Consider the following 57671-nt stretch of genomic DNA (forward strand, 5'->3'; position numbering starts at 1 on the left):
GCAAAAGACGCGTTTTTTGACGCAAAAGTATGCGTGACAGCACAGCATCGCGAGATGTTGGATCAAGTGCTGAATTTATTTTCTATCGAGCCGGATTATGACTTAAACATCATGAAACCGGGGCAAGGGCTTACGGAAATTACCTGCCGCATTCTCGAAGGATTAAAGCCTATACTTGAGTCATTTAAGCCAGATGTGGTTCTGGTTCATGGCGATACGACGACGACGCTTGCCACTAGCCTGGCCGCATTTTATCAGCGTATTCCTGTTGGGCACGTTGAAGCTGGTTTGCGTACCGGCGATCTCTATTCTCCGTGGCCGGAAGAGGCGAACAGAACGATAACCGGGCATCTGGCGATGTATCACTTCGCACCGACAGAAAACTCCCGACAAAACCTGATACGCGAGAACATCAACGACAATAAAATATTCGTCACCGGCAATACGGTGATTGACGCGCTGATTTCTGTTCGTGACCGCGTATTAGCGGACGACAACCTGCGTCGTTCCCTCGCGGAGTGCCATCCGTTCCTGGATAGCAGCAAAAAACTGATTCTGGTTACCGGCCACCGCCGCGAAAGCTTTGGTGATGGGTTTGAACGCATTTGCCACGCGCTGGCAGAGATAGCTAAAGAAAATAGCGACGTTCAAATTGTTTATCCGGTGCACCTGAATCCAAATGTGAGCGAACCTGTGACTCGCATTCTGGGTGACGTTGAGAACGTGGTGCTGATAGACCCACAGGAATACTTACCGTTTGTCTATTTGATGAACCATGCGTACCTGATTCTGACTGATTCTGGTGGCATTCAGGAAGAAGCACCGTCACTGGGTAAACCGGTGCTGGTCATGCGCGACACCACCGAGCGCCCTGAAGCTGTTGATGCGGGTACGGTGCGTCTTGTTGGGACGGACACCCAAGAGATCGTCCGTCAGGTTACGCGTTTGCTTAAAGACGAGAATGAATATCAAGCCATGAGCCGCGCCCACAACCCTTATGGTAATGGCAAAGCTTGTGAACTAATTTTGGCTGCACTGAAGAACAATCAGGTGACACAATGAGTTTTGCAACCATCTCTGTTATTGGCCTTGGTTATATCGGATTACCTACCGCAGCAGCATTTGCGTCGAAACAGCGCAATGTCATAGGGATTGATATTAACCAGCATGCGGTAGATACCATTAATCGTGGTGCTATTCATATTGTGGAGCCCGATCTGGATAAGGTGGTTAAGACGGCCGTTGAAGGCGGTTTTCTACGGGCCAGCACACAACCCGCTGAAGCTGATGCATTCTTAATTGCCGTACCAACGCCGTTCAAAGGCGATCATGAGCCTGACATGGTTTATGTAAAAGCGGCGGCAGAATCTATTGCACCGGTACTAAAAAAAGGTGCGCTGGTGATTCTGGAATCTACCTCGCCGGTCGGTTCAACCGAACAAATGGCGAATTGGTTAGCAGACCTTCGTCCCGATCTTACTTTCCCGCAGCAGGCGGGTGAAGCGGCGGATATTAATGTCGCGTACTGCCCGGAGCGTGTTCTGCCGGGACAGGTCATGGTTGAGCTTATCAAAAACGACCGTGTTATCGGTGGCATGACGCCGGTCTGTTCCGCACGTGCCAGCGAGTTGTACAAAATCTTTCTCGAAGGCGAGTGTGTGGTGACCAACTCCCGCACCGCAGAAATGTGCAAACTCACGGAGAACAGCTTCCGCGATGTGAATATCGCCTTCGCAAACGAGCTTTCCCTGATTTGTGCCGCGCAGGAGATTAACGTCTGGGAATTAATTCGTCTGGCGAACCGCCATCCGCGCGTCAATATTCTGCAACCAGGCCCAGGCGTTGGCGGGCACTGCATCGCGGTAGATCCATGGTTTATTGTTGCGCAGAATCCTGAGCAAGCTCAGCTGATTCGCACCGCGCGTGAAGTTAACGATGGCAAACCGCACTGGGTTATCAACCAGGTCAAAGCTGCCGTGGCGGACTGCCTGTCAGAAACAGGCAAGCGTGCCAGTGAAATTACCATTGCTTGCTTTGGCCTTGCTTTCAAACCGAATATTGATGATCTGCGTGAGAGCCCGGCGATGGAAATCGTAGAAATGCTGAGTTCCTGGCACAGTGGCAAAACGCTTGCCGTTGAACCCAACATCCATCAGTTACCGAAAAAGCTGGTTGGGCACTGTGAATTAGCCACAATTGATGAGGCTCTCCAGCAGGCCGATGTGCTGGTAATGTTGGTAGATCATCAATCCTTTAAGGCGATTCCGGGCGCACAAATCCAGCAACGCTGGGTTGTTGATACCAAAGGTGTCTGGCGCTAATTTTGCCAGACTCAGGTGAAGCCGATGGCCACTTGCTCTACCCCTGTTCATGCAAGAATTGAATCTCTTAACTGGGAGAATCAATTCTTTGCTGTGAACAGCGGAATCCTTCGTTTTGAAGATGACGCACCATTGCTGACTGCGCAACAGCTCGATCTCTATTCTCGTGTGCAGGCCAAAATCCCTTCCCAACAAACAGCCCTGCTTGATGGTTTACAGCAGCTCGGTTTCAAGCTGGTAGAGGGGGAAGTGGATCTGGCGCTCACGGTTGGCACGCAACGTGCTGCGTCTTCTGCACAGCTTGCCGCAAACGCCGATATTCCTGCTTTACGAAATTTAGCCACGAAAATTTTCACGCAGAGCCGATTTCGAACGCCGTGGTATCAGCCTGCGGACAGCGGCCGTTTTTATGCCCAATGGATTGAAAATGCGGTTTTAGGCACTTTCGATCATGAATGCCTGTTGCTTAAAAACGGCGAAGAAATAAAAGGGTTTGTTAGCATGCGTCAGCTCAATGATGCAGAAGCGCGTATTGGCTTGCTGGCTGGGCGGGGCGTCGGAAGTCAGCTAATGGACGCGGCTCGTTCCTGGTGTCAGCAGCGTAGTCTGGAAACGCTACGAGTGGCCACGCAAATCAGCAACACCGCCGCTCTGCAACGTTATATTCAAAGTGGTGCCAACATACAAAGCACCGCCTTCTGGTTATACAGGTGAAAAAATGATCCCATTTAATGCTCCTCCCGTAGTAGGCACGGAAATCGAATACATGCAGGCTGCGATGGGTAGCGGCAAGCTTTGTGGCGACGGCGGTTTCACGCGTCGCTGCCAGCAGTGGATGGAGCAACGTTTTGGCAGCAAAAAAGTGCTGCTCACGCCTTCCTGTACTGCATCCCTCGAAATGGCGGCATTGCTGTTGAATATTCAGCCCGGCGATGAAGTGATTATGCCGAGCTATACCTTTGTTTCTACTGCCAATGCTTTCGTATTGCGCGGTGCAAAAGTGGTGTTTGTCGATATACGCCCAGACACCATGAACATCGATGAAAAGCTGATTGAAGCCGCCATCACTGAGAAAACTCGCGCGATTGTTCCGGTTCACTACGCGGGTGTTGCCTGTGAAATGGACACCATCATGGCGATTGCGAATAAGCATAATCTTTTCGTTGTGGAAGATGCCGCGCAAGGCGTGATGTCGACTTACAAAGGCCGTGCGTTAGGGACAATTGGTCATATTGGTTGCTTCAGCTTTCATGAAACCAAAAACTATACGGCGGGCGGTGAAGGCGGCGCGACGCTGATTAATGACCCTTCTCTTATCGAGCGTGCGGAAATCATCCGCGAGAAAGGCACCAACCGTAGCCAGTTCTTCCGTGGGCAGGTGGATAAATACACCTGGCGTGATATCGGCTCAAGTTACCTGATGGCCGATCTCCAGGCGGCTTACCTGTGGGCGCAGTTGGAAGCAGCAGAAAAGATTAATCAGCAGCGTTTGAAACTATGGCATGCCTATCATGACGCGCTGGCACCACTGGCTAAAGCCGGGCGCATCGAATTGCCATCGGTACCAAAAGATTGCGTGCAAAATGCGCACATGTTTTACATCAAACTGCGTGATATCGACGATCGCAGCGCGCTGATTGCGTATTTGAAAGAGGCAGAAATCATGGCGGTGTTCCATTACATCCCATTGCATGACTGCCCGGCTGGCGAGAGGTTTGGTTACTTCCACGGCGAAGATCGCTTCACCACTCAAGAGAGCGAGCGCCTGCTGCGCCTGCCACTTTTCTACAATATGTCTCCAGCGAACCAACGTACGGTTATCAATACGTTGCTAAGCTTCTTCTCCTGATATGTCTCTCGCAAAAGCCTCAGTGTGGACCGCAGGGTCCACGCTGGTAAAAATTGCTGCCGGTTTGCTGGTGGTGAAACTGCTTGCGGTGGCATATGGGCCAAGTGGCGTCGGGCAGGCGGGGAACTTCCGCCAGATGGTCACTGTATTAGGCGTGCTGGCGGGGGCCGGGATCTTCAACGGCGTGACGAAATATGTCGCGCAGTATCACGACCAGCCCGAACAACTGCGTAAAGTCATTGGCACGTCGTCCGCGATGGTGCTGGTTTTTTCCTCGCTACTGGCCATTATTTTTGTGGTCGCCGCAAAGCCGATAAGCATTGGCCTGTTCGGGCATGATGACTATCAAGGGCTGGTTCGTTTAGTCGCGCTAGTACAGATGGGTATCGCCTGGGCGAACTTGTCTTTAGCTATCATGAAAGGCTTTCGTGATGCAGCGGGTAATGCGCTGGCGCTGATTGGCGGCAGTATTATTGGCGTCATAGCGTATTACCTTTGTTACCGCCTGGGCGGGTATCAGGGGGCACTACTGGGGCTCGCGCTTGTGCCTGCGTTGGTGTTGGTTCCGGCTGGCATTATGCTGGTTCGTCGCGAACATGTGCCGGTCAGCTATCTGAAACCGCAATGGGATAAAGTCTACGCCAGTAGCCTCGGTAAATTCACCATCATGGCGCTGATCACCTCGGTGACGTTACCGGTCGCCTACGTGATGATGCGTAACCTGCTTGCCGCGCACTACAGTTGGGATGATGTTGGTATCTGGCAGGGTGTAAGCAGTATCTCGGATGCTTATCTGCAATTTATCACTGCTTCATTTAGCGTTTATCTGTTGCCAACACTTTCGCGCTTAACCAATAAACATGACATTAGCCGCGAAATTGTCCGCTCGCTGAAATTTGTGCTGCCTGCTGTGGCGCTGGCAAGTTTCACCGTCTGGCTGCTACGCGATTTCGCCATTTGGCTGCTTTTCTCTCATAAATTTATTGCGATGCGCGACCTTTTCGCCTGGCAACTGGTGGGTGACGTACTGAAAGTCGGCTCATACGTGTTTGGTTATCTGGTGATAGCGAAAGCATCGCTTCGCTTCTATATTTTGACTGAAATCAGCCAGTTTGCTTTATTGACCGGTTTTTCACACTGGCTTATCCCAGCGCATGGCGCCCTGGGCGCTGCGCAAGCTTATATGGCGACCTATATCATTTATTTCACGCTCTGTTGCAGCGTTTTTCTCATTTATCGTAGACGAGCATGACAACACTGATTCACGTTTTGGGATCGGATATCCCGCATCATAATCAAACGGTATTGCGCTTCTTTAACGATGCGCTGGCCGCTTCCAATCCGCATGCACGCCAGTTTATGGTGGTATCGAAGGACAACGCATTTTTGTCCGAGTTTCCCACGCTCTCAGTAACGCTTTATCCAGATAAAAAAGCGCTGGCGCAGGCTGTTGTAGAGAAAGCCCGTGCTAATCGGCAACAACGCTTTTTCTTCCACGGCCAGTTTAATAGTGCGTTGTGGATTGCCTTGCTAACGGGTGGTTTGAAGCCCGCGCAGGTGAACTGGCACATCTGGGGAGCCGATCTTTATGAAGTTTCACAAAGCCTCAAATTCCGTGCTTTTTATCTACTGCGCCGTATCGCGCAGGGGCGTGTTGGGCGCGTGTTTGCCACCCGTGGGGATCTGAATTATTTCCATCAACGCCATCCCAAAGTGCCTGGGGAGCTGATTTACTTCCCAACGCGTATGGATCCTTCGCTTAATACGCTGACAAGCAGTGAGGAGAAATCCGGCAAAATGACGCTGCTGGTTGGGAATTCCGGTGATGTCAGTAACCAGCATATTGCTGCTTTAAAAGCAATTCATGCGCAATTTGGTGACACGGTGCGCGTGGTGGTGCCGATGGGCTACCCTGCCAATAACGACGCTTATATCAATAGCGTGCAGCAGGCGGGAAGCGCCTTATTCAGCCAGGAAAATCTGCAAATCCTCACTGATAAAATAGACTTCGATGAGTATCTGACACTTTTACGCCAGTGCTCCCTGGGCTATTTCATCTTTGACCGTCAGCAAGGCATCGGCACGCTTTGCCTGCTGATTCAGGCGGGAATCCCGTGCGTGCTGAGCCGCAAAAACCCTTTCTGGCAAGATATGGCAGAGCAGCATATTCCGGTGCTTTTTGCTGGTGATACGCTTGATGAGCCAACGGTGCGCGAGGCGCAGCGTCAGCTACGCTTACTCGATAAGCAGCAGATCGCCTTCTTTAATCCTAATTACATTGACGGCTGGAAACAGGCGCTGGTTATCGCCTCAGGAGAAACCGCATGAGTTTGCTGCAATTTGGCGGTTTGTTTGTGGTGTGGTTTGTCTCGGTGGTGTTCATTGGTGTGCTTACATACCAGGAATTCCGCCGGGTACGTTTCAATTTTAATGTCTTTTTCTCGCTCCTCTATTTGCTAACCTTTTTCTTTGGTTTCCCGTTCACCTGCACGCTGGTGTTCCGCTTTGGTGTCTCGGTTGTACCGGCTGATGTATTGCTCCAGGCCCAGCTCGCTGCGGTATGCTTCTACGGTATCTACTATGTCGCCTATAAAACGCGGCTTAGGGAGAAGCGCACGGCATCGGTTCGACGCCCGGTCTTTACGATGAACCGCGTTGAAACGCATCTGACGTGGGTAATGCTGACGGTAGTGGCGTTGGTAAGCGTCGGCATCTTCTTTATGCATAACGGCTTTTTGCTGTTTAAGCTGCATTCATATAGCCAGATATTTTCGAGCGAAGTGTCTGGCGTTGCCCTGAAGCGCTTCTTCTACTTCTTTATTCCTGCGATGTTGGTGGTCTATTTCCTGAAACAGGATGGGCGAGCCTGGCTATTCTTCCTGGTCAGCACTGTGGCATTCGGGCTACTGACTTACATGATTGTCGGCGGGACTCGCGCCAATATCATTATCGCGTTCGCCATCTTCTTGTTCATCGGCATTATCAGGGGCTGGATCTCGCTGTGGATGCTGGCGGTGGCGGGTGTGTTTGGCATCGTGGGGATGTTCTGGCTGGCGTTAAAACGCTACGGTCTGAATGTTAGCGGTGACGAGGCGTTTTATACCTTCCTGTATTTGACGCGTGATACTTTCTCGCCGTGGGAAAACCTGGCGTTGTTGCTGCAAAATTACGACAAGATTGAGTTCCAGGGGCTGGCGCCCATCATTCGTGATTTCTATGTATTTATTCCAACCTGGTTATGGCCTGGCAGGCCTGGCATCGTGCTGAACAGCGCGAACTACTTTACCTGGGAAATCCTTAACAACCATTCTGGCCTGGCGATTTCACCAACGTTAATTGGTTCGCTGGTGGTAATGGGCGGCGTGTGGTTTATCCCGCTGGGTGCGGTGGTCGTTGGGCTCATTATTAAATGGTTCGACTGGCTGTATGACCTGGGAAATCGGGAAGCCAATAAATATAAAGCTGCCATTTTGCATAGTTTCTGTTTCGGGGCGATCTTTAACATGATTGTTCTGGCGCGCGAGGGGCTGGATTCCTTCGTTTCACGCGTGGCATTTTTCCTGGTGATATTTGGCGCCTGCTTGTTGTTGGCGAAATTACTCTACTGGTTATTTGATAGTGCGGGGCTGGTTCATCAACGGTTACGCCGCTCGCCGCGCGTTGTGTCTGGCTCCCAAAATGCATCGCAAGGAATATCATGAACGCGCTCTCTTCTGCTCCATCTTATACAATACGTGGCCTGAGCCTTCTGGGCTGGCGTGATATGCAGCATGCTCTGGATTACCTCTACGCGGAAGGTTCGCTGCGTAACGGAACGTTGGTGGCTATTAACGCTGAAAAAATCCTTACCGCAGAACGTGAGCGGGAGGTGCGTACGCTTATCGAAAACGCAGAATACAAATACGCTGATGGGATTAGCGTGGTGCGATCCATCCGTAAAAAATTCCCTGGAGCGGTCGTGTCGCGCGTTCCTGGTGCCGATCTCTGGGAAGCGTTGATGCAGCGTGCCGGGCGGGAAGGGACGCCGGTTTTCCTCGTTGGCGGTAAACCGGAAATTCTGGCGCAAACCGAAGCTAAACTGCGTAAGCAGTGGCAGGTGAATATTGTAGGGACGCAGGACGGATACTTTAAGCCGGAACAGCAGCACGCCTTGTTTGAGCGTATTCGTGACAGCGGTGCGGCAATTGTTACCGTAGCGATGGGCTCGCCCCGCCAGGAAATCTTTATGCGTGACTGCCGTCTGGTACATCCCGACGCGTTATATATGGGCGTGGGCGGCACCTATGATGTCTTTACGGGTCATGTGAAGCGTGCGCCAAAGGTGTGGCAGAATCTTGGCCTTGAGTGGCTGTATCGTTTGTTATCGCAACCGAGCCGTATTACGCGCCAAATAAAACTGCTGCGTTACCTGGCATGGCATTACACTGGCCGACTGTAAAATTTCGTTGTTCAACCGGATAAAGTCAGTTTGGCGGTTGAATTTGACCGGATTTTCAGCAGAATGTGCAAACCATAACCAAATGAGCATTTTATTTAAATAAGCACTAGACAGGTGAGCGTGAAGCCCGTAATATCCGACCCCGCAACGGCGCTATGCGCCCGTAGCTCAGCTGGATAGAGCGCTGCCCTCCGGAGGCAGAGGTCTCAGGTTCGAATCCTGTCGGGCGCACCATTAATTGAATGGCGCTTGAGCTGCGGCGGTCGATGACCGCGCGAAAGATTTACAGTGGTGGCTATAGCTCAGTTGGTAGAGCCCTGGATTGTGATTCCAGTTGTCGTGGGTTCGAGTCCCATTAGCCACCCCATTAATTTAGTGATATTGCGAAGGTGGCGGAATTGGTAGACGCGCTAGCTTCAGGTGTTAGTGTTCTTACGGACGTGAGGGTTCAAGTCCCTCTCTTCGCACCATCTCTAGGTTAAGTAATAAGAAGTAAAGCAGTATTTCGGCGAGTAGCGCAGCTTGGTAGCGCAACTGGTTTGGGACCAGTGGGTCGGAGGTTCGAATCCTCTCTCGCCGACCAAATTCAAGAAAACCCAACCGCAAGGTTGGGTTTTTTTACGTCTGTAGTTTATAGAGGATGAGAACCTCCGAAGGAGGTTTGAGCCGAGCGCAGCGAGACAACTGTCTTTTGTAAATCCACTTATTCTTTCAGCCACCCCATCGCGTTCTTTCAAATCTGTCGTCTCAATTTCACGACTTTTTGATTTTTCTTGTCGTCGTTTGGTGACTATTAATTAATTGATAATAAAAGATATTTATTAAAGTGACTTTATGTGTCGCTAAAAAGAGACATAATCACAGCTTATGTTTAGCGAGTGAATGGCAGCAATCGTATGAGTAATGCATCAGCTAACTTGCTGAATGAAAAACAATTAAATATCCATATGATTTTTGGATTCAAACCTGGCATGCATCATGCAATAATATATCTGTAGATGCTCATTCCACTTCTTATGTTTGCTTAGGCTTCATAAACCCAGGAATGACGCAGAGCCGATTACGGTGCTTATCGTCCACCGACAGATGTCGTCTTTCAGACCTCATCCAACACCATGGACATAACGTTGAGTGAAGCACCACTTAGTTGTCATACAGACCTGTTTTAACACCAGCCAATTGGCTGGTGTTTTTTTTTGGATCGGGGAAAAGGAACAGGGCGAAAGGTATCGCCCCTGGGTATTACGGATTGGGATTATTTTGCAGAGTTAACAGCAGGCCATCACGGCGCATCAGAGCCGCTTCTTCAGGTTGATGCAGGCGATCAAGGCAATCTGCCAGCCACGCGTAATCGAAGGCATCAGGACGCTGTTTGATTGCTTCGCGGAATGCTTCACACGCTTGTTGCCATTCACCGTGTTTCATCAGTAACTGACCGAGTGTGCTATACAGCAGTGGACGCTCGCCCTGAGTTTTAATCTGTTGACGAAGGGCTTTTTCGAGCTGCTCAGGATTCCCTGATTTCAGACGCGGCATCAGCAGTATCAGGCGTTCATCATAATGGCGTTTTAGCCCATCAAGGATGATTTCCTGCGCTGCGTCATGATCGTCACACTCAATAAGATGCTCCGCCATAGCGACCTGAAGTACAGTCTCATGTCGCGTTTTACGGCTTTGATTTTTCCACCAGCTTTTCAGCCCATCGTTACCTTGATCCGCCATCGCCTGATCCATCAGGCCAATCCACGCCTGCTGCTGAAGGGCTAAGCGATGGGCTTCATCACCAACCTGCACTTTTTCCATCGCAGGTAAAATATCGATCAACGAGCCCCACGCACCGGTACGTACGTACGCCATTTCTGCAAGGCGCAGTACTTCAGGGTGGCGCGGTGAAGTTTCCAGTAATTTATCTACGCCGTGGCGCGCGGCATGGTTTTCATTGCGAGCCAGTTGCAGGCGTACGCGAGTGATTTCAACCGGAAGCTGATCGTTATCGGCCAGTTCAGCCGCACGTTCCAGATGCTGGTTGGCTCGAATTTCGTCTCCGCGCTGTTGCGCCGCTTCGGCTGCCAACAGATAGTTCACAACCGGCTGTTCAGCGTGATCGGCATTTTTCAGCATAAGTTTCTCAACTTGCTGATAATCACCTTCTGCCAGTTTCAGTAACGCAGCTTTCGTTTGTTTACGTGCGCGGCTGCTTTTGCGGCCAACAAACCAGCCACGAGTGCGAGCGCCGGTGTGGAACAAACGACGCAGAATCCACTCAATGACAAACAGCACAACCATCGCCAGGATCAGAATGATCACCAGACCCGTGACACTGGTTTCCACGTTGTAATTGTCGGTTTGGATCAGAACATAACCCTGATGCCCGGCAAGCATTGGCCCAAGGACGATCCCAGCGATCAACAAAAGAAAGAGTAATAAGACTTTAATCATGCTTATTCTCCTTGAGCAGATGCGGGAGCCGGGGCCGGCGCGGGTTCAGCAGGAGCGCTCGAAGTGGCTGCGGGCTGCGCCAGTAAATTACGTACTCGCGTTTGCATTAGCTTTTCAAGCAGCGGCTGGCTTTCCAGTGTTTGCGGAACATCCATATTGATATTTTGCTGGCTGAGAGAATCCAGCGAATCAAGGAAAGCTTTGGTTACGCTGTCGTTGGTGTCGTAATAAGCACGAACCCAGGTCGAGACGTTTTCCAGAGACTGCTTATAGGTTTCGTCCTGATGGCGCGGAACCGCCTGGGCGGCAACCAGCAGGCGCGAGCGAATATTCTCTCGCAGATAAACATCCTGGTTTGGGGCTAACAGCGGAACGGCAGTTTCATCGCGACGACGAATCGTAATAAAACTGTCCATAAAGCTATGCCAGCTTTTCGCCAGGTTTTGACGCCATTCCGTTACTGTGCTGGAAAGTTCGTTACCGTCGGAATCCATCGGCGTGTCATCGCTATTGTTATCCGCCAGGCGCAGGTTATCGACCTGATTAGAAAGCTGATTTAGCTTGAGGATAATCCCGTCGTAATCCACCTGAGTCACGGCCGAAAGTGCAGAAATGTCGTCGGTTAGCGCACGGCGGGCGGCCAGCAAGCTAGGATCATTCATATCCGCAAGGCTCGCGTCCGCACTTTTCAGAAGTGCGGCTGCGGTAGTGACGTCTTGATCGCTCCACAGTTTTCGCCCGGCCAGTTTTACCAGGAAATCAGATTGCGCTAACAGCCAGGTTTTGGCGTCGCTTCCGGAAATCGTGGCAACTTTTTGCTGCACTTCATCAAGTTCACGCGCCAGATTCGCTTGCTGGCGATTTGACTCTTCCAGAGCTGCGGCTTGCTGCTTAATCGTGGTTTCCAGCGCGGATTGCTGCTGTTCTTGCTGCTTTTGTAGAGCAGTCAACTGCGTTGCCAGGGCATCGGTATTGGCATTCTGCGCTGCCGCCTGATGTTTACCATAACTGTAAAGACCACCACCTAACGCCAGGGCAATAGCAATGGCGATAGCACCCAGCGCAATGCCTGCGATGCCACTACGATTTTTTTTCGGTGGCTGTTCTGGAAGCGGTGTGCTTTCCAGCTCGGGTGTGGTCTCTTCAACCATGGCGGAGGTATTCTTTTGTTCCGTCATTGTGGCGTCCCATATTATTGTAGGTTTATTGTAACGCGCGCAGCAGCGCGTCATTATCGGCGTTATCGGCGACCCGAATATCCTGCCAGCCCAGATCTCGGGCAAGGTCTGCCAGACGCTCACTGACAACTAAAAGTCGGCAGTGGAGTAACCAGTTTTTGCGATACCATTCCGGAATCAACGCGTGGAGCTGTTGTAGCATTTCACCGCTCGTTACCACCAGTGTTGAAATGCCACGTTCGCGCCAGCGAAAAGCTTCTTCCGTTCCGTCGTAAATTCTGGCACTTCTTTGGTAGCATTCGCAAAAAGTCACCTCAGCGCCGCGTTCTGCCAGCGTTTCGCCCAACAGTTCGCGCCCACCGTTCCCGCGCAAAATGAGTGCCCGTTTCCCGGCAACATTTTGTAATTCAGGTAATTGTAGCAAGACTTCTGTCGTTTCCCGATCGTGCGGATAGCGAACAGGCAAATGACTCACCGTATGAAAAGCTAACGCAGTTGTTCGCCCAATGGCAAACCAGGCGAGATTTGCAGGCCAGGCTATACCGTTCTGGCTTAAATGTGGATGTGCATAATGTATGACATGCTGCGATAACACGAACACCAGGTCGCCGTTGGAAAGGCTCGCCAGCATATTCGGCAGTTCGTCCAACTGCCGACCGGGGGAAAACTCGATGAGTGGGAAGCTATACGCCACCTGCCCCAGTGCGCGTAGTCGGCTCACTAACTCGTCCCCTGCGGGGGAAGGGCGGGTGACAAGAATCGTCATGCAGGAGCATCTCCGTCATAAACCGCAGCCAGGATTTCACGCGCCCCTTTATCGAGAAGTTCTTCTGCAAGGGAAATGCCCATGGCTATAGCGTCTTCTGGTTTACCGCGGCGTTCGCCACGAACCAGCACAGAACCGTCTGGTGCGCCGACTAACGCGCGCAGCCAAAGCTCGCCGTTATCCAGTTCAGCATAGCTGCCGATTGGCACCTGACATCCGCCTTCAAGGCGCATGTTCATGGCGCGTTCTGCGCTAACGCGAATCGCGGTTTCTTCGTGATTGAGTGAGGCCAGCAGCGCTTGTGTACGCTCGTCATCAAGACGGCATTCGATTCCTACCGCGCCCTGACCAACGGCTGGCAGCGAAATTTCTGCCGGTAAAGCGTAGCGGATGCGGGATTGCAAACCCAGGCGATTAAGCCCGGCTACTGCAAGAATAATTGCATCATAATCGCCGTTATCAAGTTTGCTCAGACGCGTACCCACGTTGCCGCGTAAAGAACGGATCACCAGATCCGGGCGATGCTCGGCAATCTGACACTGGCGGCGGAGGCTGGAAGTGCCGACTACACTGCCCGCGGGTAGGGAATCGAGGCTTGCGAAATGATTGGAGACGAAAGCGTCACGCGGATCGTCGCGCTCGCAAATGGTCACCAGGCCGAGGCCTTCAGGGAATTCTACCGGCACATCTTTCATTGAGTGCACGGCGATATCCGCCCGGCCTTCAAGAAGGGCTAATTCTAACTCTTTGACAAACAATCCCTTGCCGCCCACTTTCGCCAGCGGTGTATCAAGAATGATGTCGCCACGCGTAACCATAGGCACCAGTTCAACCGTGAGCTGGGGATGGCACGCCATCAGGCGTTGTTTGACATATTGTGCTTGCCAAAGCGCTAATGGACTTTGGCGAGTGGCAATTCTTAATACATTGTCTAACATTGCTTGTTACCGTATTTATCGTCTCTGACCATCCTACCACTCTTCAAGGAAGGCTGTCAGTTTCAACGGTTTTGCGGAAAAGAGGGATGTCTTTCGTATTATGGAATATAAAGCGGGGAGTCTGAGAGGAACTTGGCGAGTAGCGCATCTTTCTTTACGGTCAACCGGCAAGGTGTTAAATTGATCACGTTTCCAGCAATTGTCTGCCATGTCGTTTATAATAGAGGCAACAACCGGGAAACGGGTTTTTTCGAAATACTGAAACCATCAGGCGATATGTCTTGTACCTCTATATTGAGACTCTTAAACAGAGACTGGATGCCATCAACCAACTGCGTGTAGATCGCGCACTTGCTGCCATGGGGCCTGCTTTCCAACAGGTCTACAGTCTTCTGCCAACATTGCTACATTATCATCACCCGCTGATGCCAGGTTACCTCGAGGGGAACGTTCCACATGGCATTTGCATCTACACGCCTGATGAAACCCAGCAGCACTATCTCAACGAACTCGAACTCATGCGCGGCATGCCGCCGCAAAAAACCGATCCGGGCGAACTGCCAATCACTGGCCTCTATACCATGGGGAGCACCTCCTCCGTTGGGCAGAGTTGTTCTTCCGATCTGGATATTTGGGTTTGTCACCAGTCATGGCTCGATAATGACGAGCGCCAGTTGCTGCAACGTAAATGTAGCGTGCTGGAAAGCTGGGCCGCTTCGTTAGGGGTAGAAGTCAGTTTCTTCCTCATTGACGAAAACCGCTTCCGTCACAACGAAAGTGGCAGCCTGGGCGGCGAAGATTGCGGTTCAACGCAGCATATTTTACTGCTGGACGAATTTTACCGTACCGCTGTGCGCATGGCCGGGAAACGTATTCTGTGGAATATGGTTCCGGGTGATGAAGAAGATCATTACGACGATTATGTGATGAGCCTTTACTCGCAGGGCGTTCTTACACCGAACGAATGGCTCGATCTGGGCGGGTTAAGCACTCTGTCTGCGGAAGAGTATTTTGGTGCCAGCCTGTGGCAGCTCTATAAGAGTATCGATTCGCCTTATAAAGCAGTGCTCAAAACGCTGCTTCTCGAAGCCTATTCTTGGGAATATCCCAATTCGCGTTTACTGGCGAAAGACATTAAGCAGCGCCTGCACGACGGCGAGATTGTCTCTTTTGGGCTCGATCCTTACTGCATGATGCTTGAGCGCGTAACGCATTACCTTACGCAAATCGAAGATACCGCACGCCTGGATTTAGTGCGCCGCTGCTTCTATCTCAAAGTATGCGAAAAACTTTCTCGCGAACGCGCCTGTGTGGGCTGGCGTCGTGAAGTATTAAGCCAGTTGGTTAAAGATTGGGGCTGGGATGAACCGCGCCTGGCGATGCTGGACAACCGCGCTAACTGGAAGATTGATCAGGTGCGCGATGCCCATAACGAACTTCTTGATGCGATGATGCAAAGCTATCGCAACCTGATTCGTTTTGCTCGCCGCAATAACCTGAGTGTCAGTGCAAGCCCGCAAGACATCGGTGTTTTGACCCGTAAACTGTATGCGGCGTTTGAAGCCCTGCCGGGCAAAGTTACGCTGGTTAACCCACAGATTTCTCCCGATCTTTCCGAACCGAATCTGACCTTTATCCATGTGCCGCCGGGTCGCGCCAACCGTTCAGGCTGGTATCTCTACAACCGCGCGCCAAATATGGATTCTATCGTCAGCCATCAACCGCTGGAATATAACCGTTATCTTAATAAGCTGGTGGCGTGGGCCTACTTCAATGGCTTGCTGACCTCACGCACCCGCCTGTTTATTAAGGGCAACGGCATTTGTGATTTGCCAAAACTTCAGGAAATGGTGGCTGATGTTTCGCACCACTTCCCGCTGCGCTTGCCTGCACCAACCGCGAAAGCGCTGTATAGCCCATGTGAAATTCGCCATCTGGCGATCATCGTGAACCTCGAATATGACCCGACTGCGGCCTTCCGCAATCAAGTGGTTCATTTTGATTTCCGTAAGCTGGATGTTTTCAGTTTCGGCCAGCAACAGCAATGCCTGGTGGGAAGCGTTGACCTGCTTTATCGCAACTCGTGGAATGAAGTGCGTACCCTGCATTTCAACGGCGAGCAATCAATGATTGAGGCGCTGAAAACCATTCTGGGCAAAATGCACCAGGATGCCGCGCCACCGGATAGCGTTGAAGTGTTCTGTTATAGCCAGCATCTGCGTGGCCTTATCCGCACCCGCGTTCAACAACTGGTATCCGAATGTATCGACTTCCGCCTGTCGAGCACGCGTCTGGAGCCTGGCCGCTTTAAAGCGTTGCGTATCTCCGGCCAAACGTGGGGGCTGTTCTTTGAACGCCTAAGCGTATCCGTGCAAAAACTGGAAAACGCGGTCGAGTTCTACGGCGCGATTTCACATAACAAACTGCATGGTTTGTCGGTGCAGGTGGAAACCAATCAGGTTCAGCTACCGTCGGTCGTGGATGGCTTTGCCAGCGAAGGGATCATTCAATTCTTCTTTGAAGAGACGAATCAGGATCAAGGCTTCAATATCTATATTCTTGATGAGACGAACCGAGCGGAGGTGTATCACCACTGCGAAGGGAGCAAAGAGGATTTAGTGCGTGATGTGAGCCGTTTCTACTCTTCTTCGCACGACCGTTTTACCTACGGTTCAAGCTTTATCAACTTCAACTTGCCGCAGTTCTATCAGATTGTGAAAGTCGATGGGCGCTCACAGGTTATACCGTTCCGCACCCAGGCAATTACGGCAGCGACGCCGGCTAATCATGACGATAGCAGTACGCCGCTACTTCAGCAGTACAGCAACAGCTAGCGGAAGCTAACCGGCTCACCCGCTTGCTGTGTGCAGGCTTCTTCCAGTAATTGCCAGAACTCCGCACCGCTGCGATCGCAAACCCACTTATCGCCTTTCAGATCAAAATGGTAACCGCCGCTTTTGGTGGCAAGCCACACCTGATGTAAAGGCTCCTGCCGATTGATAATAATCTTGCTGCGGTTCTCAAAGCTCAGGCTAAGCACGCCGCCATTGATTTCGCAGTCAATATCGCTGTCACCATCCCAGTCATCCAGGCGTTCTTCGATTGTTGACCACAAGCCGTCACAGATGCGATGAAATTCACTGTCGTTCATATCTTTTTCTCAGTTGTTCGTCCTGCGGGCAGTATAGCAACAGTCTCGAGTAGAAAAGAGTATTGCTTTTCAGGGATCACCTGCGATGATAGACAGCAGAATATTGGATTACAGGCATCTCAATAATGAAGAAAATTTTCTGCCCACTTGCTCTTATGCTGGCGCTTTTCAGCCTTACTGGCTGCGGTCTTAAAGGGCCTCTGTACTTCCCGCCCGCTGATGGCAAAGCCAAGCCTAACTCCCAGGTCACTCCTGAGAAACAGCCGCAATCGACCACGCCGGATCGTAATAATCGTGGCGTTGATAACGCACCGACTCAGGTGAACTACTAGCAAATTATCGATAAGTAGCCGCGTATATGGAGCAGAAGATGCAGTTTTCGAAGATGCATGGCCTCGGTAATGACTTTATGGTCGTCGACGCGGTGACTCAAAACGTCTATTTCTCCCCGGAGCTGATCCGCCGTCTGGCTGACAGACACCTGGGAGTGGGTTTCGATCAGTTGCTGGTGGTTGAACCGCCCTACGATCCCGATCTCGATTTCCACTACCGTATCTTTAATGCCGACGGCAGCGAAGTGTCGCAGTGTGGCAATGGCGCGCGCTGTTTTGCCCGTTTTGTGCGCCTGAAAGGGTTGACCAATAAACGCGATATTCGCGTCAGTACCGCTAACGGCCGCATGGTTCTAAGCGTGACGGAAGACGAGCTGGTGCGCGTGAATATGGGCGAGCCGAATTTCGAACCGTCTGCCGTGCCGTTCCGCGCAAACAAAGCGGAAAAGACCTATATTATGCGTGCTGCTGAACAAACCATTATGTGCGGCGTGGTGTCGATGGGTAACCCGCACTGTGTGATTCAGGTTGATGATGTCACGACGGCCGCCGTGGAAACGCTTGGGCCTGTCATGGAAAATCATGACCGATTCCCGGAGCGTGCAAACATCGGTTTCATGCAGGTCGTAACTAAAGAGCACATCCGCCTGCGCGTTTACGAACGTGGAGCCGGTGAAACACAAGCTTGTGGCAGTGGTGCATGCGGTGCGGTTGCCGTGGGCATCTTGCAAGGAATACTGGCGGAACAGGTGCGCGTTGAGTTGCCTGGCGGCCGCCTTGATATCGCCTGGAAAGGGCCCGGAAATCCGCTGTTTATGACCGGCCCGGCGGCCCATGTCTATGATGGATTCATACATCTATGAAGAATGCCGAGGAACAGCAAGAAGCCGTACTGGAATTGGATGACCGTATTGTGGCGGAATATCTGCTTCGCCACCCCGATTTCTTTATTCGTAACGCCCAGCATGTAGAACAGATGAAAGTGCCGCACCCCGTGCGCGGTACCGTTTCGTTGGTTGAATGGCATATGGCGCGTAGCCGTAACCATATTAATCTCCTTGAAGAAAACATGACCCTGCTGATGGAGCAGGCGAGTGCTAACGAAGGGCTGTTTTATCGTTTACTGAAACTGCAGGGCCGCCTGGCTTCTGCCACCAGTTTGCAGGATATGCTGAATCGCCTGCATCGTTGGGCGCGTGAAATGGGCCTGGCTGGCGCGAATGTACGTCTTTTTGCCGATCGCTGGCGTATTGGTGCTCCTTCTGACTTCACCCATCTGGGATTGAATCGCCAGGCTTTCGAATCGCTACGCATTCAGCGTCTGGGGGACAGGCAGCACTATTTAGGGTCGCTGAATGGCCCGGAATTACTGGTTGTGTTGCCGCAAGCGAAAGCCATTGGCTCTGTTGCACTTTCACTGATGGGAAGTGACGCGGATTTAGGCGTGCTGGTTTTTAGTAGCCGCGACCCGCAGCATTATCAGGAAGGGCAAGGGACACAACTACTGCACGAACTGGCGCTCATGTTGCCAGACCTGCTGGAGCGTTGGGTCGAGCGGGTATGACAGCTTCTCCGCTGCAAACCTCAGTCGATGGTTTTCTTCGCTACCTGAAAGTCGAGCGCCAGCTAAGCCCGCTGACGTTGCTCAATTATGGTCGCCAGCTTACCGCGATAATCGGTCTTGCGGGTGAGATGAAACTGAGCTCCTGGCAGCAATGTGATGCTGCAGCGGTGCGCTCACTAACCGTTCGTAGCCGTAAGGCAGGGTTGCAAACCTCGAGCCTGGCTTTGCGTCTTTCTGCACTGCGCAGCTTTTTCGACTGGTGTGTCAGCCAGGGTGAACTCAAAGCCAATCCGGCGAAAGGGATCACGACGCCAAAGGCCGCTCGCCATCTACCAAAAAATATTGATGTCGATGACATCAGTCGCCTGCTGGATATCGATATCAACGATCCCCTCGCCGTGCGCGACCGTGCGATGCTGGAAGTGATGTACGGCGCGGGGCTGCGTCTTTCCGAACTGGTCAACATGGATTGCCGTCATATCGATCTTGCGACAGGCGAAGTTTGGGTGATGGGCAAAGGCAGCAAAGAGCGGCGGGTGCCGATTGGCAAAACCGCGGTGATTTGGGTCGAGCACTGGCTTGATCTGCGCGAGCTGTTCGGCCCGGACGACGATGCGCTGTTTTTATCCAAACAAGGTAAGCGAATCTCTACGCGCAACGTTCAAAAACGTTTTAGTGAGTGGGGGATAAAACAGGGGCTGAATAGCCATGTGCATCCACACAAACTGCGCCATTCGTTCGCCACGCATATGCTGGAATCCAGCGGAGACCTGCGCGGCGTGCAAGAGTTATTGGGCCACGCCAACCTCTCCACCACACAAATCTATACCCATCTCGACTTCCAACACTTAGCTTCAGTGTATGATGCTGCGCATCCACGCGCTAAACGAGGGAAATCGTAATGCATTTTTACCGCCCACTTGGGCCTGTTGCCGCGCTCACTTTTGATCTCGACGACACGCTGTACGACAACCGCGCGGTGATTGAACGCACCGAGCGCGAATCAATGAGCTTTGTGCAGAATTACCACCCGAAGCTGAACCATTTGCAACGCCCTGATTTTTTACGTATTCGACATGCGCTGCGCCTTGCCGAGCCTGATATTTACCACGATGTCACAGAATGGCGTCGTCGTGCCGTCGAGCAGGCCATGTTAGATGTGGGTTTATCAGCCGAAGAAGCGGCTGCTGGCGCGCAAGCGTCGATGGCGAATTTCGCCCAGTGGCGCAGCCAAATCGATGTCCCGCAGGAAACCCATGAGACGCTGGCGGCGCTCGCTGAAAAATGGCCGCTGGTGGCGATTACCAACGGTAACGCTGAACCGCATCTTTTTGGCCTCGATAAATACTTTAAGTTTGTACTGCGCGCAGGCCCGCACGGGCGATCCAAGCCATTTAACGACATGTATCATCTGGCGGCTGAAAAGTTGGATGTGCCGCTCGGGCATATTCTTCACGTTGGGGACGATCTCACGACCGACGTTGCAGGCGCTATTCGCAGCGGGTTGCAGGCCTGCTGGATAAACCTGCGCGAGGACGACCTGATGCAGATTAATGACAGCCGTTTATTGCCACATCTGGAAATTTCGCGGTTGGCATCTCTCACCGCGCTGATATAATCATCAATAACTCTGTATAAAATTCCAGGGGTTTGATACTCGTCATACTTCAAGCTACAGGTGCGTTGGCCGCACTCGCTCACCCCAGTCACTTACTTTATGTAAGCTCCTGGGGATTCCCGAGCTTGCCGCCTTCCTGTAACTCGAATTATTTAGAGTATCCCTTACTCCTTTAACGGCGGTGCCAATGGACGTTTCTTACCTGCTCGATAGCCTCAATGATAAACAGCGTGAAGCCGTCGCGGCCACGCGCAGCAACATGTTGGTACTGGCCGGGGCGGGCAGCGGTAAGACACGTGTGCTGGTACATCGCATTGCGTGGTTGATGAGCGTGGAAAACTGCTCGCCGTACTCCATTATGGCGGTGACGTTTACCAACAAAGCGGCGGCGGAAATGCGTCACCGTATTGGTCAATTGATGGGTACCAGCCAGGGCGGCATGTGGGTAGGTACTTTCCACGGCCTCGCGCACCGCTTGCTGCGCGCACATCACATGGATGCCAACCTGCCGCAGGATTTCCAAATTCTCGACAGCGAAGATCAACTGCGCCTGTTAAAACGCCTGATCAAAGCCATGAATCTCGATGATAAACAGTGGCCTGCACGACAGGCAATGTGGTTTATCAACGGTAAGAAAGACGAAGGTTTACGCCCGCACCATATTGAAAGCTATGGCAATCCGGTAGAGCAAACCTGGCAAAAAGTTTACCAGGCCTATCAGGAAGCGTGTGACCGCGCGGGCCTGCTGGATTTTGCCGAGCTACTGCTGCGCGCCCATGAACTGTGGCTGAACAAACCGCATATTCTCAATCACTACCGCGAACGCTTCACCAATATTCTGGTGGACGAATTCCAGGATACCAACAGCATCCAGTACGCGTGGATTCGCATGCTGGCGGGCGATACCGGCAAAGTGATGATTGTGGGTGATGACGATCAGTCCATTTATGGCTGGCGCGGCGCGCAGGTCGAGAACATCCAACGTTTTCTGAATGACTTCCCCGGGGCGCAAACGATCCGTCTGGAGCAAAACTACCGCTCGACCAACAACATTCTGAACGCCGCCAACGCCCTGATTGCCAACAACTCAGGTCGCCTTGGGAAAGAGTTGTGGACAGACGGTAGCGACGGCGAACCGATTTCACTTTATTGCGCGTTCAACGAACTGGATGAAGCGCGTTTCGTGGTTAACCGCATCAAAACGTGGCAGGAAAACGGCGGGGCGCTTGAGCAATGCGCGATTCTCTACCGCAGCAACGCCCAATCGCGTGTGCTGGAAGAGGCATTATTGCAGGTCAGCATGCCATACAGAATTTACGGTGGGATGCGCTTCTTCGAGCGTCAGGAAATCAAAGATGCGCTTTCGTATCTTCGTTTGATCGCCAACCGCAACGATGACGCAGCGTTTGAGCGTGTGGTGAATACCCCTACGCGCGGTATCGGCGATCGCACGTTGGACGTGGTGCGCCAGACTTCGCGCGATAAACAGCTCACGCTGTGGCAGGCCTGTCGTTTGCTGCTTCAAGAAAAAGTGTTGGCAGGCCGTGCCGCTTCGGCTCTGCAACGCTTTATGGAGCTTATCGACTCGCTGGCTCATGAAACCATCGATATGCCGCTGCACGTACAAACTGACCGGGTGATTAAAGACTCAGGTCTGATGATGATGTACGAGCAGGAAAAGGGCGAGAAAGGCCAGACGCGTATCGAAAACTTAGAAGAGCTGGTCACGGCAACGCGCCAGTTCAGCTATCAGGATGAAGACGAAGACCTGATGCCATTGCAGGCGTTCCTGTCTCACGCGGCACTTGAAGCGGGCGAAGGGCAAGCGGATACCTGGCAAGATGCCGTGCAACTGATGACGCTGCACTCGGCAAAAGGGCTGGAATTCCCGCAGGTCTTTATCGTTGGCATGGAAGAGGGCATGTTCCCAAGCCAGATGTCGCTGGATGAAGGCGGTCGTCTGGAAGAGGAGCGTCGCCTGGCTTACGTTGGCGTGACGCGTGCGATGCAAAAGTTGACACTGACGTATGCAGAAACGCGCCGTTTATATGGCAAAGAGGTGTATCACCGCCCTTCACGGTTTATTGGCGAACTGCCAGAAAATTGCGTGGAAGAAGTCCGTTTGCGAGCGAGCATCAGCCGCCCCGTCAGCCATCAACGTATGGGAACGCCAATTTCTGAGAATGATTCCGGCTTCAGCCTTGGGCAACGTGTTCGTCATGCAAAATTTGGTGAAGGCACGGTGGTTAACCTGGAAGGCAGCGGCGAACACAGCCGGATTCAGGTGGCATTCCCTGGCCAGGGAATTAAGTGGTTAGTGGCTGCTTATGCCCGCCTGGAATCGGTATAACTTGTAGAATTAAAACAGGGTTTTTGAGGTGTTTGCGACCCTATAAACATCACGGGAATTTATTGTTCTGCGGTGTCCCGTTGCGTGTTGACGCCATATTTTTGGTGGCGTAACATGCGCGCACGATTACGCTAAGAGGACACTCGCCTTGGACACACCCAGTAAATACTGGCTCAATAACCTGTCATCCAGGTACAACTTCTAAGGCTATCCTCTTATGCTGATAGCCTTAGTGGTTGTCGGCGACCTCATATCTCGTATATCCCGTCGCAATGAGTCAGACTTTTTAATGGTCTGAAACCGATTTCGTTTCTGTCTGTGTGCCAACCGAACTGTCCCTGATATTTTTTTGCATTGGGAGTACCGGTCATGCTGAGCGCATTTCAACTGGAAAACAATCGTCTGTCCCGTCTCGAATTAGATGAGGCTGATAACCTGAGCAATTCCGTATGGGTTGATCTGGTTGAGCCTGAAGACTCTGAGCGGCAGCGCGTGCAAACGGAACTTGGTCAAAGCCTGGCAACCCGCCCGGAACTGGAAGACATCGAAGCATCCGCGCGTTTCTTTGAAGACGAAGACGGTTTGCACATCCACTCATTTTTCTTTTACGAAGACGCCGACGATCACGCGGGCAACAGCACCGTGGCATTCACCATTCGTGAAGGCCGCCTGTTTACGCTACGTGAACGTGAATTACCGGCGTTTCGCCTCTATCGTATGCGTGCCCGAAGCCAGAATATGGTGGACGGCAACGCGTACGAATTACTGCTCGATTTGTTCGAAACTAAAATCGAACAGTTGGCAGATGAAATCGAAAATATCTACAGTGACCTAGAAAAACTCAGCCGTGTGATCATGGAAGGGCATCAGGGCGATGAATATGACGCTGCGCTTTCAACGCTTGCTGAACTGGAAGATATCGGCTGGAAAGTCCGTTTGTGTCTGATGGATACCCAGCGTGCATTGAACTTCCTGGTGCGCAAAGCGCGTTTGCCGAGCGGGCAGCTTGAGCAGGCGCGTGAAATCCTGCGAGATATCGAATCCCTGTTGCCACACAACGAATCGCTGTTCCAGAAGGTCAACTTCCTGATGCAGGCGGCGATGGGCTTTATCAATATCGAGCAGAACCGCATCATCAAAATCTTCTCGGTGGTATCGGTTGTGTTCCTGCCGCCAACGCTTGTGGCTTCCAGCTACGGTATGAACTTCGAGTTTATGCCTGAACTAAAACTAAGCTTCGGTTATCCAGCGGCGATTATCGTGATGATCCTTGCCGGGCTTGCGCCGTACCTTTACTTCAAGCGTAAGAACTGGCTGTGATGGCTTGATTGTGTCGGATGGCGCTAACGCTTATCCGACCTACTTGCTACGTTGCTTAGGTGATCGTAGGGTGGATAAGCGCAAGCGCCATCCACCGTTATTTCACCTTACTCAACCGCCTTTTTGCGCATCCTGTTTTGCGTATAAACCGCATCCAGAATAAACAGCGCTAATGCCGCCCAGATAAAACCAAAGGTCAGCATCTTATCTTTGCCCACCACTTCACCGTAGAACATCACGGCCAGCAGGAACATTAATGTTGGGCCGATGTACTGGAAGAAACCGAGGGTCGAGAGACGCAAGCGCGTGGCTGCTGCGGTGAAACAGAGCAGCGGAATCGTTGTGACAACACCTGCCGCAATCAGCATTAAGTTCAGCGACATAGGGTTATTTCCCATATGGCTGGTTGAGCTATCTGCAATGCCAAACAAGTAGATTGCGGCAATCGGCAGTAGCCAAAGGGTTTCAACTAACATGCCGGTTTGTGCATCAACGGCAATTTTCTTACGCACCAGTCCGTAAAACGCAAAGCTGAACGCAAGGCCGAGAGCGATGATTGGCAGCGAACCGAATGTCCAAAGCTGAACCAGCACACCACAGGCCGCCAACGCTACGGCAACCCACTGCATTCTGCGGAATCGCTCGCCGAGGAAAATCATCCCCAACAGCACGTTCACCAGCGGGTTGATGAAATAACCGAGGCTTGCTTCCAGCATATGGTTATTATTCACCGCCCAAATGAATAACAGCCAATTACCGCCAATCAGCACCGCAGAAAGCGCCATGGCAAAAACCTTCTTCCGGTTCTGGCAGGATTTTTTCACCTGCGGCCACTGACGGCTCAGGCTAATCAGCACCACCATAAAGAAGAATGACCAAATCACGCGATGCGTCAGGATTTCATCAGCCGGAACGTAGTGGATTAATTTGAAATAAGCAGGCGCGATGCCCCAAATAAAATACGCCGCCAGCGCAAGTAACACGCCCTGGCGGGTCTGTTTCGCATCCATGAAAAGAACTCGTTGATAAATAGTGTGCTAATTGTATCAGCAATAACCGCTTCACCCCACCATGTAGGTGGCGGTCGCGCTGGCGATATGTAGCTGGTCTTCGTTGTGTAATTCTACGCGTGCCACCGCCACTTTATTCCCGGCGCGTAGCAGGCTACTGCTGGCGGTAAAGCGCTGCCCGCGGCCAGGGCGCAGGTAATCAACGCGCAAATCAATAGTCCCCATTTTCGCTAACCGCTGGCGTAGCTCTTCTTCGCTAATGCTATCGTGGCGGGTGAGCGTACTGCCTACGCACACCAGGCCTGCCGCGACATCCAGCGAAGAGGCAATCACGCCGCCGTGCAAAATACTCTGCGCCCAGTTTCCCACCATCATGGGCTGATTATTAAAACTGAGCTCGGCGTAGTCTTTCTCATACCGGATAAGTTCCAGGCCCAGCGCACGGTTGAAGGGCATGTGATAGACAAAAATCTCACCGACCAGTTGCAGGGCGGCTTCAGGGGTTAGAAATGGGGTAGACATGGATCATCCTCGATCAAAACAAAATGACAATGTTAAGCAATTGTTTATTTTATGCTTCGCAATCGTTGATTTCCACTTTAAGAAACGTAGACCGAGCGCGCTCATTCATTCCTATGTAGAATGTCCACCAGCTAATAATTTGAAACCTTTTTTGTTCAGGAGAATATTGCCGATGCGCAAGTATCTGGGATGGCTAGTGGCGGCAGGCCTGTTGCCTCTGACCGCTTACGCACAGGAAGCCACGATTAAAGAAGTGCATGATAAACCCGCGGTTCGCGGCAGCATCATCGCCAATATGCTTGTGGAACACGACAATCCATTCACCCTCTACCCGTATGAAACTAACTATCTGATTTATACGGTGACTGATGACCTGAACAAAGAGGCGATTCGTTCGTACAACTGGTCCGATAATGCCAGAAAGGACGAGGTGAAATTCCAGCTTAGCCTCGCCTTCCCGCTGTGGCGCGGTATTGTCGGGCCAAACTCCGTGTTGGGCGCCTCGTATACCCAGAAATCCTGGTGGCAACTTTCTAATAGCGGTGAATCCTCCCCGTTCCGTGAAACAAACTATGAGCCACAGTTGTTCCTGGGTTTCGCGACCGATGACAGCTTCGCCGGTTGGACGTTACGCGATGTTGAATTCGGTTATAACCACGATTCCAACGGACGCTCAGATCCCACTTCCCGTAGCTGGAACCGCTTATATACGCGTTTGATGGCAGAAAACGGTAACTGGTTGGTCGAAGTGAAGCCGTGGTATGTGCTTGGCAGCACGGATGACAACCCGGATATCACCAAATATATGGGCTATTACCAGCTGCGAGTTGGCTACCAGTTAGGTGATGCTATTTTGAGTATGAAAGGGCAATACAACTGGAATACAGGCTACGGCGGGGCGGAATTAGGCTTCAGTTATCCGGTTACGAAACACGTCCGACTCTATACCCAGCTTTACAGCGGTTACGGTGAGTCATTAATTGATTACAACTTTAACCAGACACGCTTTGGCGTCGGCGTTATGCTTAACGATCTGTTCTAAAAATTGGCGGTTTTAGTGGTGGGAAAAGCGTGACACAGGCGGAAGTAATCGATCAGGCAGTGCTGGCCAGACAGGTTTTGCAAGATACCTTTGGCTATCAACAGTTCCGCCCGGGTCAGGAAACCATCATCGAAACGGTGCTGGAAGGGCGCGACTGCCTGGTGGTCATGCCGACCGGCGGCGGAAAATCTCTTTGCTATCAAATTCCGGCGTTGGTATTTGGCGGTCTGACCGTTGTGGTCTCACCGCTGATTTCCCTGATGAAAGACCAGGTGGATCAACTGCTGGCGAACGGTGTTGCGGCGGCGTGTCTTAACTCGACGCAAAGCCGCGAGCAGCAGCAGGACGTTTTTGCCGGTTGTCGCACCGGCCAAATCCGCCTGCTTTATATCGCCCCTGAGCGGTTGATGATGGACAACTTCATCGACCAAATCAGCCAGTGGCATCTCTCGATGGTGGCCGTTGATGAAGCGCACTGCATTTCACAATGGGGCCACGACTTCCGCCCTGAATATGCCGCACTGGGTCAACTGCGTCAGCGCCTGCCTGCAGTGCCGTTTATCGCACTGACGGCAACGGCAGACGACACTACGCGCGCCGATATTGTCCGCCTTTTAGGCCTGCACGACCCGTTAATCCAGGTCAGCAGTTTTGACCGCCCGAACATTCGCTACATGTTGATGGAGAAATTTAAACCCCTCGATCAACTGATGCGCTACGTGCAAGAGCAGCGCGGGAAATCCGGCATTATTTACTGTAATAGCCGTGCCAAAGTTGAAGACACCGCCGCGCGCCTTCAAAGCAAAGGCATCAGCGCAGGTGCTTATCACGCCGGGCTTGAGCACCAGGTGCGTGCGGAAGTGCAGGAAAAATTCCAGCGCGATGACCTGCAAATCGTGGTCGCGACCGTTGCCTTCGGTATGGGTATCAACAAACCTAACGTGCGCTTTGTGGCGCACTTCGACATCCCGCGCAATATCGAATCTTACTACCAGGAAACGGGGCGTGCGGGGCGTGACGGCCTGCCTGCGGAAGCGATGTTATTTTACGATCCGGCGGATATGGCCTGGCTGCGTAAATGCCTTGAAGAAAAACCCGTCGGGCAATTGCAGGATATTGAGCGGCACAAACTCAATGCGATGGGTGCATTTGCAGAGGCACAAACCTGTCGTCGCCTGGTGCTACTGAATTACTTTGGTGAGGGGCGCCAGCAATCTTGCGGCAACTGCGATATTTGCCTCGATCCCCCGCGCCGTTATGACGGGCTGGTGGACGCGCAAAAAGCGCTCTCCTGTATTTATCGCGTCAATCAGCGCTTTGGTATGGGCTACGTGGTGGAGGTTTTACGTGGCGCTAATAACCAGCGTATTCGCGATTTGCAGCACGACAAATTACCTGTCTATGGTATTGGCCGCGATCAGACGCACGAGCATTGGGTCAGCGTCATTCGGCAGTTGATCCACCTCGGCGTAGTGACGCAAAACATTGCCCAGCACTCTGCGCTGCAACTGACGGAAGCGGCTCGTCCGTTTTTGCGCGGTGAAGAGCCATTGATGCTTGCGGTGCCGCGAGTGGTGGCAATCAAATCGCGTAGCACCAGCCAGAAATCGTTTGGCGGCAACTACGATCGCAAGCTGTTTGCCAAACTCCGCAAACTGCGTAAAGCCATTGCCGATGAAGAAAATATTCCACCGTATGTAGTGTTTAACGATGCCACGTTGATTGAAATGGCGGAGCAAATGCCGTTGTCGCCGGGGGAAATGCTGGGAGTGAACGGGGTTGGCACGCGCAAGCTGGAACGCTTTGGGCGTGAATTTATGGCACTTATTCGCAGCCATGTCGATGGCGAAGATGAGTAGTAGCCAGTCCTGCCCGAACGTGGCAGGATGAAAGTTCACTGAAAAATTATCCCGCGAGTTACCGATTATGTTGATGCTATTCCTCACGGTGGCACTGGTGCATCTTGTTGCCCTGTTAAGCCCCGGCCCAGACTTTTTCTTTGTTTCCCAGACAGCCGTAAGCCGCTCCCGCAAAGAAGCGATGATGGGCGTGCTTGGGATTACCATGGGGGTCATGATCTGGTCAGGCGTGGCATTGCTGGGCTTACACCTGATTCTCGAAAAAATGGCGTGGCTGCATAACATCATTATGGTCGGCGGCGGGCTGTATCTGTGCTGGATGGGTTATCAGATGTTGCGTGGCGCGCTGAAGAAAGAGAAACCGTCTGAACAGGCGCCGAGCGTTGAACTGGCTCGCAGCGGTCGCAGCTTTATGAAAGGTTTACTGACTAATCTGGCCAACCCGAAAGCGATTATTTACTTCGGCAGCGTGTTCTCGCTTTTTGTTGGCGATAACGTTGGCAGCGCCGAGCGTTGGGGTCTTTTTGTGTTGATTTCACTGGAAACTCTGGCCTGGTTTACCGTGGTTGCCAGTTTGTTCGCGTTACCGCAAATGCGCCGAGGTTATCAGCGCCTTGCGAAGTGGATTGACGGTGTTGCAGGGGCATTATTTGCCGGATTCGGCATCCACCTGATCATTTCCCGCTAAACTTTTTATGCCTGGCGTGCTCCGGCAAGGAGTGCGCCAACCAGCATGAACAACGAACCAAACACGCGGTTCAGGGCTTTCATCTGACGCGGCCCTTTAATCCAGGCGGCAATACGAGTTGCAAGCGTGGCATAGCCAATCATCACAATAATATCGACCACCACCGTGGTCACGCCGAGCACTAAATACTGTGCAGCCTGTGGCTGATGCGGCGCGATAAACTGTGGGAAAAGTGCGGCCAGGAAAACAATACTTTTAGGGTTGGTGAGATTCACAAATACCGCCCGCTTAAACAGACGACTACGTGGTTGGGCAGTGGCAAGTGAGTTCAGGTCAATGGCACCCGCAGCACGCCATTGTTGAATGCCAAGCCAGATTAAATAAGCCACGCCAGCCCATTTCAGAATTTCAAAAGCCAAAAGCGAGCGTGAAAACAGTGCGCCCAGGCCAATCCCCACTAAAACGATATGTATCGCCAGCCCGGTTTGTAGCCCGGCAATAGATGCTGCAGCACCGCGATAGCCATGGCTGATGGCGGTTGTCATGGTATTTATCGCCCCGGACCCCGGCGACAAACTTAAAATTATTGTTGTCAGAAGATAGGTTAACCACCACTCGACGCTCATGTGAAATTCCCTGATCGAACACTTTTATGCCACAATACGCTATTGTTGATGAGCGTGCTACGAATCACAAAAAAGCGATATGACTCCGCATAAAAATGGATGGTCAAACAGGGAAAATGCCTTTGCGGCTTTCACCACGGGTCCGTTGATGGACTTCTGGCGTAAACGTGAAGAGTGCGAATTTTCAGGCGTCGACGAAGTGCCGGTACGCTACGTACGGTTTCGCGCGCAGAATCACGACAGGGTGATTGTTGTTTGCCCCGGTCGTATCGAAAGCTATGTTAAATATGCCGAACTGGCGTATGACTTATTCCACTGCGGCTTCGACGTTTTAATTATCGACCATCGGGGCCAGGGGCGTTCTGGTCGATTGCTTTCGGATTCACATCGCGGCCATGTGGCGAAATTTAGCGACTATGTCGACGATTTTGACCGCTTTTATCAGCACGAAGTGGCGAACGGCCCCTGGAGAAAACGCTATGCTCTGGCGCACTCTATGGGTGGGGCAATCACCACGCTCTGGCTTGAGAAAAACTCACAATGCTTTGATGCAGTTGCGCTGTGTGCCCCGATGTTCGGCATCGCCCTGCGGTGGCCAGACTGGATGGTGCGCCACATCCTTGACTGGGCGGAGGGCCACCAGCGTATTCGTGAAGGATACGCAATCGGAACAGGCCGCTGGCGCGCACTACCATTTAGCGTTAATGTCCTGACCCATAGCCGTGAACGTTACCGCCGCAATCTGCGTTTTTATGCAGACGAGCCAGCATTGCGGGTCGGCGGGCCAACGAATCACTGGGTCAGAGAAGGAATACTCGCAGGAGAAAAGGTGATAGCAGGAGCCACTGCCATTACCACGCCGATTTTTATCCTGCAGGCAGAAGAGGAGCGCGTTGTTGATAATCGCGCACATGACCAATTCTGTGAACTTAGAGCCGCGGCGGGCAACCCTTGTGAGGGGGAGAAACCTTACGTCATAAACGGGGCGTATCATGAGATCCTGTTCGAAAAGGACGATATGCGAACCGAAGCGCTGAATGCCATCATCGCGTTTTTTGATAGGCATAATTAATCTGAATTTAACACCGAGGTCTAAAAATCCTATGTACCAAGTCGTTGCGTCTGACTTAGATGGCACGTTGCTGTCCCCCGATCACCTTCTTACTCCGTATGCTAAAGAAACGCTGAAACTGCTCACCGCAGAAGGTGTTCATTTCGTCTTCGCAACAGGCCGTCACCATATCGACGTGGGGCAAATTCGCGATAATCTCGAAATTAAAGCCTACATGATCACCTCTAATGGCGCGCGCGTGCATGATACCGACGGCAACCTGGTATTCAGCCACGACCTCGATCGTGATATCGCCCAGGATTTGTTTGGCGTAGTACATACCAGCGAAGATATCGTCACCAACGTCTATCGCGGCGACCAATGGTTTATGAACCGCCATCGCCCGGAAGAGATGAAATATTTTAAAGAAGCGGTGTTTAACTACAGTCTGTTTGAACCTGGTTTGCTGGAAGCGGATGGCGTCAGTAAAGTGTTCTTCACCTGTGATTCTCACGAAAAACTGCTGCCGCTTGAGCAAGCACTGATCGCCCGTTGGGGTGACCGCGTGAACGTCAGCTTCTCGACGCTGACGTGCCTGGAAGTGATGGCGGGCGGTGTATCCAAAGGCCACGCGCTGGAAGCGGTATCTAAGGCGATGGGTTACAGCCTGAAAGAGTGTATCGCCTTTGGCGACGGCATGAACGATGCCGAAATGCTGAGCATGGCGGGCAAAGGTTGCATTATGGGCAATGCCCATCAGCGTCTGAAGGATTTGCTGCCAGAGCTGGAAGTCATCGGTACCAACGCCGATAACGCCGTTCCGCATTACCTGCGTAAGATGTTCCTCGGTAAAGACTGATTTCCTGTCATTGAGTGGCGAATAAATCGCCACTCGTAAACCAAATAAATAAACCCCCGCCAACCACCTTCGCTACAATGGTAAAAAATTGCCTGTTGTAGAGAACTCATCGTGCCGTTACTCATCATCACCACTATTCTGTGGGCCTTTTCCTTTAGCCTGATTGGCGAATACCTTGCCGGGCATGTCGACAGCTATTTTTCAGTACTGATGCGCGTTGGCCTTGCGGCGCTGGTGTTTTTGCCGTTCCTGCGTGTTAAGGGACACAGCCTAAAAACACTGCTGCTGTATATGCTGGTGGGTGCCCTGCAACTCGGTGTGATGTACCTGTTTAGCTTCCAGGCATACCTGTATCTCACCGTTTCGGAGTTCCTGCTGTTCACGGTAATGACGCCGCTGTACGTCACGCTCATTTATGATTTGCTGAGTGGGAATAAACTGCGCTGGGGCTACGCATTAAGTGCCGGGCTGGCGGTCATTGGCGCGGCGATTATTCGCTACGACAAAGTGAGCGATCACTTCTGGATTGGTCTCTTGCTGGTGCAGGCGGCGAACATCTGCTTCGCTATCGGTATGGTGGGCTACAAACGCCTGATGGAAACGCGTCCTATGCCGCAGCACAGTGCATTCTCATGGTTTTATCTCGGGGCGTTTATCGTGGCAGTGATTGCATGGTTTGCACTGGGGAATCCACAAAAACTCCCGACCACCAACCTGCAATGGGGGATCCTCGTGTGGCTGGGCGTTGTGGCGTCGGGCCTGGGTTACTTCATGTGGAACTACGGTGCAACGCAGGTGGATGCGGGCACATTGGGCATCATGAATAACATGCATGTTCCGGCGGGGCTGCTGGTAAATCTCGCTATCTGGCAAGAGCAGCCCCACTGGCCGAGCTTCATCATAGGTGGGACGGTGATAATGGCCTCGCTGTGGGTGCATCGCCGTTGGGTCGCTCCGCGTTCCGCACAAACGGTAGATGCTCGCAAGCGTGTGAGCGCGTCGAGCGAATAAACGCTTCCGTGGCAGGTTGACGCTGCTCGCCATCGCGCACGGCAGCGTACAACCGGCTCCACAGTCCTTCGCCCAGGGTTTTTGTAACCACTAAACCCTGGCGCTCCACATTCTCCACCACCCAATGCGGCAGCGCGGCAATGCCCATGCGCGCCGACACCATCTGAATCAGCAGCAGCGTGTTATCGACACTTTTCAGCGACGGGCTAACGCCTGCCGGTTGCAGGAAGTGACGCCAGATATCCAGACGCTGGCGCTGCACCGGATAAATCAACAATGTTTCGCTGCTCAAATCTTCGGGCTCAATGCGCGTTTTATTCGCCAGCGGGTGATCCGTCGCCAGCACCAGGCGCACTTCATAATCAAACATCGGCGAATAGTGCAGGCCGCTGCGCGGAAGAATGTCTGAAGTCAGAACAATATCCAGCTCGCTTTGCTGCAGCGCGGGTTGCGGGTCAAACGTCACGCCAGATTTGAAATCCAGATCGACCTGCGGCCAGGTTTTGTGGAAGTTCTCAAGCGCAGGCGTGAGCCACTGAATACAGCTATGGCATTCGATGGCGATACGCAGCGTGGTCTGATGTGGTTCGTTGCAAGCCTGGAGCGCGCGGGTTATCTGCGGCAGCACTTGTTCTGCCAGTTGCAGCAACACTTCCCCCTGCGGAGTAAAACGCAATGGCTGACTTTTACGGACAAACAGGCGGAACCCAAGCCGCTGCTCCAGATCGCTGAATTGATGGGAGAGGGCCGATTGGGTCTGATGCAACGCGGCAGCAGCGGCGGCTAATGAGCCGCAATTTCGTAACGCCTGGAGCGTCCGCAGATGTTTTATCTCGATCATGAAAGTCCTTCACTTCGGCATGAGCAAATTGCGCTTGAGGAATATACAGTACCTGCTGATTATAGATGTGTAAACATCTGGACGGCTAAATCCATCTGGAACCCATAAATTAAAGAGGCAGAAAAAATGACGATTAAAAATCATACCCTCGGTTTCCCTCGTGTTGGCCTGCGTCGCGAACTGAAAAAAGCACAAGAAAGTTACTGGGCGGGTAACTCCACTCAGGAAGAATTACTGGCGGTGGGCCGCGAACTGCGTGCTCGCCACTGGGAACAACAAAAAGAGGCTGGCGTTGAATTACTGCCGGTGGGCGATTTCGCCTGGTACGATCACGTTCTGACTACCAGCTTGCTGCTTGGCAATGTGCCGGCTCGTCATCAGAACGCGGACGGCTGCGTGGATATCGACACTCTGTTCCGTATTGGCCGTGGCCGCGCACCTACCGGTGAGCCAGCCGCAGCCGCTGAAATGACCAAATGGTTTAACACCAACTACCACTACATGGTGCCAGAATTTACCAAAGGCCAGCAGTTCAAACTGACCTGGACCCAGCTTCTGGATGAAGTGGACGAAGCCCTGGCTTTGGGGCACAACGTAAAACCTGTACTGCTTGGTCCGGTGACTTACCTGTGGCTTGGCAAAGTAAAAGGCGAGCAGTTCGACCGCCTGAGCCTGCTGAAAGACATTCTTCCGGTTTACCAGCAGGTGCTAGCGGAACTGGCAAAACGCGGTGTTGAGTGGGTTCAAATTGACGAACCTGCACTGGTGCTGGAGCTGCCGCAGGAGTGGCTGAATGCGTTTAAACCGGCTTACGATGCGCTGGCAGGCAACGTTAAACTGCTGCTGACCACCTATTTTGAAGGCGTGACGCCAAACCTGGATACCATTACCGCGCTGCCGGTTCAGGGTCTGCATGTTGACTTCGTTCACGGTAAAGATGACATCAATGCGATCCACCAAAAATTACCCGCTGAGTGGCTGTTATCTGCCGGTGTAATTAATGGCCGTAACGTCTGGCGGGCCGATTTGACGGAGAAATACCAGCAATTGCGTGATGTGGCTGGCCTGCGCGAACTTTGGGTCGCCTCTTCTTGCTCCCTGCTGCACAGCCCGATCGACCTGAGCGTGGAAACTCGTCTGGATGCAGAAGTAAAAAGCTGGTTTGCCTTCGCCCTGCAGAAATGTGCCGAGTTGTCACTCCTGACCGAAGCGCTAAACAGCGGCAATACTGAAAAACTGGTGGAATGGAGCGCACCGATTCAGGCCCGCCGTCATTCACAGCGCGTACACAATGCCGCCGTAGAAAAACGCCTTGCGACCATTACCGTGCAGGATAGCCAGCGCCAGAGTGCTTACACTGAACGTGCAAATGCCCAGCGCCAGCGCTTTAATCTGCCAGCATGGCCGACGACGACTATCGGTTCCTTCCCGCAAACTACAGAGATCCGTGGCCTGCGCCTGGACTTCAAAAAGGGAAATCTGGATGCCAAAAACTATCGTACCGGCATCGCGGAACATATTAAGCAGGCTGTGGTGGAGCAAGAGCGTTTAGGTCTGGATGTGCTGGTTCACGGCGAAGCCGAGCGTAACGACATGGTGGAATACTTCGGTGAACACCTCGACGGTTTCGTCTTTACCCAAAACGGCTGGGTGCAGAGCTACGGTTCACGCTGCGTGAAACCGCCGGTTGTGATTGGCGATATCAGCCGTCCGGAAGCGATCACCGTAGAATGGGCGAAATACGCGCAATCTCTGACCACTAAACCGGTAAAAGGCATGTTGACCGGCCCGGTAACGATTCTCTGCTGGTCATTCCCACGCGAAGACGTGAGCCGCGAAACTATCGCCAAACAAATCGCGCTGGCACTGCGTGATGAAGTCGCGGATCTGGAAGCGGCAGGTATCGGTATCATTCAGATTGACGAACCGGCCCTGCGTGAAGGTTTACCGCTGCGCCGTTCCGACTGGCAGGCGTATCTGGAGTGGGGCGTGGAAGCCTTCCGCCTGAATGCCGCCGTCGTGCGCGACGACACGCAGATCCACACTCACATGTGTTACTGCGAGTTCAACGACATCATGGACTCCATCGCGGCGCTGGATGCAGACGTGATTACCATCGAAACCTCTCGTTCTGATATGGATTTGCTGGAATCGTTTAAAGAGTTCGAATACCCGAACGAAATCGGCCCGGGTGTGTATGACATTCACTCGCCAAACGTCCCGAGCGTGGAGTGGATTGAAGCGCTTCTGAAGAAAGCTGCTGAAAGTGTTCCGGCAGAGCGCTTATGGGTGAACCCGGACTGCGGCCTGAAAACTCGCGGCTGGCCGGAAACCCGTCAGGCTCTGGCGAACATGGTGAAGGCTGCGCAGAACTTGCGTAACGCTTAATAAAATCAGGGTCACTTTCATTCAGTAAAGTGGCCCTGCATTTTGATTAAGCCCTATGAACGGGTCTAACCCGAACCACAAAAGAAAAGCGGGTCACTCAGTGGATACTCGGCACTGCCTCTTCGCTATTAAACCAAAGGGGAGAAGGAATGAGGCTATAAATCCCAGCATAAATACTATTACCCCAAAAGACCCCCAGGCAAGGCCTGTGCATGAAAGTTTTTTCGATGGTGTAATTCATTTTTTAAATAATGTTCGGAGTGAGAAAAATATAAAATAGATGAAAATGGGAGTGCCACTTAAAGCAGCAATGCTTTGACGGTGGATTTTTATTATATTGCCGTGATTTATTAATGACTGCACTTCATACAATGTACCATCATATATAATGTCATAAAACGATATAAGACATTATCACCAAAAGAAATACAGCCACACCTTTGTGCAATAACCATTGCGAAATAGTATTTTCTTTATTCATGTTATTATTCTGATGCTTTAGTGATGCGATTGTTGTTTATGGTATCACAGAGTTTTAAATCGGTAACATAATAGTCACCGAGTTTATCCTGCGGACAATTACTATAAGGTGAAAACATCAAACCGATGGGTATAATGAATGCAGTTATCATTCCTGTAACAGTAATGATCGTACAGAATGCTCCAAGAATGCGACCAACTGGTGTTTGGGTGGTCGGTGGTTTTACACCTTTCGTAAATAGTACTCGAAGGCTTATGCATATACCGTAGATATAGACAGGAACTCCGGTCGCTCCAGCAACAGCTTTAGTGTTGTAGACTATAATATTTCTATGGGTATATAAGGAGTGCAGATAATCTATGGACTCTGAACTAAAATAAATAGCAGCGAACATAATAGTTATCATTACAATTGCGGCGCCTCGATATAATAGCCATTGTAAAACAATATCTCTGCTCATTTTCAGTCCGAAGTATTAACCAAGAAATTGAAAAGTGTGGATGAATGCAGCTGATTCCATTCCTTCATCCGATGCTCCTCTGATAGCGCGTTATGTAGTTTTACTTTTAGATTAGCTGATAAATGAAATTCATCATCTAAATTATTTAACTGGATGTTAAGAAGAATACCTATTCCAATAACTAAAGAAATGGTAAAAACAACAGGGGCGGTAGCCAAAGTTAAAAATCCACCCACAACACCAATCACCACCCCAGCAACAATAGCTTTCGCCACATCCATAGTCACATCAACCAAAAAATCAACGATGTGGTAATCATATTTAAAATTAACTCGACCGCTCGCCAGGCAAGTGAACAGCAAATACAAAACTTAGTGCCTTTAATAATTGAACCGGCAAGGCCGCGCATGCCAATTGCCATTTCCAGTATTTGCGGGTTACGCAGGCTATAGCGTGTGCCATTCAAAATACGGCGCATCGCGGGATAACCGGTTATTTTTATGTGATCTATGCCGTTGTGAGAGTATTTGATGGCTCGGATGCTTAACGATCTAAAATTGAAAATAAGATTACCCACTCCATTGTTATAGGTCGTCAATCTGCTCAGGGTGCGGAAGCCATCCAAACCGTCTTTAATATTTCCTGGGCCTGCTTTGTAGCTGAAGAACTTATCTATTCTGCCGAGAAGTTCGTCTAAAACGTCTTGGGCTTCATCGAGGGTGAGCAACATGATGTAACGGCTTTCAGTAATGAATTTCCCATTCATCATCGCCATATCTCGTTGCATCGGATTCATACTGGGAAAAGTGCTAAATGTTTGGTCGCCTCGTAAATAATCGACATAGTTTGCTGGTTTTGAACGCGGTTTTCTCATGATTCATTCCCTTTACCATGTAAACAACGGCTGAAAATTTATTCATAATAATAAAGGGATGTGTTTTTTTATTGTCATCATTCGTGCCATTGATAAAGTTAATGGCAAGTTATCTAATTATCGATAAAATATATGGTGCCTGGGATGTTTGACATAAATATAAAGTCTGGAGACTATTTCCCATTCCATCTGAGCGTGCGGCGGCGATGCTACAAAAAAGTTGAGATAAAAACCCAGCCAGCGACGAAAGAATTGTCGTGATAGTGAGAGCCTGGCTGGATTTATGGGTCGAAGCTTACTTTCCTGCCCCGAAGCGGGAAAACCAGGCCAGCATCCGTTGCCAGCCGTCTTTGGCTGAATCGGCATGGTAGCTTGGGCGGTAATCTGCATTAAAGGCGTGGCCCGCTTCCGGGTAGACGATGATTTCTGCATTGGCATTTGCGGCTCGCAACGCATGGCGCATGGTTTCCACGCTTTCCTGGGAAATCCCCGTGTCCTGCCCGCCATAAAGACCCAGTACCGGCGCGTTCAGATGAATGGCGATATCGACAGGATGGTGTGGTGAATTAAGGGATTTTTCGCCGACCAATTTGCCATACCACGCTACTGCGGCTTTCAGCTGTGGATTGTGCGCGGCGTACAACCAGGCAATTCGTCCGCCCCAACAAAAGCCCGTTATCATCAGGCGATGTGCATCACCGCCGTTTCTTGCCGCCCAGTTAGCGACGTGGTCCAAATCCGCAAGCACCTGCGCATCGGGGACTTTCGATACCAGCTCGCTGAACAGAGTGGGAATATCAGTAAAATCATTCGCATCGCCCTGGCGAAAATAGAGTTCTGGCGCAATGGCCAGGTACCCTTCCAGCGCCAGACGGCGGCAAATATCGCGAATATGTTCATGTACGCCGAAAATTTCCTGCACCACTATTACGATGGGTAAAGAGCCTTCAGCGCCTTTTGGCCGCGCGTGGTAAGCAGGCATATTCTCGCCCTGCGTCGGAATCGACGTTTCCCCCGCCAGAATGGCCTCATCCGAGGTATGCAATACGGTCGAAGCAACAGGGGAGGCCGCTTGTGCAAAACGCCCGCCCGGCGATTGACCTGTGAGGTGTTGTTCTTTCATTGGCATTCTCCTTACCAGTATTAGCGCAGTGCGTTAACTATAGCTTTTCCCTGTCATACTTCGAGTTGCGGGCGCATTGGTGGATTAATGAACAGATGGTTATATATTTGCGATCTGCGTCACCAATGAAATTGAAAGTAATGTAACTTGTTTCATTCAAAGTGAAATGCGTCACGAAATTCTTTCCAGGGGTTCTGTAGAGTACCTCTTTGCGGCACAAGCCAACCTATTCAACAGAGGAGTCTGTTATGTCCAAGTCTGATGTTTTTCACCTCGGCCTCACTAAAAGCGATCTACAAGGGGCAACGCTTGCCATCGTCCCGGGCGATCCTGAACGAGTTGAAAAAATCGCTGTGCTGATGGACAAGCCAGTCAAACTGGCTGCCCACCGTGAATTTACTACCTGGCGTGCAGAGTTAGACGGCAAGCCGGTAATCGTGTGCTCTACCGGTATTGGCGGCCCGTCTACTTCTATTGCGGTGGAAGAGTTAGCTCAACTGGGTATTCGTACTTTCCTGCGTATTGGGACAACTGGTGCGATTCAGCCGCACATCAATGTTGGTGATGTTCTGGTGACCACAGCTTCTGTTCGTCTTGATGGTGCCAGCCTGCATTTCGCACCGCTGGAATACCCTGCGGTTGCTGATTTTGCGTGTACCACTGCGTTGGTTGAAGCTGCGAAATCTATCGGCGCGACCACACACGTTGGCGTGACAGCATCTTCAGATACTTTCTACCCGGGCCAGGAGCGGTATGACACCTTTTCAGGCCGCGTAGTGAGCCGCTACAAAGGTTCTATGGAAGAGTGGCAGCAGATGGGCGTGATGAACTATGAGATGGAATCCGCTACCCTTCTGACCATGTGCGCAAGCCAGGGTCTGCGTGCGGGTATGGTTGCTGGTGTGATTGTAAACCGCACCCAGCAAGAGATACCGAATGCTGAAACCATGAAGAAAACCGAAAGCCATGCGGTACAAATCGTTGTGGAAGCGGCTCGTCGCTTAATCTAATTCCCCCAAAGCCGGTGCAAGCCGGCTTAATTTTTACGCTTTGCGTAACACCTCGCAGGAAATCCCTTTTCATCTGGACATTTATACAGCAGAATTTTATTTTGCTGATGTCCGGCATGGCTTGTGGGAGTGACTGTGGATATTTCTATTTTATTCGGAATCGGTATTGCGCTGGTTGGTGTTCTGACTGGCTGGTTGCTGGCAAGTTTGCGGGCAGCACAGCGGCAATCCGCACTGTATGAAGAACAACGAGAAATCTACGGGGAACTGACTGCTGCGCGGCAGGAGTTGCAGCAAAACCAGCACTGGAAAGAAGAGTGCGAGCAACTTAACCGTGAATTGCGCACTCAGCTTGAGATTAACAGCGCGCAGGAAGCGGACATCCGCGAACTCTCCACGCTTCTGGAACAAACCCGTCTTAATGCTGACGACAAACATCGCCAGATGCTTAATAGCGAACAGCGTCTGAGCGAACAGTTTGAAAACCTCGCCAACCGTATTTTTGAGCAGAGTGGCCGCAAAGTTGAAGAACAAAACCGCCAAAGTTTGAATGGCTTACTATCGCCATTGCGCGAGCAACTGGACGGTTTTCGCCGCCAGGTTCAGGAAAGTTTTGGCCAGGAAGCCCGCGAGCGACACACGCTAACCTATGAAATCCGTAACCTCCAGCAGTTGAATGCCCAAATGGCGCAAGAGGCGCTGAACCTCACCAGAGCCTTGAAAGGGGATAACAAAACGCAGGGTAACTGGGGGGAGGTTGTACTGACGAGAGTGCTGGAAGCCTCTGGTTTACGCGAAGGTTATGAATACGAAACGCAGGTGAATATTCAGCTCGAAAATAATAGCCGCATGCAGCCTGACGTTATCGTGCGTTTGCCGCAGGGAAAAGACGTGGTTATCGATGCCAAGATGACGCTAGTGGCCTATGAGCGTTATTACAACGGTGACGATGATCTCACCCGCGAAAGTGCGCTCAACGAACATATTGCGGCTGTGCGTAATCACATCAGGATGTTGGGCCGCAAAGACTATCAGCAGTTGCCAGGGCTGCGTTCGCTTGATTACGTGCTGATGTTTATTCCCGTCGAACCTGCTTTTTTACTGGCTATCGATCGTCAGCCTGAGTTAATCAGTGAAGCACTCAAAAATAACATCATGCTGGTTAGCCCTACGACTTTGCTAGTGGCGTTAAGGACGGTTGCTAATTTGTGGCGTTATGAGCACCAAAGTCGTAATGCGCAACAAATTGCCGAACGCGCCAGTCGGCTGTATGACAAAATGCGCCTCTTTGTTGATGACATGTCGGCGATGGGTCAAAGTCTCGATAAAGCACAGGATAACTATCGGCAGGCGATGAAAAAGCTCTCTACGGGGCGTGGCAATATTCTCATCCAGGCCGATGCGTTTCGTGGCCTGGGGGTCGAGGTTAAACGTGAGATTAATCCAGATTTAGTCGAGCAGGCCAGGCTTGAAGATGATGAAAAGATCGAACGTCAGGCTCATGAAAACGACGAAGAAAAGAACACGGATAACAGTTTAGAAAACCGACGTATTGTTGGTGAGCGTTAAGTCCAGGTTAATGCTCGCGGCTATGAAGCATAGGGCTTTAGGCCTCATTCTGTTACACTTCACAAACATTTTTTGGATAAGCAGGCATTGAGATGGTTGAAGAATCCCAGGAAACAACACACTTTGGCTTCCGCACTGTAGCGAAAGAACAAAAGGCCGATATGGTCGCTAATGTGTTCCACTCTGTGGCCGCAAAATACGACGTGATGAATGACTTAATGTCATTTGGCATCCATCGCATCTGGAAGCGTTTTACCATTGATTGCAGTGGTGTTCGTCGCGGCCAGCGTGTGCTGGACTTAGCGGGAGGTACCGGTGATTTAACGGCTAAATTCTCCCGTCTGGTTGGCGAAACGGGTGAAGTGGTTCTGGCGGATATCAACGATTCAATGCTGAAAATGGGGCGCGAAAAACTGCGCAACATCGGTGTGGTGGGTAACGTGAACTATGTTCAGGCTAACGCTGAAGCCCTGCCTTTCCCGGATAATTTCTTTGATTGCATCACGATCTCTTTCGGTCTGCGTAATGTGACGGATAAAGAGAAAGCCCTGCGTTCAATGTATCGCGTATTAAAGCCAGGTGGTCGCCTGCTGGTGCTGGAATTTTCCAAACCGATTATTGAACCGCTGAGCAAGGCATATGACGCCTACTCATTCCATATTCTGCCGCGTATCGGTGAGATCGTTGCGCAGGATGCTGAAAGCTATCGTTATCTGGCAGAGTCTATTCGTATGCACCCGGATCAAGATACGTTGAAAGCTATGATGGAAGACGCTGGTTTCGAAAATACCACTTACTTCAACCTGACCGCAGGTGTGGTGGCTCTGCACCGTGGCTATAAATTCTGACAGGGAGTTCGTGATGCCATTACTGCTTTCTTCAGGTACGCCACTGATCACTGCCGGAATTGAAAATATCCTCAACACATTTCTCTGGCGTGACCGGGGTTTGAAAGCGGCGCGTCAGCGCTTAGTGGGTAAGGTATTGCGTGTTGAACTCAAGGAGTTCACTTCGCCAATCGTTTTGGTCTTTAGCGAACAGCAAATTGATGTGCTGGGCCAATGGGAAGGCGAGGCGGATTGCCTGGTAAAAACCGGATTGAGCACGCTGCCAAAACTGCGTGACAGACAGCAGCTAACGGCGCTGATTCGTAGCGGTGAGTTGGAAGTGGAAGGCGATCTTCAGGTGGTCCAGAATTGGGTTTCACTGATGGATCTTGCCGAATTTGATCCTGCTGAATTGCTTGCGCCTTATATCGGTGACATTGCCGCCGAAGGCATCAGTAAGTTCATTCGCGGTGGCAGTAAGCTGTTCAAAAAAGGTTTTGCCCGTAATCAGCAATACTTGTCAGAAGCCATTACCGAAGAGTGGAAAATGGCTCCGGGTGCGCTTGAAGTCGCATGGTTTGCCGAGGAAACGGCAGCAGTCGAACGTAAAGTTGACGCACTCATTGCGCGACTGGACAAACTGGAGAACAAATGACGCCTGGAGAAATTCGTCGCCTCTATTTTATTATCCGCACTTTTCTCAGCTACGGTCTGGATGAGCTGATTCCCCGGGTTCGTATTACGCTGCCGCTGCGCATCTGGCGGCGCATGCTTTTCTGGATGCCAAATCGTCACAAAGATAAACTTCTTGGGGAACGCTTACGCCTGGCGTTGCAGGAGCTTGGGCCGGTTTGGATTAAGTTCGGGCAAATGCTCTCAACCCGCCGAGACCTCTTCCCGCCGCAAATTGCCGATCAACTCGCGATGTTGCAGGACCGTGTGGCGCCTTTTGATGGTGCATTAGCGAAGAAACAAATCGAACAAGCGATGGGTGGATTGCCCGTTGAAGCCTGGTTTGATGATTTCGATATAAAACCGCTGGCATCGGCTTCCATTGCCCAGGTTCATACCGCTCGTCTGAAAGAAAATGGCCGCGAAGTGGTTATCAAGGTTATTCGTCCTGATATCCTTCCGGTCATTAAAGCGGATATGAAACTCATCTACCGTCTCGCACGTTGGGTACCACGTCTATTACCTGATGGTCGCCGTTTGCGTCCATTGGAAGTGGTGCGTGAATACGAAAAGACCTTAATTGATGAGCTGAATCTTCTGCGTGAAGCGGCCAACGCCATCCAATTACGCCGCAATTTTGAAGACAGCCCAATGCTGTATGTGCCTGAAGTCTTCTCCGACTATTGCAGTCAGGAGATGATGGTTATGGAACGAATTTACGGGATTCCTGTTTCTGATATTGCAATGCTCCATGAGCAGGGCACCAATATGAAACTGTTGGCAGAACGCGGTGTACAGGTGTTTTTCACCCAGGTATTCCGCGATAGCTTCTTCCATGCTGACATGCATCCGGGCAATATTTTTGTCAGCTACGATCATCCTGAGGACCCGCAGTATATTGGTATCGACTGTGGGATCGTCGGTTCGCTAAATAAAGAAGATAAGCGCTATCTGGCTGAAAACTTTATCGCCTTCTTTAACCGCGATTATCGCAAGGTCGCCGAGCTCCATGTCGATTCAGGCTGGGTACCGCCCGATACAAACGTTGAAGATTTTGAGTTTGCTATTCGTACGGTCTGTGAACCTATCTTTGAGAAGCCGCTGGCAGAAATTTCCTTTGGCCATGTGCTGTTAAATCTGTTCAATACGGCGCGGCGTTTCAATATGGAAGTGCAGCCACAGCTAGTCTTGCTGCAAAAGACACTTCTTTACGTTGAAGGCCTTGGAAGACAGCTTTATCCCCAGTTAGATTTGTGGAAAACTGCCAAACCTTTCCTGGAAAGTTGGATCAAGGATCAGGTGGGTATTCCTGCTCTGATTCGCTCTTTCAAAGAAAAAGCGCCGTTCTGGATAGAAAAAATGCCAGAACTGCCAGAACTCATGTACGACAGTTTGCGCCAGGGTAAGCTCTTGCAGCACAGTGTTGATAAAATAACGCGTGATTTGCAACGTAACCAGGTGCGCCAGGCGCAATCACGCTATCTGTTTGGCATTGGGGCCACGCTGTTATTGAGTGGCACGCTGCTGTTGATTAATAAACCAGAATGGGAGTTTATGCCCGCCTGGTTAATGGCCGGTGGCATTGTCGTCTGGTTGATTGGCTGGCGACGTTCAGCCTGATTTGTTTTTAATCGTTTTTAACGGACAACGTGCGGTACAATACAGGCCGTTATCTATTCATCACTGTGATTTGAGGCAACATTATGGGTGGTATCAGTATTTGGCAATTGTTGATCATTGCCGTCATCGTCATTCTGCTTTTCGGCACCAAGAAGCTTGGTTCTATCGGCTCTGATTTGGGCGCATCCATCAAAGGCTTCAAAAAAGCGATGGGCGATGATGAAGACAAAGAAAAAGATAAGTCCGTTCAGGATGCTGACTTCACGGCGAAAACGCTCGCAGATAAGCAGCCTGGTGAAGTGAAAAAAGACGAAGCAAAGAGCAACGATAAAGAGCAGGTGTAAGCCGTGTTCGATATTGGTTTCGGTGAACTGCTGCTGGTATTCGTGATTGGTCTGATTGTGCTCGGACCACAACGGTTACCTGTGGCCGTGAAAACGGTTGTTGGCTGGGTACGCGCGCTGCGTTCGCTTGCAACAACCGTGCAAAATGAACTGGTTCAGGAACTGAAAATCCAGGAGCTGCAAGACAGCCTGAAGAAGGTTGAAAAGGCGAGCATGGATAACCTCACTCCAGAGCTAAAGGCATCAATGGATGAGCTGCGTCAGGCAGCAGAATCGATGAAGCGCTCGTATACTCTTGAACCTGAAAAGACGAGTGATGAGGCGCATACCATCCATAACCCGCTGGTGAAAGATGCCAAAGACACCCATGAGGGCGTGACGCCAGCAACGGCTGCGCATCAGGCAAGCTCGCCCGATCAAGCGCCTGCGGGTGAAACTGTTCCTGCACCTGTGGCAGCCGAAGTTTCTGACGAGTTGATTCAACCCCAGAGTCAAACCGTTGTTGAACCCGTCAAAACTCCAGCTCCTTCACAACCTTCGAGTGATAAACAGTAAACATGGCCGTTGAAGATACCCAACCGCTCATCACCCATCTGATAGAGCTGCGTAAGCGACTGTTAAACAGCATTATTGCCGTGCTGGTGATTTTCCTGGCACTGGTCTATTTCGCCAACGACATTTATCAAATCGTCTCTGCGCCGCTGATTAAGCAGATGCCCGTTGGGTCAACGATGATTGCTACCGATGTGGCATCACCGTTTTTTGCTCCCATTAAATTGACGATCTATGTCTCGGTGTTCTTGTCGGCACCGGTGATTCTCTATCAGATCTGGGCGTTTATTGCCCCCGCGCTTTATAAGCACGAGCGCAAACTGGTTATGCCGCTGCTGTTCTCAAGTACGCTGCTGTTTTATATCGGCATCGCGTTTGCCTATTTTGTTGTATTCCCTCTAGCGTTCGGATTCCTGACCAAAACAGCGCCGATCGGGGTCGTGATGTCTACCGACATAACGAAATACCTCGATTTTGTCATGGCACTGTTTATGGCATTTGGTGTCGCCTTTGAAGTTCCAGTCGCCATTATTTTGCTGTGCTGGATGGGGGTTACAACCCCTGAAGGGCTGAAGAAAAAGCGTCCATATATTCTGGTCGGCGCGTTTGTCGTAGGTATGCTTTTAACGCCGCCGGATGTGTTTTCACAAACGCTGCTGGCGATACCGATGTACTGCCTGTTTGAAGTCGGCGTATTTTTCTCTCGTTTCTATGTGGGTAAAGGGCGTAGAGACGCAGACGAAGACCCGGGTGTCAGCCCAGAAACAGAAGACGAACACTCTAAAAAAGAGTCATAATTTCAGACCGCCCATTAGGGCGGTCGTCGTTTGGAAGGCGCTATGTTTGATATCGGTGTAAATCTAACCAGCTCTCAGTTTGCTAAAGACCATGCGGATGTGGTTGCCCGTGCAAAACGTGCGGGCGTTAGCGGTATGTTGCTAACGGGTACGAATCTTCATGAAAGCCAGCAGGCTCTTTTACTGGCGCAACAATACCCCGGTTGCTGGTCTACCGCAGGTGTTCATCCACATGATGCCAGCCAGTGGCAGGACGAAACGGCAGAGGCTATTCGTGAACTTGCGGGTGCCACTGAAGTGGTGGCGATCGGTGAATGTGGCCTGGATTTCAACCGTAACTTCTCAACGCCTGCTGAACAAGAACGTGCTTTTACCGCACAATTGGCCCTGGCGGCAGACCTCATGATGCCTGTATTTTTACACTGCCGTGAAGCACACGAACGTTTTATTACTCTGCTTGACCCGTGGCTCGATAAGCTGCCGGGCGTTGTACTGCACTGTTTTACCGGAACAGAACATGAAGCACGAGAATGTCTGGCACGCGGGCTTTTTATTGGTATCACCGGTTGGGTCTGTGACGAGCGCCGTGGTCTTGAGTTACGTGAGTTGCTACCCATTATTCCAGCGCATCAACTGCTGCTGGAAACGGATGCCCCCTATTTGTTACCGCGGGATCTCAAACCGAAACCAGCATCCCGCCGGAACGAACCCTGCTACTTGCCTCATATCCTGAACAAGGTAGCTCAATGGCGCGGAGAAGATCCCGCCTGGCTTGCACAAGTAACAGATGACAATGCCCGCCGTCTTTTCCGGCTGGCTTAAATCAGGAGAAAGTAAATGAGTTATGCATTTCCCGGTACATTCCCTGGCCGCCGTATGCGCCGCGTCCGCCGTCACGATTTCAGCCGCCGTTTGGTTGCTGAAAATCAGTTAACGGTTAACGACCTTATCTACCCTGTGTTCGTGATGGAAGGTCAGAACCGCCAGGAAGAAGTGCCGTCGATGCCGGGTGTTTACCGCATGACCATCGATTTGCTGCTCAAAGAAGCCGAAGCCGTTGCTAAGCTGGGCGTACCGGTGTTGTCGCTGTTCCCGGTGATTGAAAGCGCGGGTAAATCATTGCATGCCGAAGAAGCTTATAACCCAAATGGCCTGGTTCAGCGCTCCGTTCGTGCCCTGAAAGATGCCGTACCAGAGTTGGGTTTACTGACCGATGTCGCGCTTGATCCCTATACCACTCACGGTCAGGACGGCGTTATCGACGAAGACGGTTATGTTATCAATGATATTACGCGTGAGATTCTGGTGCGCCAGGCGCTGTCCCATGCAGAAGCCGGGGCTGAAATTATTGCGCCGAGCGATATGATGGATGGCCGTATCGGTGCCATCCGCGATCAGCTTGAAATTGATGGTTTCGTGAATACCCAAATTATGTCTTACGCGGCGAAATATGCATCCTGCTATTACGGCCCGTTCCGTGATGCGATTGGTTCTTCTGGCAATCTGAAAGGCGGCAATAAAAAGACCTATCAGATGGACCCTGCCAATAGCGATGAGGCATTGCAGGAAGTCGCGCAGGATCTGCAAGAAGGCGCAGATATGGTGATGGTAAAACCGGGTATGCCGTATTTGGACGTGGTTCGTCGTGTGAAAGACACTTTCGGCGTGCCGACTTTTGCCTATCAGGTTTCTGGTGAGTATGCGATGCATATGGCGGCGATTCAGAACGGTTGGATGGCAGAGAAACCGGCGATTATGGAATCGCTATTGTGCTTTAAACGGGCGGGTGCAGACGGCATACTGACGTATTTCTCTAAGCGCGTGGCTCAGTGGTTGCATGACGAGCAAATGCAGCGCTAGTTTTGAATAAAATAAGAGGCCAGCAATCGCTGGCCTTTTTTATGTCTTTTTGAAATCGGTATTCTTCACACTCTGCATCACTTGTTTATTCAAGAGATTGAGCAGCAGCATGGAGCGGGCTTCACCATCCGGCTCGCTAAAAATAGCTTCCAGCCCTTCGAATGCCCCTTCAGTTATTACCACACGATCGCCCTGGTAAGGGGTATCCGGGTCAGTGACGTTTTCTGGTTGGTGATTAATGAGTTGGTTAATCACATCAGCCGGCACGGTGGCAGGAAGACTGCCGAAGCGTACGAAATGACTCACACCACGCGTTGAATGTATCGTGGTGGTATGAATAATTTCAGGGTCAAACTGAACAAACATATAATTCGGGAACAGTGGTTCATCGACCGCAGTGCGTTTGCCTCGCACGATCTTTTCGATTTTGATCATCGGGGTGAGGCAATTCACTTCCTGACGCTCAAGATGCTCTTGCGCCCGCAGTAATTGACCCCGTTTGCAGTACAACAGATACCAGGATTCCATAATGTCTCTTTTTCCTAATCAACCGAAGAAGGATAACAAAAGGCCGTTATTAGGGATAGACAGCACAAGTATAACCCTTAGCTGTTTGGTTATCAGACAAGCATTTACGCGTTATTAACAAAAATACAGCATGCAGTGCATGAAGCCCGTATAATGACCGCAAAATCCTGACTACGATTAATTGCATGAAATACCACGACCTACGCGATTTCCTGGAACTGCTTGAACAACGCGGCGAGCTAAAGCGTATCGCAATGCCGGTCGATCCGTACCTGGAAATGACTGAAATTGCCGATCGTACTTTACGAGCCAATGGCCCGGCGCTGCTGTTTGAAAACCCGAAAGGGTACGACATGCCGGTGCTGTGCAACCTGTTCGGCACGCCGAAACGTGTTGCGATGGGAATGGGGCAAGAAGATGTTTCTGCCCTACGCGAAGTCGGCAAGCTACTTGCTTTCCTGAAAGAACCGGAACCGCCGAAAGGCTTCCGCGACCTGTTCGATAAACTACCGCAGTTTAAACAAGTTCTGAATATGCCGACCAAACGGCTGCGTAATGCCCCTTGTCAGGAGCAAATTTGGGAAGGCGATGAGGTCGATTTATCCCGCATCCCTATCATGCAATGTTGGCCTGAAGATGCAGCCCCGCTGATTACCTGGGGTTTGACGGTAACGCGTGGGCCACACAAAGAGCGCCAGAATCTGGGTATTTATCGCCAGCAACTTATTGGTAAAAACAAACTGATTATGCGTTGGCTGTCGCATCGCGGTGGCGCACTGGATTTCCAGGAGTGGTGTGCTGAGCATCCGGGTGAGCGTTTCCCTGTTTCTGTTGCGCTGGGTGCCGATCCGGCAACCATTCTCGGCGCGGTAACGCCGGTGCCTGATACGCTGTCAGAATATGCGTTTGCCGGTTTGCTACGCGGTACAAAAACCGAAGTAGTGAAGTGTATTTCTAACGATCTCGAAGTGCCTGCCAGCGCGGAAATTGTGCTGGAAGGGTATATCGAGCCGGGAGAAATGGCACCGGAAGGGCCTTATGGTGACCACACGGGCTACTACAATGAAATAGATGACTTCCCGGTGTTTACCGTGACGCATATTACTCAGCGTCAGAATGCGATTTATCATTCAACCTATACCGGACGGCCACCGGATGAACCTGCGGTTCTCGGCGTGGCACTCAATGAAGTGTTTGTGCCCATTTTGCAGAAGCAGTTCCCGGAAATTGTCGATTTTTATCTGCCGCCGGAAGGCTGTTCCTATCGTCTTGCGGTTGTCACCATCAAGAAGCAATACGCTGGCCACGCCAAACGCGTAATGATGGGCGTCTGGTCTTTCCTTCGGCAGTTTATGTATACCAAGTTTGTTATTGTCTGCGATGACGATGTCAACGCGCGTGACTGGAACGATGTGATTTGGGCTATCACCACGCGTATGGATCCGGCGCGTGATACCGTACTGGTAGAAAACACGCCAATTGATTACCTGGATTTTGCCTCGCCGGTTTCCGGGCTTGGCTCAAAAATGGGACTGGATGCCACCAATAAATGGCCGGGAGAAACCCAGCGCGAGTGGGGGCGTCCTATTAAAAAAGATGCAGAAGTATGTGCGCGTATCGATGCAATCTGGGATGAACTGGCTATTTTCGACGACGGTAAAAACGCCTGAGCGGCGGATTTTACCGTTTTGCATTATTGACCCGACAGAGGGGAAGCATGACAACCTTAAGCTGTAAAGTGACCTCGGTAGAAGCGATAACTGATACGGTATATCGCGTTCGATTACTGCCGGAAGCGAAGTTCTCCTTTCAGGCCGGGCAGTATTTGATGGTGGTGATGGATGAGCGCGACAAACGCCCGTTCTCCATGGCGTCCACGCCGAGCGACCATGAGTTTATCGAACTGCACATTGGTGCGTCAGAGATTAATCTGTACGCCATGGCCGTGATGGACCGCATTCTGAAAGAGAAGGAAATCGTTGTTGATATTCCGCACGGCGATGCCTGGCTGCGTGACGACGAAGATCGTCCACTGATTCTGATTGCGGGTGGCACCGGATTCTCTTATGTACGTTCGATTTTGCTGACTGCGCTTGCGCGTAATCCACAGCGCGAAATCGCAATTTACTGGGGTGGCCGTGAAGACAAGCATCTGTATGATTTGTCTGAGTTAGAAGCGCTGTCGGTTGTGCATCCCCATTTGCGTGTTGAAGCCGTTGTTGAGCAACCGGAAGAAGGCTGGCGCGGACGCACCGGCACTGTGTTGGCGGCGGTAATGCAGGATTACGGTACGCTTGCCGGGCATGATATTTATATTGCCGGACGTTTTGAAATGGCGAAGATTGCGCGCGACCTGTTCTGTAATGAACGTGGTGCGAACGTCGATCGCATGTTCGGTGATGCTTTCGCGTTTATTTAAGAGCAAACCGAGCAGACAGGCCACCGCATAGTCGGTGGCTTTTGTTTTTGAGCGAAACAGAAAAAAACCCGCCCCTGACAGGCGGGAAATACGGCAACTAAACTCGTTCAATAACAGTGGCAATACCTTGACCTAATCCGATGCACATGGTGGCGAGGCCGAACTGCGCATCGCGACGCTCCATCAGATTTAACAACGTAGTACTAATGCGAGAACCGGAACAGCCGAGCGGGTGACCCAATGCAATCGCGCCGCCGTTGAGGTTAATCTTCTCGTCGATCTTATCCATCAGCCCCAGATCTTTAATACACGGAAGGATCTGTGCGGCGAAGGCTTCGTTCATCTCAAACAGGTCGATATCGGCGACGCTCAGGCCCGCTTTTTTCAGCGCCATTTGTGAGGCCGGAACCGGGCCGTAACCCATAATTGATGGATCGCAGCCCACTACCGCCATAGAACGAACGTAAGCGCGAATCTTCAGCCCTAACTCTTTGGCGCGGGTTTCGCTCATCAACAACATGGCTGATGCACCATCGGAAAGCGCAGAAGAAGTGCCCGCTGTGACGGTTCCGTTGACCGGATCAAAGGCGGGTTTAAGCGCAGCCAGACCTTCAACGGTCGTTTCCGGACGAATGACTTCATCGTAATCAAAGCGTTTGAGCACACCGTCTGCGTCGTGGCCGCTGGTCGGCAGGATTTCTGCTTTGAAGTGGCCTGCTTCCGTGGCTGCCCATGCACGTTGGTGTGAACGCGCGGCAAACTGATCCTGCATTTCACGGCTAATGCCATGCATGCGGGACAGCATTTCGGCGGTCAATCCCATCATGCCCGCCGCTTTTGCGACGTTGCGGCTCAGGCCTGGATGGAAATCTACGCCGTGGCTCATCGGCACGTGGCCCATATGTTCCACACCGCCAATCAGGCAGGCGTGCGCATCACCGGTCTGAATCATACGGGCCGCGTCGTGCAGTGCCTGCATGGAAGAACCACACAGACGGTTCACCGTTACAGCGGGAACAGAATGCGGAATTTCGGCCAACAATGCGGCGTTGCGCGCAATATTGAAACCTTGCTCCAGCGTCTGCTGCACGCAGCCCCAATAAATGTCATCCAGAGCAGCAGCTTCTAACGCCGGATTACGGGATAAAATGCCGCGCATCAGATGAGCGGAAAGATCTTCCGCACGCAGATTGCGAAATGCACCGCCTTTTGAACGGCCCATCGGGGTGCGGATGGCATCAACAATTACAACCTTTTCCATAATCACTCCTCAGGCACTTTTCAGGACACCAGCTGGGCGCGCAGGCTCAACCGGTGGATAGTACGGCTCGTTACGGGAAGCTTTCGCGCGCAGACCCTCTGGTACCTGGTATAGCGGGCCAAGATGTTCATACTGCTGAGCCATGTCGAGATATTTGGCGCTGCCGATGGTGTCTAACCAGCGGAATGCACCGCCGTGGAACGGAGGGAATCCCAGGCCATAAACCAGCGCCATATCCGCTTCTGCCGGGCTTGCGATAATGCCTTCTTCCAGGCATCGCACCACTTCGTTAACCATTGGGATCATCATGCGAGCGATGATCTCTTCGTCGCTGAAGTTGTGGCGTGGTTTGCTCACATCAGCCAGCAGGCTATCGGTGGCCTCATCTTGCTCTTTGCGCGGTTTGCCTTTGCTGTCTTGTTTGTAGCGATAGAAACCCTGTTGAGTTTTCTGGCCGTAGCGACCCGCATCAAACATCGCATCAACCGCATCGCGGTAATCTTTTTGCATACGCTGTGGGAAACCAGCGGCCATAACAGCTTGCGCGTGGTGCGCGGTATCAATACCAACCACGTCTAGCAGATATGCCGGGCCCATCGGCCAGCCAAACTGCTTTTCCATTACTTTGTCGATTTGGCGGAAATCGGCGCCGTCACGCATTAACTGGCTGAAACCTGCAAAGTACGGGAACAGCACGCGGTTGACGAAGAAGCCTGGGCAGTCGTTCACAACGATAGGTGTTTTGCCCATTTTGCTGGCCCACGCCACGACTTTAGCGATAGTTTGCTCAGAGGTTTTCTCGCCACGAATCACTTCGACCAGCGGCATGCGATGCACCGGGTTGAAGAAGTGCATTCCGCAGAAGTTTTCCGGGCGCTTCAGGCTGTTCGCCAGTTCGCTGATAGGAATGGTAGAGGTGTTAGAGGCCAGAACAGTGTCCGGGCGCACTTTATCTTCCACTTCCGCCAGAACGGCTTTTTTCACTTTCGGGTTTTCAACAACGGCTTCAACCACCACATCGACACGCTCAAAACCTGCGTAATCCAGTGTCGGGTGGATGGTGGCAATCACGCTAGCCAGTTTCATGCCGTCGATCTTGCCGCGTTCCAGCTGCTTGTTGAGCAGTTTGCTGGCTTCGTTGATGCCCAGCTCCAGCGACTTCTCGTTAATATCCTTCATTAATACCGGTACGCCTTTCCAGGCTGACTGGTAAGCAATGCCTCCGCCCATGATCCCGGCGCCAAGAACGGCGGCTTGTTTCGGGGTTTCGGTATTTTTAGTCAGCTTTTTCGCCTGACCTTTTATGTATTGGTCGTTAAGGAAAATCCCGACCAGCGCACGGGCCTCATTGGATCGCGCCAATGGCACGAAACTTTGAGTCTCCAGTTGTAATGCTTCGTCACGGCCTAATCTTGCTGCCGCTTCAATTGTTTTGACTGCCATCATCGGAGCAGGGTAGTGCTTGCCTGCAATTTGCATCACCATGCTTTTGGCAATGGTGAAGCTCATAGTGGCTTCAATTTTGCTCAGCTTCAGTGGCTGCAGTTTTGGTGCGCGTTTGGCTTTCCAGTCCAGATCGCCGTTAATCGCCTGACGTAATATCGCCAGTGCGCCGTCGCGCAGCTTTTCAGTTTTAACTACGCCATCAACCAGGCCGATTTTTTGTGCTTCAGTCGCACTGACATCTTTTCCGGCGGTGATAATCTCCAGCGCGCTATCGGCACCCAGCATACGCGGCAAGCGCACTGAACCGCCAAAGCCCGGCATGATGCCAAGTTTAGTTTCAGGCAAACCGATGCGGGCATCCGGCGTTGCCAGACGATAATCTGTTGCCAGCACGCATTCGCAGCCGCCGCCAAGGGCATAACCATTTACCGCCGCAATGGTTGGGACGGGCAGATCTTCCAGGCGGTTGAATACGCTGTTGGCGAATTGCAGCCAGTGGGTCAGTTGTTCCGCAGGGACCAGGAACAGCGACAGGAATTCGGTAATGTCCGCGCCAACTATAAATGCGGCTTTATTGGAACTCAGCAGCAGGCCTTTTAGGTTCGGCTGCTTTTCCAGCACATCCAGCGCGTGACCCAGGCTTGCTACGGTCGCGGTGTCGAGTTTGTTCACTGAGCCGGGTGCATCGAATACCAATTCTGCGATGCCATCTTCCAGCCAGTCGAGATGTAAGGTTTCACCTTGGTAGAGCATGTCAGTCTCCTGAATCCAGCAATGGGATCTGGTCGTACCAGATGGAGGTGAGTGTGGAATTTATGTTAATGAAATGCAAATGACTCTTTAAATATTTGCAAAGATGATCACAGCCGCTGGAAATAAGTTCGCGAACTTTACGGTGTGCTAAGATGCGTGGCGTTCAGGTTATAAAAAAACAGAAGGGTAAATCATGGATTCACTGGCCTCACTTTATAAAGATCATGTGGCAACCTTGCAGGAACGCACCCGCAATGTTCTGGCGCGCTTCAACCTTGACGCGCTGTTGATTCACTCGGGCGAGCTCATTAACGTCTTCCTCGACGATCATCCGTATCCGTTCAAAGTTAACCCGCAGTTCAAAGCCTGGGTTCCGGTAACACAAGTGCCAAACTGCTGGCTGCTGGTGGATGGCGTTAATAAGCCGAAATTGTGGTTTTACCTCCCGGTTGATTACTGGCATAACGTTGAACCGCTGCCAGAATCCTTCTGGACTGACGAAATTGAAGTGATTGCTCTGCCAAAAGCTGACGGCATTGGCAGCCAACTGCCTGCTGCTCGTGGCAATGTCGGTTACATCGGACCGGTGCCTGAGCGTGCTTTGCAGCTTGAGATTCAATCCGCCAACATCAACCCGAAAGGGGTGATTGATTATCTGCATTACCATCGTGCCTATAAAACTGACTATGAACTGGCATGCATGCGTGAAGCACAGAAAACGGCTGTGGTCGGCCATCAGGCAGCGCACGAAGCCTTCCTGTCTGGCATGAGCGAGTTTGACATCAATCAGGCTTATCTAACTGCAACCGGGCACCGCGATACCGATGTTCCTTATGGCAATATCGTGGCGCTTAATGAGCATGCCGCTGTATTGCATTACACCAAACTGGATAATCGTGCTCCTTCCGAAATGCGCAGCTTCTTGCTTGATGCAGGGGCTGAATACAACGGTTATGCCGCAGATTTGACGCGCACCTGGTCGGCTAATAGCGATAACGATTATGCTCAACTGGTGAAAGATGTTAACGCCGAACAACTTGCGTTAATCGATACCCTGAAAGCAGGCGTGCGCTACACCGATTACCATATTCAGTTCCATCAACGTATCGCAAAACTGTTGAATCGCCATAAGCTGGTGACTGGGATTAGCGAAGAAGCGATGGTTGAAACCGGTATTACCGGGCCATTTATGCCGCATGGCCTGGGCCACCCGTTAGGTTTGCAGGTACATGATGTCGCAGGCTTCATGCAGGATGATACCGGCACGCATCTTGCCGCGCCTTCGCAATATCCGTATCTGCGCTGCACCCGTATTCTGGAACCACGCATGGTGCTGACCATCGAACCTGGCATTTACTTCATTGAATCTCTGCTTGCTCCATGGCGAGAGGGGCAATACAGCAAGCACTTTGACTGGCAGCGCATCGAAGCAATGAAACCATTCGGCGGCGTGCGCATTGAAGACAACGTGGTTGTTCACGAAAATAGCATTGAAAATATGACGCGTGACCTGAAGCTGGCGTAATGGATAGTTGGCTTATTCCTGCTGAGTCCGTCACGTTCAGTGAGGAAATCAAGAAAAGCCGTTTTATTACGCTGGTCGCTCATACGGCTGGCGTAGTAGCGGCAAAAGCTTTTCTTGAAAAAGTGCGTTCCGAACACCCCGCAGCCCGGCATCATTGCTGGGCCTGGGTGGCTGGTGCGCCGGATGACTCGCAGCAATTAGGTTTCTCGGATGATGGTGAGCCAGCCGGTACCGCAGGGAAACCAATGCTCGCCCAGCTTATGGGCAGTGGTATTGGTGAAATAACCGCAGTGGTCGTCCGCTATTCCGGGGGTATTAAACTTGGAACAGGCGGCCTGGTTAAAGCCTATGGCGGCGGAGTACAGGCTGCATTAAATCAATTGCCTACAGTGCTCAAAGTTCCATTAACCGAATATACTTTGCAGTGTGATTATGCGCAGCTCGCGGGAATTGAAGCGTTGCTTAAACAATGCAATGGAGTTCTCGTGCAAAGTGATTTTCAAGCGTTTGTATTATTACGTATCGCGTTACCACACGCGAAATTTGCTGACTTCTCAGTCAGACTTGCTGATTTTAGCCGCGGTGCATTGCATTTGTTGCCGGCTGAACAATAATTCCCTCTCGTTATTTATTGATAGTTAAGGAAGCGGCTGAAATGCATTTTCGCGCCATAACCCGAATCGTTGGTCTGTTAGTCATTCTTTTCTCTGTGACCATGATAATCCCTGGGTTGGTTGCCTTACTTTATCGCGATGGTGCTGGCCGTGCTTTCACCCAGACATTTTTCGTCGCACTGATTATTGGTTCGTTTCTATGGTGGCCTAACCGGCGGCAAAAAAGCGAACTGAAACCGCGAGAAGGTTTCCTGATCGTCGTCTTGTTCTGGACGGTGCTGGGGAGCGTGGGGGCATTGCCCTTTATCTTTGCGGAGCAGCCGAATTTAACTATCACCGATGCCTTCTTTGAATCGTTCTCAGGTTTAACAACCACTGGTGCGACGACGCTTGTCGGCCTCGATTCGCTTCCGCATGCGATTCTGTTTTATCGGCAAATGCTGCAATGGTTTGGCGGTATGGGGATCATTGTGCTTGCCGTGGCGATTCTGCCGATTCTGGGCGTCGGCGGGATGCAGCTTTATCGTGCGGAAATGCCGGGGCCGCTTAAAGATAACAAAATGCGTCCGCGAATTGCGGATACCGCAAAAACGTTGTGGATCATTTATGTTTTGCTGACGGTTGCATGTGCGTTGGCGCTTTGGTTTGCTGGGATGCCAGCGTTTGATGCAATAGGCCACAGCTTTGCGACTATTGCCATCGGGGGATTCTCTACTCACGATGCCAGTATCGGTTATTTCGACAGTCCAACCATCAATACTATTATTGCTATCTT

At 51.5% G+C, this 57671-nt stretch carries 55 protein-coding genes and 4 tRNA genes (2 of these 59 cut by a window edge); 43 read left to right on the forward strand and 16 right to left on the reverse strand.

The annotated features are described in order from the left end of the window. The 12 genes from wecB to AB1E22_RS10330 form a co-directional block, all read left to right on the forward strand. On the forward strand, nt 1-1062 hold the 3' portion of the coding sequence (wecB, locus tag AB1E22_RS10275) for a non-hydrolyzing UDP-N-acetylglucosamine 2-epimerase (protein ID WP_367595235.1). It extends 69 nt beyond the left edge of the window; 1062 of the gene's 1131 nt are visible here — the last part of the coding sequence; the start codon falls outside the window, past its left edge; it ends in the stop codon at nt 1060-1062. Then, nucleotides 1059-2321, forward strand: a complete 1263-nt coding sequence (wecC, locus tag AB1E22_RS10280; RefSeq protein WP_367595236.1) for a UDP-N-acetyl-D-mannosamine dehydrogenase — start codon at nt 1059-1061, stop codon at nt 2319-2321. The genes wecB and wecC overlap by 4 nt, the downstream gene beginning before the upstream one ends. Before the next feature lie 24 nt (nt 2322-2345). Then, on the forward strand, nt 2346-3035 hold the full coding sequence (rffC, locus tag AB1E22_RS10285) for a dTDP-4-amino-4,6-dideoxy-D-galactose acyltransferase (RefSeq protein WP_367595237.1): 690 nt from the start codon (nt 2346-2348) through the stop codon (nt 3033-3035). A 4-nt stretch (nt 3036-3039) separates the two neighbouring features. Continuing rightward, entirely contained in the window at nt 3040-4170 is a 1131-nt protein-coding gene (gene rffA, locus AB1E22_RS10290; protein WP_367595239.1) for a dTDP-4-amino-4,6-dideoxygalactose transaminase, read from the forward strand. Nucleotide 4171: 1 nt separating this feature from the next. After that, complete coding sequence (gene wzxE, locus AB1E22_RS10295; protein ID WP_367595240.1) at nt 4172-5422, forward strand: lipid III flippase WzxE; 1251 nt, start codon at nt 4172-4174, stop codon at nt 5420-5422. Next, nucleotides 5419-6498 carry a TDP-N-acetylfucosamine:lipid II N-acetylfucosaminyltransferase gene (locus AB1E22_RS10300; RefSeq protein WP_367595241.1) on the forward strand — a complete coding sequence of 360 codons (1080 nt, stop codon included), beginning with the start codon at nt 5419-5421 and terminating at the stop codon, nt 6496-6498. Before wzxE ends, AB1E22_RS10300 begins: the two co-directional genes overlap by 4 nt. Then, nucleotides 6495-7871: an ECA oligosaccharide polymerase gene (gene wzyE, locus AB1E22_RS10305; RefSeq protein ID WP_367595242.1), complete on the forward strand. Its 1377-nt coding sequence runs from the start codon at nt 6495-6497 to the stop codon at nt 7869-7871. The genes AB1E22_RS10300 and wzyE overlap by 4 nt, the downstream gene beginning before the upstream one ends. Further along, nucleotides 7868-8608 (forward strand): lipopolysaccharide N-acetylmannosaminouronosyltransferase, encoded by a 741-nt coding sequence (wecG, locus tag AB1E22_RS10310; RefSeq protein WP_367595243.1) that lies wholly within the window; start codon nt 7868-7870, stop codon nt 8606-8608. Before wzyE ends, wecG begins: the two co-directional genes overlap by 4 nt. 157 nt (nt 8609-8765) lie before the next feature. Beyond that, nucleotides 8766-8842: transfer RNA gene (locus AB1E22_RS10315), tRNA-Arg, on the forward strand. 57 nt (nt 8843-8899) lie between these two features. Then, a tRNA-His gene (locus tag AB1E22_RS10320) sits at nt 8900-8975 on the forward strand. Nucleotides 8976-8991: 16 nt separating this feature from the next. Continuing rightward, nucleotides 8992-9078: transfer RNA gene (locus AB1E22_RS10325), tRNA-Leu, on the forward strand. Between the two features lie 36 nt (nt 9079-9114). Beyond that, nucleotides 9115-9191, forward strand: a tRNA-Pro gene (locus AB1E22_RS10330). A gap of 659 nt (nt 9192-9850) precedes the next feature. On the opposite strand, the gene hemY is transcribed toward AB1E22_RS10330, so the two are convergent. Genes hemY through hemC form a run of 4 tightly spaced genes read right to left on the reverse strand, consistent with a single transcriptional unit; the run spans nt 9851 to nt 13929 of the window. Continuing rightward, nucleotides 9851-11047, reverse strand: coding sequence for a protoheme IX biogenesis protein HemY (gene hemY, locus AB1E22_RS10335; RefSeq protein ID WP_367595244.1), 1197 nt, complete (start codon nt 11045-11047; stop codon nt 9851-9853). A gap of 2 nt (nt 11048-11049) precedes the next feature. Continuing rightward, nucleotides 11050-12225 (reverse strand): uroporphyrinogen-III C-methyltransferase, encoded by a 1176-nt coding sequence (gene hemX, locus AB1E22_RS10340; protein WP_367595245.1) that lies wholly within the window; start codon nt 12223-12225, stop codon nt 11050-11052. 25 nt (nt 12226-12250) lie between these two features. Further along, entirely contained in the window at nt 12251-12991 is a 741-nt protein-coding gene (gene hemD / locus AB1E22_RS10345) for a uroporphyrinogen-III synthase (protein WP_367595246.1), read from the reverse strand. Further along, on the reverse strand, nt 12988-13929 hold the full coding sequence (gene hemC / locus AB1E22_RS10350; protein WP_367595247.1) for a hydroxymethylbilane synthase: 942 nt from the start codon (nt 13927-13929) through the stop codon (nt 12988-12990). Before hemC ends, hemD begins: the two co-directional genes overlap by 4 nt. Before the next feature lie 281 nt (nt 13930-14210). On the opposite strand from hemC, the gene cyaA reads away from it, so the two are divergent. After that, on the forward strand, nt 14211-16763 hold the full coding sequence (gene cyaA, locus AB1E22_RS10355; protein ID WP_367595248.1) for a class I adenylate cyclase: 2553 nt from the start codon (nt 14211-14213) through the stop codon (nt 16761-16763). Here cyaA and cyaY read toward each other — a convergent pair. Then, nucleotides 16760-17080, reverse strand: coding sequence for an iron donor protein CyaY (gene cyaY, locus AB1E22_RS10360; RefSeq protein ID WP_367595249.1), 321 nt, complete (start codon nt 17078-17080; stop codon nt 16760-16762). The two genes, cyaA and cyaY, sit on opposite strands and share 4 nt — an antisense overlap. A gap of 125 nt (nt 17081-17205) precedes the next feature. On the opposite strand from cyaY, the gene lptM reads away from it, so the two are divergent. From lptM to corA, 8 genes are all read left to right on the forward strand, one after another. Next, on the forward strand, nt 17206-17412 hold the full coding sequence (gene lptM, locus AB1E22_RS10365) for an LPS translocon maturation chaperone LptM (RefSeq protein ID WP_367595251.1): 207 nt from the start codon (nt 17206-17208) through the stop codon (nt 17410-17412). Nucleotides 17413-17450: 38 nt separating this feature from the next. Then, on the forward strand, nt 17451-18275 hold the full coding sequence (gene dapF, locus AB1E22_RS10370; RefSeq protein ID WP_367595252.1) for a diaminopimelate epimerase: 825 nt from the start codon (nt 17451-17453) through the stop codon (nt 18273-18275). Continuing rightward, nucleotides 18272-18976, forward strand: coding sequence for a DUF484 domain-containing protein (locus tag AB1E22_RS10375; RefSeq protein ID WP_367595253.1), 705 nt, complete (start codon nt 18272-18274; stop codon nt 18974-18976). Before dapF ends, AB1E22_RS10375 begins: the two co-directional genes overlap by 4 nt. Beyond that, the gene (xerC, locus tag AB1E22_RS10380; RefSeq protein WP_367595254.1) at nt 18973-19878 is read left to right on the forward strand and encodes a tyrosine recombinase XerC; all 906 of its coding nucleotides are present in this window, start codon (nt 18973-18975) and stop codon (nt 19876-19878) included. Before AB1E22_RS10375 ends, xerC begins: the two co-directional genes overlap by 4 nt. Next, on the forward strand, nt 19878-20594 hold the full coding sequence (yigB, locus tag AB1E22_RS10385; protein WP_367595255.1) for a 5-amino-6-(5-phospho-D-ribitylamino)uracil phosphatase YigB: 717 nt from the start codon (nt 19878-19880) through the stop codon (nt 20592-20594). The genes xerC and yigB overlap by 1 nt, the downstream gene beginning before the upstream one ends. Before the next feature lie 187 nt (nt 20595-20781). Beyond that, nucleotides 20782-22944, forward strand: a complete 2163-nt coding sequence (gene uvrD / locus AB1E22_RS10390; protein ID WP_367595256.1) for a DNA helicase II — start codon at nt 20782-20784, stop codon at nt 22942-22944. Between the two features lie 148 nt (nt 22945-23092). After that, nucleotides 23093-23149, forward strand: a complete 57-nt coding sequence (gene ysgD / locus AB1E22_RS10395) for a YsgD/CorL family protein (RefSeq protein ID WP_367597360.1) — start codon at nt 23093-23095, stop codon at nt 23147-23149. Nucleotides 23150-23313: 164 nt separating this feature from the next. Further along, nucleotides 23314-24264 (forward strand): magnesium/cobalt transporter CorA, encoded by a 951-nt coding sequence (gene corA, locus AB1E22_RS10400; RefSeq protein WP_367595257.1) that lies wholly within the window; start codon nt 23314-23316, stop codon nt 24262-24264. A 107-nt stretch (nt 24265-24371) separates the two neighbouring features. Here the strand turns inward: corA and rarD are convergent, their stop codons facing one another. After that, nucleotides 24372-25274 carry an EamA family transporter RarD gene (rarD, locus tag AB1E22_RS10405; protein WP_367595258.1) on the reverse strand — a complete coding sequence of 301 codons (903 nt, stop codon included), beginning with the start codon at nt 25272-25274 and terminating at the stop codon, nt 24372-24374. Between the two features lie 51 nt (nt 25275-25325). After that, the gene (yigI, locus tag AB1E22_RS10410; RefSeq protein WP_367595259.1) at nt 25326-25796 is read right to left on the reverse strand and encodes an acyl-CoA thioesterase YigI; all 471 of its coding nucleotides are present in this window, start codon (nt 25794-25796) and stop codon (nt 25326-25328) included. Nucleotides 25797-25968: 172 nt separating this feature from the next. Between yigI and pldA the strand changes: the two genes are divergently transcribed. The 3 genes from pldA to rhtC all read left to right on the forward strand — a co-directional run bounded on the left by pldA (nt 25969) and on the right by rhtC (nt 29385). After that, nucleotides 25969-26838 carry a phospholipase A gene (gene pldA, locus AB1E22_RS10415; protein WP_367595260.1) on the forward strand — a complete coding sequence of 290 codons (870 nt, stop codon included), beginning with the start codon at nt 25969-25971 and terminating at the stop codon, nt 26836-26838. Nucleotides 26839-26867: 29 nt separating this feature from the next. After that, nucleotides 26868-28697: an ATP-dependent DNA helicase RecQ gene (recQ, locus tag AB1E22_RS10420; protein ID WP_367595261.1), complete on the forward strand. Its 1830-nt coding sequence runs from the start codon at nt 26868-26870 to the stop codon at nt 28695-28697. A 67-nt stretch (nt 28698-28764) separates the two neighbouring features. Further along, the gene (gene rhtC / locus AB1E22_RS10425; protein ID WP_367595262.1) at nt 28765-29385 is read left to right on the forward strand and encodes a threonine export protein RhtC; all 621 of its coding nucleotides are present in this window, start codon (nt 28765-28767) and stop codon (nt 29383-29385) included. A 5-nt stretch (nt 29386-29390) separates the two neighbouring features. Here the strand turns inward: rhtC and rhtB are convergent, their stop codons facing one another. Beyond that, entirely contained in the window at nt 29391-30011 is a 621-nt protein-coding gene (gene rhtB, locus AB1E22_RS10430) for a homoserine/homoserine lactone efflux protein (protein WP_367595263.1), read from the reverse strand. A gap of 79 nt (nt 30012-30090) precedes the next feature. Between rhtB and pldB the strand changes: the two genes are divergently transcribed. From pldB to AB1E22_RS10445, 3 genes are all read left to right on the forward strand, one after another. Next, the gene (gene pldB, locus AB1E22_RS10435) at nt 30091-31083 is read left to right on the forward strand and encodes a lysophospholipase L2 (protein ID WP_367595264.1); all 993 of its coding nucleotides are present in this window, start codon (nt 30091-30093) and stop codon (nt 31081-31083) included. 31 nt (nt 31084-31114) lie between these two features. Further along, nucleotides 31115-31921, forward strand: coding sequence for a sugar/pyridoxal phosphate phosphatase YigL (gene yigL, locus AB1E22_RS10440; protein ID WP_367595265.1), 807 nt, complete (start codon nt 31115-31117; stop codon nt 31919-31921). A 111-nt stretch (nt 31922-32032) separates the two neighbouring features. Further along, a complete protein-coding gene (locus AB1E22_RS10445; protein WP_367595266.1) occupies nt 32033-32932 on the forward strand; it encodes a carboxylate/amino acid/amine transporter in 900 nt (299 codons plus the stop codon). Here AB1E22_RS10445 and metR read toward each other — a convergent pair. Continuing rightward, entirely contained in the window at nt 32820-33773 is a 954-nt protein-coding gene (gene metR, locus AB1E22_RS10450) for an HTH-type transcriptional regulator MetR (RefSeq protein WP_367595267.1), read from the reverse strand. The genes AB1E22_RS10445 and metR overlap by 113 nt on opposite strands. Nucleotides 33774-33899: 126 nt before the next feature. Here metR and metE point away from each other — a divergent pair, with 126 nt between their 5' ends. Beyond that, on the forward strand, nt 33900-36161 hold the full coding sequence (gene metE / locus AB1E22_RS10455) for a 5-methyltetrahydropteroyltriglutamate--homocysteine S-methyltransferase (RefSeq protein ID WP_367595268.1): 2262 nt from the start codon (nt 33900-33902) through the stop codon (nt 36159-36161). Nucleotides 36162-36646: 485 nt separating this feature from the next. Here metE and AB1E22_RS10460 read toward each other — a convergent pair whose 3' ends face one another. From AB1E22_RS10460 to AB1E22_RS10475, 4 genes are all read right to left on the reverse strand, one after another. Next, complete coding sequence (locus AB1E22_RS10460; protein WP_367595269.1) at nt 36647-37102, reverse strand: hypothetical protein; 456 nt, start codon at nt 37100-37102, stop codon at nt 36647-36649. 2 nt (nt 37103-37104) lie between these two features. Then, nucleotides 37105-37383 carry a hypothetical protein gene (locus AB1E22_RS10465; protein ID WP_367595270.1) on the reverse strand — a complete coding sequence of 93 codons (279 nt, stop codon included), beginning with the start codon at nt 37381-37383 and terminating at the stop codon, nt 37105-37107. Between the two features lie 2 nt (nt 37384-37385). Next, nucleotides 37386-37976 carry a hypothetical protein gene (locus AB1E22_RS10470; protein ID WP_367595271.1) on the reverse strand — a complete coding sequence of 197 codons (591 nt, stop codon included), beginning with the start codon at nt 37974-37976 and terminating at the stop codon, nt 37386-37388. A gap of 295 nt (nt 37977-38271) precedes the next feature. Then, entirely contained in the window at nt 38272-39099 is an 828-nt protein-coding gene (locus AB1E22_RS10475) for a dienelactone hydrolase family protein (RefSeq protein ID WP_367595272.1), read from the reverse strand. A gap of 248 nt (nt 39100-39347) precedes the next feature. Between AB1E22_RS10475 and udp the strand changes: the two genes are divergently transcribed. The 10 genes from udp (at nt 39348) to hemB (ending at nt 48350) form a co-directional block, all read left to right on the forward strand. Further along, the gene (gene udp / locus AB1E22_RS10480) at nt 39348-40109 is read left to right on the forward strand and encodes a uridine phosphorylase (protein WP_367595273.1); all 762 of its coding nucleotides are present in this window, start codon (nt 39348-39350) and stop codon (nt 40107-40109) included. A gap of 135 nt (nt 40110-40244) precedes the next feature. Then, nucleotides 40245-41678, forward strand: coding sequence for a DNA recombination protein RmuC (rmuC, locus tag AB1E22_RS10485; protein ID WP_367595274.1), 1434 nt, complete (start codon nt 40245-40247; stop codon nt 41676-41678). A 92-nt stretch (nt 41679-41770) separates the two neighbouring features. Next, nucleotides 41771-42526 (forward strand): bifunctional demethylmenaquinone methyltransferase/2-methoxy-6-polyprenyl-1,4-benzoquinol methylase UbiE, encoded by a 756-nt coding sequence (gene ubiE / locus AB1E22_RS10490; protein WP_367595275.1) that lies wholly within the window; start codon nt 41771-41773, stop codon nt 42524-42526. A 13-nt stretch (nt 42527-42539) separates the two neighbouring features. Further along, complete coding sequence (gene ubiJ, locus AB1E22_RS10495; protein WP_367595276.1) at nt 42540-43160, forward strand: ubiquinone biosynthesis protein UbiJ; 621 nt, start codon at nt 42540-42542, stop codon at nt 43158-43160. Further along, entirely contained in the window at nt 43157-44797 is a 1641-nt protein-coding gene (gene ubiB, locus AB1E22_RS10500; RefSeq protein WP_367595277.1) for a ubiquinone biosynthesis regulatory protein kinase UbiB, read from the forward strand. Before ubiJ ends, ubiB begins: the two co-directional genes overlap by 4 nt. 83 nt (nt 44798-44880) lie before the next feature. Further along, nucleotides 44881-45141, forward strand: a complete 261-nt coding sequence (gene tatA / locus AB1E22_RS10505) for a Sec-independent protein translocase subunit TatA (RefSeq protein ID WP_367595278.1) — start codon at nt 44881-44883, stop codon at nt 45139-45141. A 3-nt stretch (nt 45142-45144) separates the two neighbouring features. Then, the gene (gene tatB, locus AB1E22_RS10510) at nt 45145-45696 is read left to right on the forward strand and encodes a Sec-independent protein translocase protein TatB (RefSeq protein ID WP_367595279.1); all 552 of its coding nucleotides are present in this window, start codon (nt 45145-45147) and stop codon (nt 45694-45696) included. Nucleotides 45697-45698: 2 nt separating this feature from the next. Further along, on the forward strand, nt 45699-46490 hold the full coding sequence (tatC, locus tag AB1E22_RS10515; protein ID WP_367595280.1) for a Sec-independent protein translocase subunit TatC: 792 nt from the start codon (nt 45699-45701) through the stop codon (nt 46488-46490). Nucleotides 46491-46520: 30 nt separating this feature from the next. Next, the gene (gene tatD, locus AB1E22_RS10520; RefSeq protein WP_367595281.1) at nt 46521-47312 is read left to right on the forward strand and encodes a 3'-5' ssDNA/RNA exonuclease TatD; all 792 of its coding nucleotides are present in this window, start codon (nt 46521-46523) and stop codon (nt 47310-47312) included. Between the two features lie 15 nt (nt 47313-47327). Next, nucleotides 47328-48350, forward strand: coding sequence for a porphobilinogen synthase (hemB, locus tag AB1E22_RS10525; protein WP_367595282.1), 1023 nt, complete (start codon nt 47328-47330; stop codon nt 48348-48350). 39 nt (nt 48351-48389) lie between these two features. On the opposite strand, the gene rfaH is transcribed toward hemB, so the two are convergent. Then, a complete protein-coding gene (gene rfaH / locus AB1E22_RS10530) occupies nt 48390-48878 on the reverse strand; it encodes a transcription/translation regulatory transformer protein RfaH (RefSeq protein WP_367595283.1) in 489 nt (162 codons plus the stop codon). A gap of 176 nt (nt 48879-49054) precedes the next feature. Here rfaH and ubiD point away from each other — a divergent pair, with 176 nt between their 5' ends. Beyond that, complete coding sequence (ubiD, locus tag AB1E22_RS10535) at nt 49055-50548, forward strand: 4-hydroxy-3-polyprenylbenzoate decarboxylase (RefSeq protein ID WP_367597361.1); 1494 nt, start codon at nt 49055-49057, stop codon at nt 50546-50548. A 47-nt stretch (nt 50549-50595) separates the two neighbouring features. Further along, the gene (gene fre / locus AB1E22_RS10540) at nt 50596-51297 is read left to right on the forward strand and encodes an NAD(P)H-flavin reductase (RefSeq protein WP_367595284.1); all 702 of its coding nucleotides are present in this window, start codon (nt 50596-50598) and stop codon (nt 51295-51297) included. Between the two features lie 97 nt (nt 51298-51394). On the opposite strand, the gene fadA is transcribed toward fre, so the two are convergent. Both fadA and fadB read right to left on the reverse strand, forming a co-directional pair. Continuing rightward, the gene (gene fadA, locus AB1E22_RS10545; protein ID WP_367595285.1) at nt 51395-52558 is read right to left on the reverse strand and encodes an acetyl-CoA C-acyltransferase FadA; all 1164 of its coding nucleotides are present in this window, start codon (nt 52556-52558) and stop codon (nt 51395-51397) included. A 9-nt stretch (nt 52559-52567) separates the two neighbouring features. Then, nucleotides 52568-54757 (reverse strand): fatty acid oxidation complex subunit alpha FadB, encoded by a 2190-nt coding sequence (gene fadB / locus AB1E22_RS10550; RefSeq protein WP_367595286.1) that lies wholly within the window; start codon nt 54755-54757, stop codon nt 52568-52570. 193 nt (nt 54758-54950) lie between these two features. Here fadB and pepQ point away from each other — a divergent pair, with 193 nt between their 5' ends. The 3 genes in view from pepQ to trkH are tightly spaced (at most 41 nt apart) and all read left to right on the forward strand, a layout consistent with a single transcriptional unit that may run on beyond the window. Beyond that, complete coding sequence (pepQ, locus tag AB1E22_RS10555) at nt 54951-56282, forward strand: Xaa-Pro dipeptidase (protein ID WP_367595287.1); 1332 nt, start codon at nt 54951-54953, stop codon at nt 56280-56282. Further along, nucleotides 56282-56896 (forward strand): IMPACT family protein, encoded by a 615-nt coding sequence (locus AB1E22_RS10560; RefSeq protein WP_367595288.1) that lies wholly within the window; start codon nt 56282-56284, stop codon nt 56894-56896. Before pepQ ends, AB1E22_RS10560 begins: the two co-directional genes overlap by 1 nt. 41 nt (nt 56897-56937) lie before the next feature. Then, nucleotides 56938-57671: the 5' portion of a Trk system potassium transporter TrkH gene (gene trkH / locus AB1E22_RS10565; protein ID WP_367595289.1), read on the forward strand. The gene runs 718 nt beyond the window's last position; only the first 734 of its 1452 coding nucleotides appear in the window; the start codon lies at nt 56938-56940; its stop codon lies off the right edge, out of view.

The organism is Buttiauxella gaviniae (assembly GCF_040786275.1).
GTDB lineage: Bacteria > Pseudomonadota > Gammaproteobacteria > Enterobacterales > Enterobacteriaceae > Buttiauxella > Buttiauxella gaviniae_A.

Coding starts and splice junctions, on each gene's coding strand:
- wecC (WP_367595236.1), top strand. CDS start 1,059: ATGAGTTTTGCAACCATCTCTGTTATTGGCCTTGGTTATATCGGATTA.
- rffC (WP_367595237.1), top strand. CDS start 2,346: ATGGCCACTTGCTCTACCCCTGTTCATGCAAGAATTGAATCTCTTAAC.
- rffA (WP_367595239.1), top strand. CDS start 3,040: ATGATCCCATTTAATGCTCCTCCCGTAGTAGGCACGGAAATCGAATAC.
- wzxE (WP_367595240.1), top strand. CDS start 4,172: ATGTCTCTCGCAAAAGCCTCAGTGTGGACCGCAGGGTCCACGCTGGTA.
- AB1E22_RS10300 (WP_367595241.1), top strand. CDS start 5,419: ATGACAACACTGATTCACGTTTTGGGATCGGATATCCCGCATCATAAT.
- wzyE (WP_367595242.1), top strand. CDS start 6,495: ATGAGTTTGCTGCAATTTGGCGGTTTGTTTGTGGTGTGGTTTGTCTCG.
- wecG (WP_367595243.1), top strand. CDS start 7,868: ATGAACGCGCTCTCTTCTGCTCCATCTTATACAATACGTGGCCTGAGC.
- hemY (WP_367595244.1), bottom strand. CDS start 11,047: ATGATTAAAGTCTTATTACTCTTTCTTTTGTTGATCGCTGGGATCGTC.
- hemX (WP_367595245.1), bottom strand. CDS start 12,225: ATGACGGAACAAAAGAATACCTCCGCCATGGTTGAAGAGACCACACCC.
- hemD (WP_367595246.1), bottom strand. CDS start 12,991: ATGACGATTCTTGTCACCCGCCCTTCCCCCGCAGGGGACGAGTTAGTG.
- hemC (WP_367595247.1), bottom strand. CDS start 13,929: ATGTTAGACAATGTATTAAGAATTGCCACTCGCCAAAGTCCATTAGCG.
- cyaY (WP_367595249.1), bottom strand. CDS start 17,080: ATGAACGACAGTGAATTTCATCGCATCTGTGACGGCTTGTGGTCAACA.
- lptM (WP_367595251.1), top strand. CDS start 17,206: ATGAAGAAAATTTTCTGCCCACTTGCTCTTATGCTGGCGCTTTTCAGC.
- dapF (WP_367595252.1), top strand. CDS start 17,451: ATGCAGTTTTCGAAGATGCATGGCCTCGGTAATGACTTTATGGTCGTC.
- AB1E22_RS10375 (WP_367595253.1), top strand. CDS start 18,272: ATGAAGAATGCCGAGGAACAGCAAGAAGCCGTACTGGAATTGGATGAC.
- xerC (WP_367595254.1), top strand. CDS start 18,973: ATGACAGCTTCTCCGCTGCAAACCTCAGTCGATGGTTTTCTTCGCTAC.
- yigB (WP_367595255.1), top strand. CDS start 19,878: ATGCATTTTTACCGCCCACTTGGGCCTGTTGCCGCGCTCACTTTTGAT.
- uvrD (WP_367595256.1), top strand. CDS start 20,782: ATGGACGTTTCTTACCTGCTCGATAGCCTCAATGATAAACAGCGTGAA.
- corA (WP_367595257.1), top strand. CDS start 23,314: ATGCTGAGCGCATTTCAACTGGAAAACAATCGTCTGTCCCGTCTCGAA.
- rarD (WP_367595258.1), bottom strand. CDS start 25,274: ATGGATGCGAAACAGACCCGCCAGGGCGTGTTACTTGCGCTGGCGGCG.
- yigI (WP_367595259.1), bottom strand. CDS start 25,796: ATGTCTACCCCATTTCTAACCCCTGAAGCCGCCCTGCAACTGGTCGGT.
- pldA (WP_367595260.1), top strand. CDS start 25,969: ATGCGCAAGTATCTGGGATGGCTAGTGGCGGCAGGCCTGTTGCCTCTG.
- rhtC (WP_367595262.1), top strand. CDS start 28,765: ATGTTGATGCTATTCCTCACGGTGGCACTGGTGCATCTTGTTGCCCTG.
- rhtB (WP_367595263.1), bottom strand. CDS start 30,011: ATGAGCGTCGAGTGGTGGTTAACCTATCTTCTGACAACAATAATTTTA.
- pldB (WP_367595264.1), top strand. CDS start 30,091: ATGACTCCGCATAAAAATGGATGGTCAAACAGGGAAAATGCCTTTGCG.
- yigL (WP_367595265.1), top strand. CDS start 31,115: ATGTACCAAGTCGTTGCGTCTGACTTAGATGGCACGTTGCTGTCCCCC.
- metR (WP_367595267.1), bottom strand. CDS start 33,773: ATGATCGAGATAAAACATCTGCGGACGCTCCAGGCGTTACGAAATTGC.
- metE (WP_367595268.1), top strand. CDS start 33,900: ATGACGATTAAAAATCATACCCTCGGTTTCCCTCGTGTTGGCCTGCGT.
- AB1E22_RS10460 (WP_367595269.1), bottom strand. CDS start 37,102: ATGAGCAGAGATATTGTTTTACAATGGCTATTATATCGAGGCGCCGCA.
- AB1E22_RS10465 (WP_367595270.1), bottom strand. CDS start 37,383: ATGGATGTGGCGAAAGCTATTGTTGCTGGGGTGGTGATTGGTGTTGTG.
- AB1E22_RS10470 (WP_367595271.1), bottom strand. CDS start 37,976: ATGAGAAAACCGCGTTCAAAACCAGCAAACTATGTCGATTATTTACGA.
- AB1E22_RS10475 (WP_367595272.1), bottom strand. CDS start 39,099: ATGAAAGAACAACACCTCACAGGTCAATCGCCGGGCGGGCGTTTTGCA.
- udp (WP_367595273.1), top strand. CDS start 39,348: ATGTCCAAGTCTGATGTTTTTCACCTCGGCCTCACTAAAAGCGATCTA.
- ubiE (WP_367595275.1), top strand. CDS start 41,771: ATGGTTGAAGAATCCCAGGAAACAACACACTTTGGCTTCCGCACTGTA.
- ubiJ (WP_367595276.1), top strand. CDS start 42,540: ATGCCATTACTGCTTTCTTCAGGTACGCCACTGATCACTGCCGGAATT.
- ubiB (WP_367595277.1), top strand. CDS start 43,157: ATGACGCCTGGAGAAATTCGTCGCCTCTATTTTATTATCCGCACTTTT.
- tatA (WP_367595278.1), top strand. CDS start 44,881: ATGGGTGGTATCAGTATTTGGCAATTGTTGATCATTGCCGTCATCGTC.
- tatC (WP_367595280.1), top strand. CDS start 45,699: ATGGCCGTTGAAGATACCCAACCGCTCATCACCCATCTGATAGAGCTG.
- hemB (WP_367595282.1), top strand. CDS start 47,328: ATGAGTTATGCATTTCCCGGTACATTCCCTGGCCGCCGTATGCGCCGC.
- rfaH (WP_367595283.1), bottom strand. CDS start 48,878: ATGGAATCCTGGTATCTGTTGTACTGCAAACGGGGTCAATTACTGCGG.
- fre (WP_367595284.1), top strand. CDS start 50,596: ATGACAACCTTAAGCTGTAAAGTGACCTCGGTAGAAGCGATAACTGAT.
- fadA (WP_367595285.1), bottom strand. CDS start 52,558: ATGGAAAAGGTTGTAATTGTTGATGCCATCCGCACCCCGATGGGCCGT.
- fadB (WP_367595286.1), bottom strand. CDS start 54,757: ATGCTCTACCAAGGTGAAACCTTACATCTCGACTGGCTGGAAGATGGC.
- pepQ (WP_367595287.1), top strand. CDS start 54,951: ATGGATTCACTGGCCTCACTTTATAAAGATCATGTGGCAACCTTGCAG.
- AB1E22_RS10560 (WP_367595288.1), top strand. CDS start 56,282: ATGGATAGTTGGCTTATTCCTGCTGAGTCCGTCACGTTCAGTGAGGAA.